This window comes from Priestia sp. 179-F W1.4 NHS, assembly GCF_045369295.1.
Lineage (GTDB): Bacteria > Bacillota > Bacilli > Bacillales > Bacillaceae_H > Priestia > Priestia zanthoxyli.
Map to the genome: position 1 here is coordinate 824784 of NZ_JBIQFF010000001.1, position 57671 is coordinate 882454.

The 57671-nt window shown below is 38.6% G+C and carries 60 protein-coding genes, 1 pseudogene and 1 riboswitch (1 of these 62 only partly in view); of the genes and pseudogenes, 54 read left to right on the forward strand and 7 right to left on the reverse strand.

Going from position 1 to position 57671, the window contains the following annotated elements; all coding sequences use genetic code 11:
* From ACH0CI_RS04185 to ACH0CI_RS04245, 13 genes and pseudogenes are all read left to right on the forward strand, one after another.
* A pseudogene (locus ACH0CI_RS04185) lies at positions 1 to 271 on the forward strand (hypothetical protein); the annotation flags it as partial.
* Positions 272 to 522: 251 nt separating this feature from the next.
* Positions 523 to 1215 (forward strand): copper homeostasis protein CutC, encoded by a 693-nt coding sequence (locus ACH0CI_RS04190; protein WP_406900898.1) that lies wholly within the window; start codon positions 523 to 525, stop codon positions 1213 to 1215.
* 262 nt (positions 1216 to 1477) lie between these two features.
* Entirely contained in the window at positions 1478 to 2842 is a 1365-nt protein-coding gene (locus tag ACH0CI_RS04195) for an aspartate aminotransferase family protein (RefSeq protein WP_406900899.1), read from the forward strand.
* A gap of 1 nt (position 2843) precedes the next feature.
* Positions 2844 to 4391, forward strand: a complete 1548-nt coding sequence (locus ACH0CI_RS04200; protein WP_406900900.1) for a pyridoxal phosphate-dependent decarboxylase family protein — start codon at positions 2844 to 2846, stop codon at positions 4389 to 4391.
* Positions 4342 to 6096, forward strand: coding sequence for an IucA/IucC family protein (locus tag ACH0CI_RS04205; RefSeq protein WP_406900901.1), 1755 nt, complete (start codon positions 4342 to 4344; stop codon positions 6094 to 6096). The genes ACH0CI_RS04200 and ACH0CI_RS04205 overlap by 50 nt, the downstream gene beginning before the upstream one ends.
* A complete protein-coding gene (locus ACH0CI_RS04210; RefSeq protein ID WP_028415137.1) occupies positions 6093 to 6686 on the forward strand; it encodes a GNAT family N-acetyltransferase in 594 nt (197 codons plus the stop codon). Before ACH0CI_RS04205 ends, ACH0CI_RS04210 begins: the two co-directional genes overlap by 4 nt.
* The gene (locus tag ACH0CI_RS04215; RefSeq protein ID WP_406900902.1) at positions 6665 to 7954 is read left to right on the forward strand and encodes a lysine N(6)-hydroxylase/L-ornithine N(5)-oxygenase family protein; all 1290 of its coding nucleotides are present in this window, start codon (positions 6665 to 6667) and stop codon (positions 7952 to 7954) included. The genes ACH0CI_RS04210 and ACH0CI_RS04215 overlap by 22 nt, the downstream gene beginning before the upstream one ends.
* Positions 7955 to 7957: 3 nt before the next feature.
* Entirely contained in the window at positions 7958 to 9112 is a 1155-nt protein-coding gene (locus ACH0CI_RS04220) for an MFS transporter (protein ID WP_406900903.1), read from the forward strand.
* Positions 9109 to 10914, forward strand: coding sequence for an IucA/IucC family protein (locus ACH0CI_RS04225; protein ID WP_406900904.1), 1806 nt, complete (start codon positions 9109 to 9111; stop codon positions 10912 to 10914). The genes ACH0CI_RS04220 and ACH0CI_RS04225 overlap by 4 nt, the downstream gene beginning before the upstream one ends.
* 285 nt (positions 10915 to 11199) lie before the next feature.
* Positions 11200 to 12102 (forward strand): formyltetrahydrofolate deformylase, encoded by a 903-nt coding sequence (gene purU, locus ACH0CI_RS04230; protein WP_406900905.1) that lies wholly within the window; start codon positions 11200 to 11202, stop codon positions 12100 to 12102.
* 268 nt (positions 12103 to 12370) lie between these two features.
* Positions 12371 to 13165, forward strand: a complete 795-nt coding sequence (locus ACH0CI_RS04235; RefSeq protein ID WP_013058746.1) for a thymidylate synthase — start codon at positions 12371 to 12373, stop codon at positions 13163 to 13165.
* Complete coding sequence (locus ACH0CI_RS04240) at positions 13162 to 13647, forward strand: dihydrofolate reductase (protein ID WP_028415131.1); 486 nt, start codon at positions 13162 to 13164, stop codon at positions 13645 to 13647. Before ACH0CI_RS04235 ends, ACH0CI_RS04240 begins: the two co-directional genes overlap by 4 nt.
* Positions 13648 to 13778: 131 nt before the next feature.
* Complete coding sequence (locus ACH0CI_RS04245; RefSeq protein ID WP_406900906.1) at positions 13779 to 13901, forward strand: hypothetical protein; 123 nt, start codon at positions 13779 to 13781, stop codon at positions 13899 to 13901.
* Between the two features lie 43 nt (positions 13902 to 13944).
* Here ACH0CI_RS04245 and ACH0CI_RS04250 read toward each other — a convergent pair whose 3' ends face one another.
* Positions 13945 to 14163, reverse strand: coding sequence for a hypothetical protein (locus ACH0CI_RS04250; protein WP_155007689.1), 219 nt, complete (start codon positions 14161 to 14163; stop codon positions 13945 to 13947).
* Between the two features lie 231 nt (positions 14164 to 14394).
* Between ACH0CI_RS04250 and ilvA the strand changes: the two genes are divergently transcribed.
* The 7 genes from ilvA (at position 14395) to ACH0CI_RS04285 (ending at position 21167) form a co-directional block, all read left to right on the forward strand.
* On the forward strand, positions 14395 to 15666 hold the full coding sequence (gene ilvA / locus ACH0CI_RS04255) for a threonine ammonia-lyase IlvA (protein WP_074677131.1): 1272 nt from the start codon (positions 14395 to 14397) through the stop codon (positions 15664 to 15666).
* 161 nt (positions 15667 to 15827) lie between these two features.
* Complete coding sequence (locus tag ACH0CI_RS04260; RefSeq protein ID WP_013058743.1) at positions 15828 to 16079, forward strand: YpmP family protein; 252 nt, start codon at positions 15828 to 15830, stop codon at positions 16077 to 16079.
* 169 nt (positions 16080 to 16248) lie between these two features.
* Positions 16249 to 17091, forward strand: a complete 843-nt coding sequence (locus tag ACH0CI_RS04265) for a DegV family protein (RefSeq protein ID WP_028415129.1) — start codon at positions 16249 to 16251, stop codon at positions 17089 to 17091.
* Positions 17092 to 17241: 150 nt separating this feature from the next.
* Positions 17242 to 18858: an ATP-binding protein gene (locus ACH0CI_RS04270; protein WP_406900907.1), complete on the forward strand. Its 1617-nt coding sequence runs from the start codon at positions 17242 to 17244 to the stop codon at positions 18856 to 18858.
* 24 nt (positions 18859 to 18882) lie between these two features.
* Positions 18883 to 19461, forward strand: a complete 579-nt coding sequence (locus ACH0CI_RS04275) for an SCO family protein (protein WP_406900908.1) — start codon at positions 18883 to 18885, stop codon at positions 19459 to 19461.
* Between the two features lie 236 nt (positions 19462 to 19697).
* Positions 19698 to 20582, forward strand: a complete 885-nt coding sequence (locus ACH0CI_RS04280; protein WP_014458541.1) for an SGNH/GDSL hydrolase family protein — start codon at positions 19698 to 19700, stop codon at positions 20580 to 20582.
* A gap of 12 nt (positions 20583 to 20594) precedes the next feature.
* On the forward strand, positions 20595 to 21167 hold the full coding sequence (locus tag ACH0CI_RS04285) for a YpmS family protein (protein WP_028415126.1): 573 nt from the start codon (positions 20595 to 20597) through the stop codon (positions 21165 to 21167).
* 33 nt (positions 21168 to 21200) lie between these two features.
* Here ACH0CI_RS04285 and ACH0CI_RS04290 read toward each other — a convergent pair whose 3' ends face one another.
* Positions 21201 to 21956: a DUF4397 domain-containing protein gene (locus ACH0CI_RS04290; RefSeq protein ID WP_014458542.1), complete on the reverse strand. Its 756-nt coding sequence runs from the start codon at positions 21954 to 21956 to the stop codon at positions 21201 to 21203.
* Between the two features lie 214 nt (positions 21957 to 22170).
* Between ACH0CI_RS04290 and ACH0CI_RS04295 the strand changes: the two genes are divergently transcribed.
* The 13 genes from ACH0CI_RS04295 (at position 22171) to ACH0CI_RS04355 (ending at position 35153) form a co-directional block, all read left to right on the forward strand.
* Positions 22171 to 22332 (forward strand): hypothetical protein, encoded by a 162-nt coding sequence (locus tag ACH0CI_RS04295; protein WP_335708210.1) that lies wholly within the window; start codon positions 22171 to 22173, stop codon positions 22330 to 22332.
* Entirely contained in the window at positions 22322 to 22747 is a 426-nt protein-coding gene (locus ACH0CI_RS04300) for a hypothetical protein (RefSeq protein ID WP_230624675.1), read from the forward strand. Before ACH0CI_RS04295 ends, ACH0CI_RS04300 begins: the two co-directional genes overlap by 11 nt.
* 87 nt (positions 22748 to 22834) lie before the next feature.
* On the forward strand, positions 22835 to 23008 hold the full coding sequence (locus tag ACH0CI_RS04305; protein ID WP_080518349.1) for a YjcZ family sporulation protein: 174 nt from the start codon (positions 22835 to 22837) through the stop codon (positions 23006 to 23008).
* 153 nt (positions 23009 to 23161) lie between these two features.
* Entirely contained in the window at positions 23162 to 24562 is a 1401-nt protein-coding gene (locus ACH0CI_RS04310; RefSeq protein WP_028415123.1) for an ATP-binding protein, read from the forward strand.
* A gap of 216 nt (positions 24563 to 24778) precedes the next feature.
* Positions 24779 to 26248: an NAD(P)/FAD-dependent oxidoreductase gene (locus tag ACH0CI_RS04315; RefSeq protein WP_335708208.1), complete on the forward strand. Its 1470-nt coding sequence runs from the start codon at positions 24779 to 24781 to the stop codon at positions 26246 to 26248.
* A gap of 600 nt (positions 26249 to 26848) precedes the next feature.
* Positions 26849 to 27003: riboswitch (cyclic di-AMP (ydaO/yuaA leader) on the forward strand.
* Positions 27004 to 27183: 180 nt separating this feature from the next.
* Positions 27184 to 28419 carry a dicarboxylate/amino acid:cation symporter gene (locus ACH0CI_RS04320; RefSeq protein ID WP_406900910.1) on the forward strand — a complete coding sequence of 412 codons (1236 nt, stop codon included), beginning with the start codon at positions 27184 to 27186 and terminating at the stop codon, positions 28417 to 28419.
* Positions 28420 to 28527: 108 nt separating this feature from the next.
* Positions 28528 to 29859, forward strand: coding sequence for an aspartate aminotransferase family protein (locus ACH0CI_RS04325; RefSeq protein WP_406900911.1), 1332 nt, complete (start codon positions 28528 to 28530; stop codon positions 29857 to 29859).
* Between the two features lie 18 nt (positions 29860 to 29877).
* Entirely contained in the window at positions 29878 to 30579 is a 702-nt protein-coding gene (locus tag ACH0CI_RS04330) for a CoA transferase subunit A (RefSeq protein WP_028415119.1), read from the forward strand.
* The gene (locus tag ACH0CI_RS04335; RefSeq protein ID WP_028415118.1) at positions 30564 to 31226 is read left to right on the forward strand and encodes a 3-oxoacid CoA-transferase subunit B; all 663 of its coding nucleotides are present in this window, start codon (positions 30564 to 30566) and stop codon (positions 31224 to 31226) included. The genes ACH0CI_RS04330 and ACH0CI_RS04335 overlap by 16 nt, the downstream gene beginning before the upstream one ends.
* A 13-nt stretch (positions 31227 to 31239) precedes the next feature.
* A complete protein-coding gene (locus ACH0CI_RS04340; RefSeq protein WP_406900912.1) occupies positions 31240 to 32505 on the forward strand; it encodes a peptidase in 1266 nt (421 codons plus the stop codon).
* Positions 32506 to 32531: 26 nt separating this feature from the next.
* Positions 32532 to 33380 carry a putative beta-lysine N-acetyltransferase gene (gene ablB / locus ACH0CI_RS04345; protein ID WP_406900913.1) on the forward strand — a complete coding sequence of 283 codons (849 nt, stop codon included), beginning with the start codon at positions 32532 to 32534 and terminating at the stop codon, positions 33378 to 33380.
* A gap of 67 nt (positions 33381 to 33447) precedes the next feature.
* A complete protein-coding gene (kamA, locus tag ACH0CI_RS04350; protein ID WP_406900914.1) occupies positions 33448 to 34860 on the forward strand; it encodes a lysine 2,3-aminomutase in 1413 nt (470 codons plus the stop codon).
* 14 nt (positions 34861 to 34874) lie between these two features.
* A complete protein-coding gene (locus ACH0CI_RS04355; RefSeq protein WP_013058725.1) occupies positions 34875 to 35153 on the forward strand; it encodes a YokU family protein in 279 nt (92 codons plus the stop codon).
* Positions 35154 to 35188: 35 nt separating this feature from the next.
* Here ACH0CI_RS04355 and dat read toward each other — a convergent pair whose 3' ends face one another.
* Together dat and ACH0CI_RS04365 are read right to left on the reverse strand one after the other, a co-directional pair.
* The gene (dat, locus tag ACH0CI_RS04360; protein ID WP_028415114.1) at positions 35189 to 36034 is read right to left on the reverse strand and encodes a D-amino-acid transaminase; all 846 of its coding nucleotides are present in this window, start codon (positions 36032 to 36034) and stop codon (positions 35189 to 35191) included.
* Between the two features lie 121 nt (positions 36035 to 36155).
* Complete coding sequence (locus ACH0CI_RS04365; protein WP_013058723.1) at positions 36156 to 37193, reverse strand: acyltransferase family protein; 1038 nt, start codon at positions 37191 to 37193, stop codon at positions 36156 to 36158.
* Positions 37194 to 37602: 409 nt separating this feature from the next.
* On the opposite strand from ACH0CI_RS04365, the gene ACH0CI_RS04370 reads away from it, so the two are divergent.
* From ACH0CI_RS04370 to ACH0CI_RS04380, 3 genes are all read left to right on the forward strand, one after another.
* Positions 37603 to 37818: a YozE family protein gene (locus ACH0CI_RS04370; RefSeq protein ID WP_013058722.1), complete on the forward strand. Its 216-nt coding sequence runs from the start codon at positions 37603 to 37605 to the stop codon at positions 37816 to 37818.
* 230 nt (positions 37819 to 38048) lie between these two features.
* Positions 38049 to 38735, forward strand: coding sequence for a hypothetical protein (locus ACH0CI_RS04375; protein ID WP_013058721.1), 687 nt, complete (start codon positions 38049 to 38051; stop codon positions 38733 to 38735).
* A gap of 265 nt (positions 38736 to 39000) precedes the next feature.
* Positions 39001 to 39171 carry a YozD family protein gene (locus ACH0CI_RS04380; protein WP_013058720.1) on the forward strand — a complete coding sequence of 57 codons (171 nt, stop codon included), beginning with the start codon at positions 39001 to 39003 and terminating at the stop codon, positions 39169 to 39171.
* Between the two features lie 58 nt (positions 39172 to 39229).
* On the opposite strand, the gene ACH0CI_RS04385 is transcribed toward ACH0CI_RS04380, so the two are convergent.
* Entirely contained in the window at positions 39230 to 40291 is a 1062-nt protein-coding gene (locus tag ACH0CI_RS04385; RefSeq protein WP_406900915.1) for a DUF2515 family protein, read from the reverse strand.
* 117 nt (positions 40292 to 40408) lie between these two features.
* Between ACH0CI_RS04385 and ACH0CI_RS04390 the strand changes: the two genes are divergently transcribed.
* From ACH0CI_RS04390 to ACH0CI_RS04410, 5 genes are all read left to right on the forward strand, one after another.
* The gene (locus ACH0CI_RS04390; RefSeq protein ID WP_080754470.1) at positions 40409 to 40663 is read left to right on the forward strand and encodes a hypothetical protein; all 255 of its coding nucleotides are present in this window, start codon (positions 40409 to 40411) and stop codon (positions 40661 to 40663) included.
* Positions 40664 to 40669: 6 nt separating this feature from the next.
* Positions 40670 to 41503, forward strand: coding sequence for a serine/threonine protein kinase (locus tag ACH0CI_RS04395; protein WP_047749946.1), 834 nt, complete (start codon positions 40670 to 40672; stop codon positions 41501 to 41503).
* The gene (locus ACH0CI_RS04400) at positions 41490 to 42260 is read left to right on the forward strand and encodes a sporulation protein (protein ID WP_335707721.1); all 771 of its coding nucleotides are present in this window, start codon (positions 41490 to 41492) and stop codon (positions 42258 to 42260) included. The genes ACH0CI_RS04395 and ACH0CI_RS04400 overlap by 14 nt, the downstream gene beginning before the upstream one ends.
* Positions 42261 to 42495: 235 nt before the next feature.
* Positions 42496 to 43122, forward strand: coding sequence for a phosphatase PAP2 family protein (locus ACH0CI_RS04405; RefSeq protein ID WP_071271278.1), 627 nt, complete (start codon positions 42496 to 42498; stop codon positions 43120 to 43122).
* Positions 43123 to 43368: 246 nt separating this feature from the next.
* Complete coding sequence (locus tag ACH0CI_RS04410; RefSeq protein WP_013058713.1) at positions 43369 to 43692, forward strand: hypothetical protein; 324 nt, start codon at positions 43369 to 43371, stop codon at positions 43690 to 43692.
* A 51-nt stretch (positions 43693 to 43743) separates the two neighbouring features.
* Here ACH0CI_RS04410 and ACH0CI_RS04415 read toward each other — a convergent pair whose 3' ends face one another.
* Positions 43744 to 43896, reverse strand: coding sequence for a hypothetical protein (locus ACH0CI_RS04415; RefSeq protein WP_013058712.1), 153 nt, complete (start codon positions 43894 to 43896; stop codon positions 43744 to 43746).
* A gap of 194 nt (positions 43897 to 44090) precedes the next feature.
* Between ACH0CI_RS04415 and deoD the strand changes: the two genes are divergently transcribed.
* Together deoD and ACH0CI_RS04425 are read left to right on the forward strand one after the other, a co-directional pair.
* Entirely contained in the window at positions 44091 to 44795 is a 705-nt protein-coding gene (gene deoD / locus ACH0CI_RS04420) for a purine-nucleoside phosphorylase (protein WP_013058711.1), read from the forward strand.
* A gap of 219 nt (positions 44796 to 45014) precedes the next feature.
* Entirely contained in the window at positions 45015 to 46463 is a 1449-nt protein-coding gene (locus ACH0CI_RS04425; RefSeq protein ID WP_155007692.1) for a SulP family inorganic anion transporter, read from the forward strand.
* 243 nt (positions 46464 to 46706) lie between these two features.
* Here ACH0CI_RS04425 and ACH0CI_RS04430 read toward each other — a convergent pair whose 3' ends face one another.
* Entirely contained in the window at positions 46707 to 47873 is a 1167-nt protein-coding gene (locus ACH0CI_RS04430; protein ID WP_014458560.1) for an FtsW/RodA/SpoVE family cell cycle protein, read from the reverse strand.
* A gap of 666 nt (positions 47874 to 48539) precedes the next feature.
* Here ACH0CI_RS04430 and ACH0CI_RS04435 point away from each other — a divergent pair.
* The 11 genes from ACH0CI_RS04435 to ACH0CI_RS04485 form a co-directional block, all read left to right on the forward strand.
* Positions 48540 to 49085, forward strand: coding sequence for a hypothetical protein (locus tag ACH0CI_RS04435; RefSeq protein ID WP_034270743.1), 546 nt, complete (start codon positions 48540 to 48542; stop codon positions 49083 to 49085).
* Between the two features lie 160 nt (positions 49086 to 49245).
* The gene (locus ACH0CI_RS04440; protein WP_406900917.1) at positions 49246 to 49701 is read left to right on the forward strand and encodes a transporter; all 456 of its coding nucleotides are present in this window, start codon (positions 49246 to 49248) and stop codon (positions 49699 to 49701) included.
* 140 nt (positions 49702 to 49841) lie between these two features.
* A complete protein-coding gene (locus ACH0CI_RS04445; protein WP_328106757.1) occupies positions 49842 to 50468 on the forward strand; it encodes an FMN-dependent NADH-azoreductase in 627 nt (208 codons plus the stop codon).
* A 131-nt stretch (positions 50469 to 50599) separates the two neighbouring features.
* Positions 50600 to 50800 carry a hypothetical protein gene (locus ACH0CI_RS04450; RefSeq protein WP_406900919.1) on the forward strand — a complete coding sequence of 67 codons (201 nt, stop codon included), beginning with the start codon at positions 50600 to 50602 and terminating at the stop codon, positions 50798 to 50800.
* Between the two features lie 234 nt (positions 50801 to 51034).
* Positions 51035 to 51532, forward strand: a complete 498-nt coding sequence (locus ACH0CI_RS04455; RefSeq protein WP_028415105.1) for a PTS sugar transporter subunit IIA — start codon at positions 51035 to 51037, stop codon at positions 51530 to 51532.
* A 37-nt stretch (positions 51533 to 51569) separates the two neighbouring features.
* The gene (locus tag ACH0CI_RS04460) at positions 51570 to 52397 is read left to right on the forward strand and encodes a PRD domain-containing protein (protein ID WP_048019898.1); all 828 of its coding nucleotides are present in this window, start codon (positions 51570 to 51572) and stop codon (positions 52395 to 52397) included.
* Between the two features lie 178 nt (positions 52398 to 52575).
* On the forward strand, positions 52576 to 53955 hold the full coding sequence (locus tag ACH0CI_RS04465; RefSeq protein WP_028415103.1) for a sucrose-specific PTS transporter subunit IIBC: 1380 nt from the start codon (positions 52576 to 52578) through the stop codon (positions 53953 to 53955).
* Positions 53956 to 54460: 505 nt separating this feature from the next.
* Complete coding sequence (gene yidC, locus ACH0CI_RS04470; protein WP_014458568.1) at positions 54461 to 55279, forward strand: membrane protein insertase YidC; 819 nt, start codon at positions 54461 to 54463, stop codon at positions 55277 to 55279.
* A gap of 101 nt (positions 55280 to 55380) precedes the next feature.
* Positions 55381 to 56586: a TolB domain-containing protein gene (locus ACH0CI_RS04475; protein ID WP_335707717.1), complete on the forward strand. Its 1206-nt coding sequence runs from the start codon at positions 55381 to 55383 to the stop codon at positions 56584 to 56586.
* A gap of 35 nt (positions 56587 to 56621) precedes the next feature.
* On the forward strand, positions 56622 to 57131 hold the full coding sequence (locus ACH0CI_RS04480) for a GNAT family N-acetyltransferase (protein ID WP_406900920.1): 510 nt from the start codon (positions 56622 to 56624) through the stop codon (positions 57129 to 57131).
* A 119-nt stretch (positions 57132 to 57250) separates the two neighbouring features.
* Positions 57251 to 57671, forward strand: the 5' end (the start) of a protein-coding gene (locus ACH0CI_RS04485) for an ATP-binding cassette domain-containing protein (RefSeq protein WP_335707715.1). 422 nt of this gene lie beyond the right edge of the window; 421 of the gene's 843 nt are visible here — the first part of the coding sequence; its start codon is at positions 57251 to 57253; the stop codon falls past the right edge of the window.

The following is a 57671-nucleotide window of genomic DNA, read 5'->3' on the forward strand; positions in this document are numbered from 1 at the left end:
GGGAATGGGTCAAATGCCAATGCAAGGTGGAATGCCGCCAATGTACGGAGGAATGGGTCAAATGCCGATGCATGGAGGAATGCCGCCAATGCACGGAGGAATGGGTCAAATGCCGATGCAAGGTGGAATGCCGCCAATGCACGGAGGGATGGGTCAAATGCCGATGCATGATTGCGGATGCCGCGATGTCTCAGCACCTGTTGGTCATCAGCAGCCTCATTCTTTAAATGAGTGGATGTTCATGCAACAAACAAATCCACGCTCTTTTTAATAAATCCTTTACCCTAGATAAAAGGGATGTATTTTTGGATCTTTAGTATAAATATAGAATTTTATTAATTGAAACGTCATGAGAAAAAGAATAGTTCTTACTCTTTTTCCATGACATTCAATTTTTTGAAAATATTAATCACATCTTTTGGGTGTTTTCTTACATAAGAGAGTTTGGTAGAGTTTTTTAAGTATAAATACAGGGAAAAGAAGGCAAAAGCTCTATATTAAAGGGGAAAGGGTGTTTTTAGAATGATATTAGAAGTCACAGCTGCAACCTTGCATGATGCTAAAGTTGCCCAGGAACATGGTGCCGATCGTATAAGTCTTGTAACTGGAATCGGTGAAGGCGGCTTAACCCCAAGCCACGGTTTGATGAAAAAAGTGAAAGAAACGATACATATCCCAATATTTGTGATGATTCGTCCACATAATCAATCTTTTCAATATGATGAAGATGATTTGCAAACAATGATTGAAGATATTCACTATGCAAGAGAAATTGGCATTGATGGAATTGAAATTGGCTGTTTAACAGAAGACAAAATTATCGATGAGCAAGCTTTAAATCGACTGCTGGATGCGGCAGGAGAAATGAACGTAACGTTCCACTTAGCATTTGATGAAATCAGTGATCAAGAAAAGGCGCTTGAAACGCTTTTAAGCTATAAGCAAATTCAGCGTGTCATGACTTCAGGAGCGGATAAAAGTGCGCTAAACGGTATTCCTCATATTAAAAAGCTGTTAAGAAGAATGAAAGATAAAGATATTATTTTAATCGGGACAAAAGGGCTGAAGCCTGAAAATCTTCAAGCGTTCTTATCCGTTACTCCCGTGAAAGAAATTCGTATTGGTTCAGGGGTTCGAGTAAATTGTCAATATACGAAACCGCTTGACCCAAGGAGTGTAAAAGCTGCAAAAGAAACGATGAATAAGCAAAAGTAACAGAAGTGCTACAAGAAATTGTAGCACTTTTTTATTTGGAAATAGAAAGGGACTTATTACATAGTTTTCCCTAATTGGAAAACAACATAAAACTCTTTTAACCCTTGATACATAAGAGAAATACTGAGTTTTTGCGACTGTAGAGTGAAATAGGAATAATTTCATATTTTCAGAATAATTATTGACAGTGATAATCATTATCATTTATTGTTGTAATTGTTAATGAAAATCATTATCAATTGAACAAACAGGAGGATATGATATGTCAACGTCAACGAAACAACTTACATCAAACGAAATGCTGCTTGCTATGCAAAATGAACGAGAATCCAATGCAAGATCTTATCCTAGACGCCTTCCTATTGCGATTAAGCAGGCAAAAGGCGCCGTGATCACGGATATGGATGGAAAAGAGTATATTGATTGTTTAGCAGGAGCCGGCACACTTGCTCTTGGTCATAACCATCACGTAGTTCATGAAGCAATTCAAGACGTTTTAGCAAAATCTATTCCTTTACATACATTAGATTTAACAACGCCTGTAAAAGAAGCTTTTATCGATGAAGTGTTCGCTAGTTTGCCGGAAAATTTCGCAAACAAAGCGAAAATTCAGTTTTGCGGTCCCACTGGAGGAGACGCAATTGAAGCGGCTTTGAAACTTGTGAAAACAGCAACAGGCAACCGAACGATTTTATCTTTTCAAGGGGGATATCACGGCTCCACACACGGAACATTAAGCATCAGCGGTACAACAAGTCCAAAAAAGCACATTCATGCGCTAGTGCCAGATACACATTTTTTACCCTACCCATATGAATATCGCTGCCCTTTTGGCGTAGGTGCTGAAGGACACACGTATATTAGTACATATATTGAAAATATGCTGGATGATCCTGAGAGCGGAATTGTTACTCCTGCCGGTGTTGTAGTAGAAATTGTACAAGGAGAAGGAGGCTCTGTTCCAGCACCGATTTCATGGTTAAAAGAGCTTCGTCGAATTACAAAAGAACGAAATATTCCGCTTATTGTGGATGAAGTTCAAACTGGAATTGGACGAACAGGAAAACTGTATGCATTTGAGCACGCTGATATCGAACCAGATGTATTAGTACTGTCTAAAGCAATTGGAGGAAGCCTTCCATTATCCGTTGTTCTGTATGATAAAAGGCTTGATCAATGGGAAGCAGGTGCACATATCGGCACCTTTAGAGGAAATCAGCTTGCAATGGCTACAGGACGGGCTACTCTGCAATTTATAAACCAAGAAAACTTACCTGCGCATGCTCACGAGTTGGGAGCCTACATTCAAAGCCAGCTAAGACATATTCAAAAGCAAGTATTGTCGATTGGAGATGTACGCGGAAGAGGTTTGATGCTGGGTGTTGAAATCATCGACGCGACAAAGCCGGCTAATAAAATCGGCAGTCATCCTGCAAACGGTGAGTTAGCTAAGCTGATTCAAAAAGAATGTTTTGACAGAGGCGTCATTTTAGAAGTCGGTGGAAGGCATGGTGCTGTTATTCGTTTGCTTCCTCCATTAATTTTAACGAAACAACAAACGGATGAAATATTAACGAAATTTGAAGAAGCGGTAAAAGCAGCAGAAGAGAAGTGGGTGAATAAATAGAATGGCACCGTTTGAAAAGTGGTTTTTATCATCATCAAAGGAAAGCCTCGAGAATTATGAAGCGATGATAGGCGGAATGACTGAGATGATCAAACGTCACTACTATGAATTAAAGTCCGCTTATACTCACATCGACGTTGAAGAGCTGTCAAACTTAGTCAATCGTTCTGTCTATTTTAGCAAGCACGAACAGCCGCTAGAAGATTTATTTGATAGCGTACAAGCAGTAGTGATGAATCATTCGCTTCATATTTCGCATCCCGGAGCAATGGCGCACTTGCATTGCCCTCCGATTATACCCGCTCTTGCTGCGGAAGTGATGATTTCTGCTTTGAATCAATCTATGGACTCGTGGGATCAAAGTCCGGCAGCTACGTATATAGAAGATAAAGTGATTGATGAGTTAACACAACAAATTGGTTATCCAAGCTCATCTTCAGGCATTTTTACAAGCGGAGGAACGCAGTCAAATTATATGGGACTACTGCTTGCTCGTAATGAATATTGCCATTCTGCCTTTTCAATGGATGTTAGTAAAGAAGGCTTACCGTTCCAAGCTAAAAAACTGCGGATTTTCTGCTCGGAAAAAGCGCACTTTACGGTGCAACAATCTGCAGCTCAGCTTGGGCTGGGCATGCGTGCAGTGGTGAGTGTAAAGTGCAATGAGCAGCATGAAATGGATATAAAAAGCTTAGAAGAAGCAATACAGGAAGTGAAAGCTCAGGGCAACCTTCCCTTTGCTATTGTAGCAACGGCAGGTACAACAGATTTTGGCAGCGTAGATCCTCTTTTTGAAATAAGTGAGCTTGCTAAAAAAGAAGGGCTCTGGCTCCATGCTGACGCCGCTTATGGAGGAGCGCTGCTATTTTCGCATAAATATCGTGAACGCTTAAAAGCTCTTGAACGAGCAGATTCTATTACGATGGATTTTCATAAATGGTTTTATCAGCCTGTAAGCTGCGGAGCATTTTTGCTGAAAAATTCAGCTATGTTTAAACACATTCAGCTTCATGCAGATTATTTAAATCCTGAAGAAGATGAGCATGTGCACTTAGTAGACCGCAGCATTCAAACGACAAAGCGGTTTGACGCCTTGAAGCTCTGGCTTACTTTCGGTGCAGTAGGTGCAAATGAATACGGAGAAATGGTTGACCACACGATTGAAACTGCTAAGCAAACAGCTGACTACTTACAAAAACAAAGGAATGTAGAAGTGTTAAATGACCCTTATATGAACGCGGTTGTCTTTCGCTATGTACCAGATATTTTATATAGTGATTGTCAAAAGCAGCAGCATTATGAAAATAGGTTGAATCAGCGTATTCAGCAGCACTTATACGAAAAAGGCACGTTTATCATGGCAAAAACAAAGCATAAAGAACGAGTCTATTTAAAACTAACGATGTTAAATCCTATGATTACATTTGATTCTGTTGTCACTCATTTAGAGGAAGTTGTTGCTTTAGGCAAACAGTTTGAGAAAAAGGAGGAGCGATTACGTGAACGCTCAGTTATCGGCCAATTTTATTACGATGCAAAACATTATTAATTGCTATATTCGAGAGACAGGTAAGGGAGTATGGGAGTCCGTTTCAGAAATAAAAAGTGAGGAAACGCTTGTTCTTAGATTAGAAAAACAGCCGGTAACTCTTTACTTTCCAGTAAAGTACCGCTCAGCCACCGGACGTCACTTGTTCTTTTCGAACTTTTCTTATCGTATTCAGCAAGAGGAGATTAAGAAGTTAGATATCGTCACTCTTTTGGCCTTTCTTTTAAAAGAAGTAACGGATCATTTAGTACAAGTAAATGAGCTAATTATACGTGTTCTATTAAGCTATGAAAATATGAAATTATTCATTGAAAAAAGGCAGAAAGAGTTAGAGACGTGCTATAAATGGGACAAAACGTTCTTAGAATCTGAACAGTCCCTGCTTATTGGGCACCAGCTGCATCCAACACCTAAAAGCCGCCAAGGGATATTACCTGAAGAAGAAGAGGTATTTGGACCTGAAGTGAACGGGGAATTTCAGCTTCATTATTTTAAAGCGCATGCATCTCTCGTTGCAGAACAGTCCGCTGGAAATCAAACCGCTTCACAGCTTATTAAAGAGCAGCTGAAAAAAGATAAGACGGTTTCTGAAGAATTCATACATTCTTATTGCCAAGCGGACGATTATTCACTTATACCTATGCATCCGCTGCAAGCTCGTTATCTTTTAGGAAAAGAAGAAGTGTGCCAATGGATTCAAAAAGGCAGGCTTGCTTATCTAGGGCCACACGGTCAGCCGTTTTATCCGACTTCGTCTGTTCGAACCGTATACAGTAACAATGCAGATGTGATGTACAAATTTTCCATTCCGGTAAAGATCACTAATTCACTGAGAGTGAACAAACGCAAAGAATTAAGCAGAGGGGTAGAAGTTAGCCGTTTATTGCAAAAGGGATTACAGGCGGAGCTTCACGAAAATCATCCGGCTTTTCAAGTAATTGAAGACCCTGCTTACATCACGCTTGGAGAAAAGGAGCTTGGATTTGAAGTTATGATTCGAAGCAATCCTTTTCAAGGTAAGCAAGGGGATCGTACAACACTTCTAGCCAGTTTGTGTCAAGATCATGTGTTTGGAGAAGCTTCTCAAATTGAAAATATTATTCATCACATTGCTGCAAGTGAAAATAGCACGACTGAAGATGTAAGCAAGCGCTGGTTTAAACGCTATTTAGACGTATCTTTTCATCCTATGATGTGGCTTTACACTCAAAAAGGAATTGCGCTGGAAGCTCATCAGCAAAACTCCGTTATTAAACTTGATGAAAACGGATATCCATCGGTGTTTTACTACCGCGATAACCAAGGCTATTACTTTATGAAATCAAAGGAACAAGAGCTTCGCAAGCTGCTTCCTTTCTTAAACGGAGAAAGCGATACGGTCTGTGATGACGCTGTAGCAGAAGAAAGATTTCGTTATTACGTATTTTTTAATCATATTTTAGGATTAGTTAACGCTTTTGGTGCAGCTGGCCTCACTCAAGAATCAGATCTGCTATTGATTTTGCGACAAGAGATCGAGATGTACAAAGAAAAAGATCATACAGGGCTTGTTTCATCAATGTTAGAAGAGAAAGTGCTTCCTTGCAAAGCCAACTTCTTAACGCGCGTTCATGATATGGATGAGCTGGTAGGATCTCTTGAAACACAGTCTGTTTATGTAAATGTCGAGAATCCATTGTTCGAATCTGTAGGTGTACGTGTATGAAATCAGCCTTGCAAACGCAGTATCCATTTATGATTCAGCAAAAGGAGCAGAGCATTACCTTTCGCTCTGTTTCTTTTGCAAAAGATTTCGAACGGCTGTACAAGTGGATGCATGAACCGCATGTTATTCCGTATTGGAATTTAAATATTTCAAAACAGGCGTACGAGCAGCATTTAAAAACATTTCTAGCTGATTCTCATCAAAAGCTGCTAATCGGAGAAATTGATGGTGTACCTATGAGCTATTGGGAATCTTATATGGTTGAAGGTGACATAATCAGTAACTATTATCCTTATGAAAAAGGAGATCAAGGAATTCATTTATTGATTGGAGAACCTGCTTTTTTAGGAAAAGGCTATATTTATCCGCTCCTTCTTAGTTTGCTAAAGCATAAGTTTAACGTAGCAGACACTGCTAAAGTAATAGCGGAGCCAGATAGACGAAATGAAAAAATGATTGCAGTATTTAAAAAATGCGGGTTTCAATTCATGAAAGAAGTGTCGCTGCCTGATAAAACGGGTGTACTGATGAAATGTGAAAGAGAAGTATTTGAAAGAAGGTGGAGCGAATGGAACAACGGGACATTTTAGACGTAATTGGAGTAGGAGTTGGTCCATTTAATTTAGGATTAGCCGCTTTAATTGATAAAAAAGATTTTACATATAAATGTTTTGAACAAAAGAATGAGTTTAATTGGCATCCAGGAATGCTTTTAGAAGGGACAACACTTCAAGTGCCGTTTATGGCAGATGTGGTCACGATGGTGGATCCGAAGAGTCCATACACGTTCTTAAATTATTTGCATGAGCATGAGCGCTTGTATCAGTTTTATTTCTTTGAAAAGTTTCATATTCCGAGAAATGAATACAATCACTATTGCCGCTGGGTAGCGAGCCAGCTGAGTGGGCTTGAATTTAACAGCACAGTAAAAGAAGTAAAAATGCATGAAGACGCTAAGCCTTACTACGAAGTAACAGTTGAAAAAGAAGGAAAGCTTTATACCTATTACAGCTATCATCTTGTTACTGGAGTAGGTACGCAGCCCGTAGTGCCAAGAGACTTTCAAACAGTGGCAAGCGATACGTTTTATCACTCCGCTCATTACAAAATGAAGCGTCAGCAAACGCTGCAGGCTAAAAGCATAACCGTAATTGGCTCTGGTCAAAGTGCAGCTGAAATTGTCTATGATTTACTTCAACAGCAGCCTGAGTTTGAGTATAAGCTGAATTGGTATACGCGCTCAAAAGGTTTTTATCCAATGGAATATTCAAAGCTTGGCCTTGAACATTTTTCACCGGATTATACCCGCTATTTTTACAGATTGCCCGAAGAGAAAAAAGAGAGCGTTTTACGAAATCAAGCTCTCCTCTATAAAGGAATAAGCTTTGAAACAATCGGGAATATTTATGATTTGATTTACGAACGAACAATTGGAGGAAAAGAAGTGCCTCTAACGATGCGCGCGCTTACGGAACTTGCAGGTGTTGAAAAGATAAACGATACACATCTTCTGACTCTCCACCAATACGAGCAGGACTCATTTGAAAAAGAAGAAAGTGAAATTGTCATTATGGCTACTGGCTATCATGCAAAAGAGCCTGCTTTTATGGAAGGTTTAAAAGAACATGTACTATTCGATGAAAAAGGCCAGCTGAAGATTAATGAATGCTATCAAGTTGAGATGAAGAAGAAAGGAGCCCCGCTATTTGTGCAAAACGGAGAGCTTCATACACACGGAGTTGGAGCACCGGACTTAGGTTTAGGCGCTTATCGCAATGCTGTTTTAATTAACCAAATTGCAGGCAAAAGCGTGTACAAAATATATAAAAATACTGTTTTCCAAAAGTTCGGATTTTAAGAAATGATTTCTGCGCGTTTTGTTTTTATCTGCTTGTTTATGACCATGACGTCAGAAGTATTATTATCACCATTTTATCCACAGTATTTTACACATGCATTTCATGTAGATGGAGTGGCGATGACGTCTTTTTTCATTATTTGCTGCCGGATTGTGGTCATTGTTATGACACCTTTATGGGGAATGCTGTTTAAGAAATGGAACGTAAAATATGTAGTTGTAACGTCACTTTTAATGACGGCCTTAATTAAAGTCATTTTGAGCAAAGTTTCTACTTTTTATGGATTTTTAGCTACTTCCTTAGTGCTGCTCCTATTTCAAAGCAGTTTATATCTTTTGTACCCCTATTTAGTAGGCCACATGAAAAAAGGACAGAAAAAGGCAAGTGCTGCAACAACGTATGTATTTATTGTTCATACGGCTATTATTGTCGCTAGCTTGTTTGGAAGTACGGTTATTGCATGGGAAATGCCGCTTAACGTATATCAATACTTTGCTTTAATTGATATGGTACTGGCCGTATGGCTCTTAACAAGAAAAGCATTACCTTTAAAAGCAGAAAAAACGCCATCCATTCAAAGCATAAACGAGCCCATCTTTTTTTATTTGCTGGCGATTTTCTTTTTTTACCTTGGGCACAATGTCATTCGCCCTTATTTTACATTGTTTACACATGAAACATATGGCATGAGCAGTCAAGGCAGCGCTTTGCTGTATGCGATGCCGAGTATTATGGCGATTGTCTTAAAGCTTACGGTACCTACCAAACTATTGAACGGCAACGTTATACCGCTTTTTTATGGCATAACGGGTGCTAGTGTTTTGGTGCTGTGTTTGCAGGCATATGCTGATCATCTCAGCGTGTTTATTATCAGCCGAATTTTATATGGAGCCGGGTTTTATCTCAGCATGGTTATACTGGATATCTATTTATTTCGAAAAAGTAAAGAAGCGGCTGCTTACTATTACAGCTGGCTTATTGCTGTTCAAAATATCGCTCTGCTGATTGCACCGATTTTAGCATTAGAAATCAGCAAAGTGGATTTGGCATTTCCTTTAGTAGCGGGAGCAGCTGCTTTGCTAGCTGCTAGCGCTGTAATGCCGCTGCGTAATAAAACAATCCCTATTCTAAGACAAGTAAAGGAGAATGAAGGATGAAAATCAAAGAAACGAATCTTTCTGTATTTAATAAGCAATCATGGGAAAAAGCAAATCGACAGCTTTTAGCTAAAATGCTGCAGGAATTCATGTATGAACATATTATTGAGCCGAAACAACTGCAAAAACAGGGTGCGATTGCTATGTATCAATGGGAAGACCATCGGGGCGTTACGTATACATATCAAGCGAAACAGCGAATGTTTGATAGTTTTTCTGTACTGCCAGAAAGTATTAAACTAACATCTCAAACGTCAAACCCCACATTTTCAGAAGCACTGCAGCTGTTAATTAGCTTATCTGAAGACAAAGGAATGTCTAGCTCAACTGCAGGCCACTTAGCAAAAGAATATTTTCATACATTAGTAGCAGATTTGCATTTGCAAAATCGAAAATCAGCTGATGAATTAGCAGATATGGATTATGCAGAGCTAGAAGGTGAAATGACGGGGCATCCTTGGATTACGTATAATAAAGGGCGCATTGGGTTTGGTTATGATGACTATCTTCGGTTTGCGCCCGAGCAAAAACAAGAAATTCAGCTTTCGTGGATTGCTGTAGAGAAGCAAATTGCTTCATTTCATTCGTTGGATACCCTTGGTTTTGACGATGTCATGAAGAAGGAGTTAAGCGCTGAGACGCTAGCTGAATTTGAAAAAGAGTTAACAAGCCAAAGTCTTTTACCTGCGGACTATTATTATATTCCCGTCCATGAATGGCAGTGGCTGAACGTAATTGTTCCTTTATTCGCTGAATACATTGCAAATAATTTAATTGTTCCTTTAGGAGAAGGGCAGGATCAATACTTGCCTCAGCAGTCGATTCGTACATTTGTGAATACAACAAATCGAGATAAGTATCACGTAAAGCTTCCAATGAGTATATTAAATACGCTTGTGTACAGAGGCCTTCCAAGTGAGAGGACGGTCATTGCTCCTCAAGTCACTCAGCATATAAAAGGCATAAGAGATCGTGATACGTTTTTAAAAGATACGTGCAAAGTAGGACTTTTAGGAGAAGTGGCTACGTTAAACGTCACTCAGCCGACGTTCGCTTCTATTAAAAATGCGCCTTATCAGTATCTAGAGATGCTTGGAGTCGTTTGGCGTGAAAGCATTTATCAAGAGCTAGAAGAAGGAGAGCATGCGATTACGCTAGCTGCGCTATTACATGTTGACGGTCAAGGGAAGGCTTTAGTTTCGTCATATATTGAAAAGTCAGGCTTAACTCCTAACGAGTGGATTAATGCGCTAACCAGCGCTGTGTTGCCGCCACTACTTCATTACTTGTATCAATACGGCACTGTATTTTCCCCGCACGGTCAAAATACGGTACTGGTTCTTAAAAACAACAAGCCGGTTCGAATTATTATGAAAGATTTTGTAGACGACGTGAATATTAGCGATCAGCCGTTTGAAGAATTGCAGCAGCTATCTTTTGAATTAAAAGAAGTGCTGCGCAGCGAAGAGCCAGAAGGATTGACGCAGTTTATTTTAACAGGGTTATTTGTTTGTCACTTCCGCTATTTAGCAAGCATCTTAGAAGAGCATGAAGGTGTAGAAGAAGAGGACTTTTGGAAAAGTGTACGAGCAGAAATCTTGCATTATCAAGCATCATTTCCACATTTGAAAAAACGATTTGAATTATTTGATTTGTTGCGTCCAACGATTACGAAGTTAACGTTAAATCGAAATCGAATGTTGGACTACGGATACGAAGATGACGGAGATCGTCCTCACGCAAGCGAATATGGTACGGTGAGAAATGCCTTGCATGAAGTGAGTGAAAAAGCCGTGCAATAATAAGGAAAAGCCGCTGGTGTTGTACTAGCGGCTTTTTTATGGTTAATTCTAAAGCAGGAAGCTAAGGGGATGAGCAGCAGCACTTTAGGAAACACTCATTTTATGTATGTGTAGAACGTAAAGATCAGTGAATGAACGATTTGATGGAGTAGATGGTAGAACAACAAATACGCAAGCTGAAGCAAACGTTTCGGCTTTCTTTTGTCAAAGCCTTATTTCAATGTCGCATCGCTACAAGGATAATGGTACAATTGTCTGTATATTTAAAAAAAGAGAGGGAATTACATGAAATCGCATATTCAAAAACATTTAACTTCATATAAAGAGAAATATAAAAACCGAGGTCGGCTGCTAATTAGCTGTCCGGACAAACCGGGTATTGTAGCCGCTGTGTCTACGTTTTTACATGAGCACGGTGCAAATATTGTAGAATCAAGTCAACATTCAACAAACCATGAAGGCGGCATGTTTTTTATCCGTTTCGAATTTGAATGTGAGGATTTATTAGCTAAAGAAGTAAAGCTAGAAGAAAGCTTCAAAAAGATTGCCGATAGATTTTCGATGAACTGGCAGTTTACATATGCTCATAATTTGAAAAAAACAGCTATTTTTGTGTCAAAAGAGCCTCACTGTCTGCTAGAGCTGCTGTGGGCGTGGGAAAGCGGAGACTTGATGACAGACATCGCTGTCGTTGTAAGCAATCACGAAGATGCGCGCGAAGTAGTTGAATCGTTTGGCATTCCATTTAAGCATATACCAGCGACAAAAGACATTCGTCAAGAAGCAGAAGCAAAACAGCTTCAAGTATTAAAAGATTATGATATTGATGTAATTATCTTAGCGCGTTATATGCAAATTTTAACGCCGACCTTTGTGGCTGAAAATCCGTATCGCATTATTAATATTCACCATTCATTCTTACCGGCATTCATTGGAGCACGTCCATATGAACGTGCATATCAACGAGGCGTAAAATTAATTGGTGCTACGTCTCACTATGTAACGGACGACTTGGATGAAGGACCAATTATTGAACAAGATATTGAACGCGTGAATCACCGTGATGATGCGGATGACTTAAAGAAAAAAGGCCGCTTAATTGAACGTACGGTGCTTGCACGCGCTGTGAAATGGCACTTAGAAGACCGCATTTTAGTGCATGAAAACCGCACAATTGTATTTAATTAACAAAGATTAAGCTGTTAAAAAGTAGTTTAGCCGAAGGAAGATCCGAACGATGAATCGAGATTCTTGAGAGAGAATGAAATTCGTTCGGATTTTTTTATGGTCATGGTAAACGTAGGTTTCATTAGGTCTCATTCTCGTTTTTTTTTCGGGGAAATCGCGTACCTACATGATAAAGAACTTTTCTATATGAGCTGAGATTTAGTTGTTTACTTAGCCCGTGAACACTTATACAATAGAAAAGGACTTTTTAATAAAGGAAGTGTCGGAAGTGAAACAATATCTTGAACTTTGCGAGCATGTGTTAGCAAATGGAACAAAAAAAGAAGATCGGACAGGAACAGGTACAATTAGCACATTTGGCTATCAAATGCGTTTTAATTTACAAGAAGGTTTCCCGGTATTAACGACAAAAAAACTTCATTTGAAATCAATTATTCATGAACTGCTTTGGTTTTTACAAGGAGATACAAACGTTAAGTATTTACAAGATAACGGCGTGCGCATTTGGAATGAATGGGCGGATGAAAACGGCGAGCTTGGCCCTGTATATGGTCATCAATGGCGTTCATGGCCAACGCCGGACGGCGAAAAAATTGATCAAATTACAAATGTTATTAATCAAATCAAAAACAATCCTGATTCGCGCCGCTTAATGGTAAGCGCCTGGAATGTATCTGATGTAGACAATATGGCTTTGCCACCTTGTCACTGCTTATTTCAGTTTTATGTAGCGGACGGCAAATTGTCTTGTCAATTGTATCAGCGCTCAGCTGATATTTTCCTAGGCGTACCGTTTAATATAGCTTCATATGCGCTGCTTACAATGATGGTGGCACAAGTGTGTGATTTAGAGCCGGGTGATTTTGTTCATACGTTTGGTGATGCGCATATCTACAGCAATCACATCGAACAAGTAAACCTGCAGTTGACGCGCGAGCCTCATGCATTACCAAAAATGAAAATCAATCCAGACGTAAAATCAATTTTTGACTTTAAATTCGAAGACTTTGAGTTAGTAGATTATAATGCGCATCCTCACATTAAAGGAGCTGTGAGCGTATGATTTCCCTCATTGTCGCAATGGATCAAAATAGGCTGATTGGTAAAGAGAATGATTTGCCATGGCGTCTTCCGGAAGATTTAAAGTATTTCAAGCGCATCACAACGAGTCATACGATTGTAATGGGAAGAAAAACATTTGAATCAATTGGACGACCGCTCCCTAATCGCGAAAATGTGGTTCTTACGCGTCAAAAAGATTATCAGCAAGAAGGAGCAACCGTTATTCATTCAGTTGAGGAACTAGAAGCATTAGATGCTGAAAAAGAAGACGAGCTCTTTGTGATTGGTGGAGCTACTCTGTATGAGCAAACATTAGACGTTGCAAACCGACTTTATATTACGCATATTGAAGAATCTTTTGACGGCGATACACATTTTCCTGCGATTGATTTGAGCGAATGGAAAGTTATTTCGAAGCAGCAAGGAATTAAAGATGAAAAAAATCCCTACACGTATTATTTTACCGTATACGAGCGAAGCTGATTTCCCTTATTAAAAAAATGCGGGTCTGGGACAAAAGTATGGTAGTTGAAGAAAGATCCGAACGATTCATCGTTCGGATCTTTCTTTGTGATGGTGAACGTAGGTTTCATGTCTGTAGGTGCTTTTAGCAGTTGATTGGAGGGCAAGGCGAAGACCCAGGCGGGAGCAGCGGAAGCAATGAGGAGGCTCACCGCCCGCGGAAAGCGAAGTCTTGCACGGAAATCAACTGCGGTGTAAAAACCGATTCATATTAGACGTCTTTAGGTGAGGTCTATTTCGTTATGTCTCAATCTCTTTTTATATTGATTTTAATTGCTTCATCATTTCGTGAAAAGCGGCTGTGCTAACAAACTGTTCAGCGCTCCAGTTTGCTTCAATCCATTGAATCAGCTCGCTTGGTGTATTAAAAACTTCTCCGCTTGTATCTGCTTTGCGAAGCATATATCTACCGTTTTCTTCATCTGCCGTTACTTCGCAGGGAATAGCACTTTCATAACTTTGAAGTGAAAACTCCATTTATTCCACAACCTTTCTTAATTTATACCTGTTATAGCATCAGCTGCATGTAGAAAGTATGGGCAATTTTGTAAGTCTATTTAGCGTTTGCTAAACATATGTAAAGTATGTGGACAGTAAAATAGTTGGAAAAGTTTTTTTAGTCATTATTAATTAAAAATAATGATTTTTCTAAATTTTATGTGATATAATGTACAAATTAATAATGGTAGAAGAGGAAGGAAGTTGGTTATGAAACAACAAGTAGATAATCGAACAAAACACGTACATTTAGAGGACATCATGATTGCAAATCAATTGATTAAAGATGTTGTTGTGCATACACCACTACAGCGTAATGACGTTTTGTCTGAACGATATGAATGTAATATCTATTTAAAACGTGAGGATTTACAGGTGGTGCGCTCATTTAAAATCCGCGGTGCGTACAATCGAATCAAAAAGTTATCCCCAGAAGAATTAGAAAATGGAATTGCCTGTGCAAGTGCAGGAAACCACGCACAAGGTGTAGCGTATGCGTGCCGTCATTTAAATATCGATGGTAAAATCTTTATGCCGAGCACAACGCCACGCCAAAAAATTAATCAAGTGAAATTTCTAGGCAAAGATAACGTAAAGGTCGTGCTAATCGGAGATACGTTTGATGATTCTTATGAACAAGCTATTGTATGCAGTGAAGAGGAGCATCGAACATTTATTCATCCATTTAATGATGTAGACGTTATTGCAGGACAGGGTACAGTAGCCGTTGAAATGTTCAATGACTGTGAAGATGAAATTGACTACGTATTTGCGGGTATCGGCGGGGGCGGATTAATTTCCGGTGTCGGCACATACGTAAAAAGCATCTCGCCTCAAACAGCTGTGATTGGGGTAGAACCAGCAGGCGCGCCTGGTATGCAGACATCTTTAGCAAATGGAAATGTAGTGACGCTACCGGCAATCGATCCATTTGTAGACGGAGCGGCTGTTAAAACAGTTGGAACGCTTCCGTATGACATCAGTAAAGAGCTTGTGGACGATATTGTAGTTGTTCCTGAAGGCAAGGTTTGCACAACCATTTTATCTCTATACAATGAAAATGCGATTGTAGCAGAACCAGCAGGAGCTCTTTCGATTGCTGCTCTTGACTCATACCGTGAGCAAATTAAAGGAAAAACGGTTGTTTGCGTCATCAGCGGAGGCAACAATGACATTGGACGTATGCAAGAAATCAAAGAACGTTCGATGATTTATGAAGGATTACAGCATTATTTTATCGTTAACTTCCCTCAGCGCGCAGGAGCTCTTCGTGAATTTTTAGACGAAGTGCTTGGACCGACAGACGATATTTCGCGCTTTGAGTATACGAAAAAGAATAACAAAGACAGCGGGCCTGCACTTGTGGGAATCGAGCTTAAGCATAAAGAAGATTATTATCCACTAATTAATCGTATGGATAAAAAAGGATTTCCTTACACAGAAATTAATAAAGAAAGCAACTTGTTTCACTTATTTATTTAAATAGAAGGTCGTTTTAAAAAGGAATGCTTCATCAACTGTCGAATAAGTTGATGAAGCATTTTTATTTTAAAAAATATTTGTGTTTTCTTTTTATTTTATCAAGACAGAAAGTACCTCAAGCATTATAATAAAATAAACGGGTAAAAAGAGGGTTGATCGCCTTGCTATTAAAAAGCCTTGAATTTAAACATGTCAGTGGTCAAAAAGTAAAAATTACTGAAATTCCAGTTTTAGAGGAAAATAGCACGTTTCGGTTCATGTTATCTGCAAAACTTGATTTATTTATTAGACAAATCACGAACGAATCAGTTCCGAAGCAAACCTACTCGTTTCAAGAATATTTAAAACGCGTGCTGAAATGGAAAGATTACGAACAGCTCTTTAAGTCTCATGTATTAAAGCATAATGCATAAACGTAAAAGTTGACTTTTCTGAATATTTCAGCAGAGTCAACTTTTTTTGTTGATCTAAAAGGTTGAACATGCATTTTACGAATTAGCAAAACTTGCATTCTATTATAACTATATTGTCGTAAGCGTTCATGTTATACTAGTTTGCAATGCATCTTATAGGGGTGAACACATGTCGAAAATTAAAGTGGTAACGGATTCAACAATTGATTTAACGTTGGAAGAAGCTGAAAAATACGGTATTGAGATGATACCTTTATGTATTAATATTGATAATGAAACATATTTGGATCGCGTGGAATTAACGCCGACAGATTTTATTGAAAAAATGAAAAATTCAAAAGAATTACCAAAAAGCTCTCAGCCGGCTATTGGTTCTTTTGTTGAAGTATATGAACGATTAGTGAGTGAAGGGTATGACGTCATTTCCATTCATATGACTGGAGGAATGAGCGGAACCGTTCGAGCAGCTGAAAGCGCGGCTCAAATGGTGGAAGGAAATATCACCGTTGTCGATTCTATGTACATTACAAAAGCTCTTTCGTTTCAAGTCTTTGAAGCGGTGAAAATGATTGAAGAGGGGCATACGGTAGAAGAAATTGTCGCGCGCTTGGAAGAGGTGCGTCAAAATACGAATCTTTTTGTCGTAGTCGATACGCTTGAAAATTTGGTTAAAGGTGGACGTATTGGACGTGGAAAAGGGCTAATCGGTTCTCTTTTAAATATTAAGCCAATTGCTTCCCTAGCTGACGGAGTATACACTCCTGTTGCTAAAGTGCGCAGTCATTCTCAAATTGTTAAGTTTTTAACGAAGCAGTTCGAAGAGCATACAGAAGGAAAAAGTATTAAAGGAGTAGGGCTTGTACATGCAGATGGACTTGGGCTCGCTTCTAAGCTAAAAGAATCAATCGTGAAGGCAAGAGGCTATACGCAATTTTCGATTGAAGATACGACGCCTATTATCTCGACGCATACGGGTATTGGTGCAATTGGTTTTATGTATTTTGCTGAATAAAGTGAGTTGCTTTTTGCAAGTCACTTTTTTGGCTTTCTCTTTTTTGGAAAAAGAAGAAAGAGAAGTGGACGAACGTGTGATATAATAGAATCAACTTTCTACCAGCGAATGCTGTGCTGGTTACTATTCTTTTGAATCCGGAGTATACCGATGAAAAAATATATTCGAAATTTGAGTGTGTTTAACAAAACGGTTTTATTTTCTACTTTAATTGTAGTTGCCCTTGGAGTCATTTCTTTAGCCATTAGCTATCAAGTTCAAAAAAAAATGGCGAAAGAGACGTTAACGCAGCATGTGTTAATTATGGCCGATTTATGGAGGGAGTCTTTATCTAAACAAGACGTAATAGCAGCAGTGGATTCAAGGAACGGGCCGATTCCTGAAAAAGACGAGCTAGAAAAGCAGTTCAGAAAGATTTATGAATTGCATCCGTCGTACTTGCAGGGATATATTATGACGACCGAAAAATTCAAATCGCATGGAAATAAGATTATCGTAACAGCGAATAAGAAAATTAAGCAATCGCTAGAGCCGTCCATGATTTATTATGGGGGAGAAGAATTTTACAAATCATTTAAGGAAGCAGAACGAAAAAAGAAAAATATCGTAACATCTACATACAAAGACGAATTCGGGACGTGGATAACCGTTTTATCGCCTATTACAAACAGCTCTGGAAAAGTTGTGGCTATTCTTGGTGTAGATGTAGATGCAAGCGCTATCTATATCTATCAAAAACGTTTAATTGTGTCTTTGGTCGTTGCGTTTACGCTTCTGTTTACCTTCATTATTGTGATTCAAGACTGGGGACTAAGGCGATTAATGTCGCCCCTTGGGGAATTAATAGAAGGAATTCAAGCGGTGAGTCAAGGGAAATTTGATGTGAAGCTGACACACGAAGATGATTCTGAGTTAGGGAATGTACACACAAGATTTAATGAAATGACCGAGCGGCTGCAGCAGCTTTTTCATCAAGTGTCAGTAACAAAAGAACACCTGAATGTAGAAACAGATCTCAGTCATACAAAAGACGGAATTACCAAAGCGATTGATGAATTGGAAGTTATTATGGAAAAAACGAGGATGCAAAAGGAATTGCAGCGAGCGGAGAAAATGAATGCAATTGGCCAATTAGCTGCTTCTGTAGCGCATGAAATTCGAAATCCTATGACGGTGGTAAAAGGGTTTTTGCAGCTGTTTCAAGATAACACAAAGCTTTCAAATACTGAATTAAGTTACATTCATCTTATGATTAATGAAATGGACAGAGCAGAAGCGATTATTCATGACTATTTATCGTTAGCCAAGCCGGATGTTCACCAGCATCGTTTTATTAACTGCTTGGAGTGTATTACAAGCTTAGTAGATTTATTATCTTCTTATGCTTTATTAACAAACAATATACTCATAGAATTAGACGCAAAAGAAGAGATGTATGTTCGCGGCAGCCGAAACGAATTGAATCAAGTTCTGCTTAATATTATGAAAAATGGAATTGAAGCCATGAGAGCTGGAGGAACGCTTCGAGTGGGGCTTTACAAGCGAGAAGGGCATGTACATATTCAAATTGAAGATACTGGTATAGGCATGACCTGTGAACAAGTGAACCGGCTAGGAACAGCGTTTTATTCTTTAAAAGAAAAAGGAACAGGGATTGGTCTGATGGTTTCTTATCAACTTGTGGAACAAATGAATGGAAGAATTGAAGTGGAAAGCATACCAGGAAAAGGTTCAACGTTTATCTTGATTTTCCCTAGCTATGACTAAACTTTAACCGTGCAGGAGGAACATATGAAAAGCTGGTCTTATAAATTGTTTTTTTTACTGCTTATTAGTTGCATGATGTTAACAGCCTGTGGTTCCAAAATAGAAAATCCGCTTAATTGGAAGATGGACTCTTTTTCTTATGTTAACCAAGATCAAAAGAAAGTAGGGCTAAGTCAGCTGAAAGGGAACGTTTGGGTAGCTAACTTTATCTTCACAAGCTGCGAAACCGTATGTCCCCCAATGACGGCTCATATGACTAAATTACAAAAAATGGCTAAGGATGAAGACCTGGACGTTCGCTTTGTTTCATTTAGCGTAGACCCTGAAGTGGACACTCCTCAGAAAATGAAGGACTATGCGACTAAATTTGGCGCTGATTTTTCGAATTGGGATTTCTTAACGGGCTATAAACAAGCGGAAATTGAAAAGTTTGCGCTGGATCAATTTAAGATGATTGTGAAAAAGCCGCAAGAAGATCCGCAGGTTATTCACGGTACGTATTTTTTTCTAATTGACAAAGATGGAGTGGTTCAAAAATCTTATCAGGGAGTGACTGATCCTCCTTATGATGATATGATAAAAGATATTAAAACCCTTCAGTAAGAGCTATAAAATCGTCAAATCTATCCGCCAAACACAGCTATCTTTACAGTGATGTGTGAGCGGATATTTTTATGAAAGAAACATGCTTATCCTTTTTTTTACATATACTATATATAAGAAACGTAGTAAAATATCAACTTGACATAGTATGATAAGATATAAAGATATAGTTATTCAGAGCGGTAAGCAGTATTGCTTGTGACAGCGAGAATACAGCATAGTTAGTAGGTGTTATGATGAGAAAATGGAAAAGTATAGTGATAAGCAGTATGAGTGCGGTGGTGTTAGCGAGCTGTTCGACGACGACTTTTTTGCCAACGGACAATAAAGAAGAAGCCGTTCAGAAAGAAGTGGATTTAACACCTAAAAAGCATATTCCGAAAGGCTTTTTCCCTGTAGATTTAGATATTGTAGCCATTGGCGACTCATTAACTGAAGGAGTAGGAGATGAGTCTAAAAAAGGCGGTTATGTACCATACTTAACTAAATACCTTTCTAAACAAAATGAAGTGCAAAATGTACGAACAGAGAATCTAGGCAAAAGAGGAAACCGGACGGATCAGCTATTAGCGAGGTTAAATCAGCCGGGAGTAGCAGCTGAAGTATCAAGAGCAGACATCGTTTTCTTGACGATTGGCGGCAATGACGTGATGAAAGTGGTAAGGGATTACTTTTACAATATCTCAATTAAGACGTTTGAATCACAGCAGTCAAAATATGAAAAACGTCTAAATGACGTGTTTTCACGCATACGTAAGCTTAATCCTAATGCCCATATTTATTTAATCGGTTTTTATAATCCATTCTTTAAATCGTTAAGTGATGTGAAAGAAATTAATGTCGTTATTAATGAATGGAATGCGGCAAGCGAGAAAATTGCTTCTCAATATGATAATGTAAGTTATGTAAAAATTGATGATATTTTTTATGATTCTGACGTAAATTTATTAGGGAAAGACGAGTTTCACCCTAATAAAAAAGGGTACAAACTAATGGCTGAGCGCATTAGTAAATCAATGGAGGAAGAAGATCCTCTCGTTGGAGACCAGAAAAAGGAAACAGCAGAAGAAGTTACATCTGATGAAAAAGAGAAAAACACGAAAGAGAGTGGGAACGAGTAAGGAGATTGTTATATGAAGAAGTGGAAAACCCTATTTATCGCGTTATTAGGGATTAATGTTCTAGGGGCTATCCTTATTATTGCGTTTATTTTTCAACCGGTTGACAAGGTCAATCCAACTCCCTCTGAAAAAGTAGAAGGAGACGCAGAACTAACTATTTTGGCTAAAAAAGCGGACTTAAATGTACTGATTGATAAATATTTAAAAAAAGAATTTAAGAATCAGCCGCTTAACTACAAAATTACTCTTACCGATGTAGTAAGAGTAGACGGAACGATTCAAGTATTCGGCGATGATATTAATATTCGAATGACATTTGATCCGATCGTACAAAAAAATGGAGATATTGTGCTTGAACAGCAGTCACTTTCTGTTGGGAAGCTGCAGCTGCCTGTCCGCACAGTGCTTCGATACGTAAATAATAATTTTGCGCTACCAGAATGGGTAACAATCGATCCAAAGAATGAATCAGTATACGTAGCGTTACAGCAGATGAAGTTAGAGAGTGATTTTGCTGTAAAAGTACAAAAGTTTGATTTAAAAAATGATGATATTCGCGTACGTTTAATTTCGCGCAGTGAATAAAAAAAACCTTCCAATTTGGAAGGTTTTTTTTTGTTAACGGTCTTGGGAAATCAGCGCTTCTAATGCAGGACGGTTTTTAGCAAATCCGACGGCATATACCGTATATGTTCGATTCGGGCGAAGGTTCAGTGCCGGGATTTCGAGTACTACATTTTTGGTTCCTGCTATGCGCACACTAAGTTGAACATGCATGGGGGATAAAGGCAAATATTTTGTGACTTCTTTAAACTGTACGCCAGAAAAAATGACGTCTCCGCCTCTAGCCGCAATATCCACAGCAGGAGCATCAGGAGAAAGGTGCACAAACCGAAGCTTCGTTTCTCCACTTGGTACATCCGTATTGTCATAGATAAATAATAAATCAAGCTTGTTTAGCTCATCTACCGCCGCTACCGTGTAATTTTGGTTTCCTTCAAATGTAAATGATTCCGTTAAAACAGGTCTTCCCGTTTCTCCAGCGGGATAAATAGAAATTGTGTATCTTCCAGGTTCTTGTAATTCAATATAATCTGTTTCTTGTTTATAAGTTAAGTTGCGAATCACTCGTTTGTTGTTAATATAAATATCTACAGATGGAGAATCTGGAGAAGCGTGAAGTATACGAATTTGCGGCGGATTTACGCGTAAATTCGTATTTTCAGAAGAAGTTAAGATGGCCTGCTGGATATAGTACAAATGCTTTTGATAATAATGAATATGCTTAGATGGATCACTATACTTATAGTAGTTAGCTAGAAAATCGTATTTCATTGCTTTTTTAATATATTGATCAAAGGAATAATTAGCCATATGTTCAGCTCCCTTATTGTCGGAGTATAAAAACATTTCCATACGTAACCAAACATATGCTAAAACTCATAATTTATGCCGATCACTGATCACTCCCGAGACCTCCAAGAAGAAACAATGAGCCAAACGCCCTCTATGTGCATATACTGAATCAAATTATTGACTGAAGGCTTATTGTACGACCGAATTTAGTATAGAAAAAAGGAGTGAGAGCATGCGTGATTTTTATGCTCGGATGCTACGGTTAATCATGTTAAGTTTTTTACTGCTGCTACTTTTAATTCAATTTACAGAGCGCTCTACTTCATTTAATCACATTACCCCCGCGCTAAATAAAATAACCGAGCGAATTGAGCTGATTACCTATGATCAATAAATGTATGTTTTCTGCGTTTCGATATGTACTTGTTCTTTATGCAATTTGCTTTACATTTTTATTTGTTAGCACAGTTCCAAGCCTATTTGGTTTCACTGTAACCGTTCAAGAAACGGATTATCACCACCTGCATCGCGGAGATATAGTTGTCTTTAGAGACGAATCATCTTCTTCAAAGAATGAACTTGTACTGGCCCATAATCAAGACCCTGATGTACTGGTTACAGCTCAAAGAAATTCTTTGCCTGCTTCTTTTAAAGTGATTGGAAGCTACGCATACCATCTCCCGTATATAGGGGTCATTATTGAGTTTATGAAAGATTTTACTACGCTACTGGTGATGGGCAGTATTTTACTTTTGTTGTTTTCGTATACGCTGCAGCCCAAAAGGCGAATATGGCGTAAGAGAAAGTAAAAAATGGGCGAATGCACATACAGGACAATCAACTAACGCATATAAAGTACAGTGTACGAAATGAAAAAAACAAGAGGAGAGATTGCTATGTATAACTACGATTGTTACGACCCATGCCATCACGGAGGCTATCACCACCTATATGATACTTGCCACTATCCAATTGGCGGTTATCATCATTGCGGAACGGGCCAGTCATTTGCATTAATTGTTGTGCTATTTATTTTATTAATCATCATTGGCTGCACTTGTTTTTGCTGATTAGGTCTCATTTGCTCGCATGTGCGAGCTTTTTATAAAAGATGGAAAAGGACAAACTTACATATAAATTGTTTAAATAATAAAAAAATTTTGCCAAATCAACATTTACCATATTATACTATAGCTAGTAACTCAATAAGCGAAGGTGAATATATGGAAAAGGAAAAAGTATTTCAACAGCTATTTTCAATGTCATTTACACCAATGCTCGTAATGAATATGGATGGCGATATTCAAATTTTAAATGAAGCTTGCTGCCACCTTTTTAAAACGACGGAGGAACGGCTTCTTTCCTGTAATGTATTTGAAGAGCCAAATCGCTTTTTTATTGAAAAGCATGAAGTGGAACCGTTAAGAAAGCAAGAGGAAGAAGTTGTTTTACTTAAGAAAAAAGTAGATCAGCAGTTTCCGATGCATATCCATATTCAGCGCACGGAAGAAGATATTCCGCTCTTAGTTGTTCAGTGGAAAGAGTTTTCCTCAAGTATTGAAAAGCAAGAGGAAGTCATTCGGAAAATGAAGCAATATAAGCAGTTTGTCCAGCAAAGTCAAGATGCATTTATTGTAACGAGAGAAGGCAGAATTCAATATTTGAATCCCGCTGGTGTTAAACTTCTTGGCGGCGAGAAAAAAGAAGAGTATATCGGGCGTCCTTGGCTTCACTTTATTCACCCCGAACATTTAGAAATTGTAAAAGAAAGAATGGTTCAGCTGATGAATGGAATGTCCGTGAGGCCACGTGTTGATGTGAAACTATTGACTAAAAAAGGGGTCGTCATTATTGAATCTTCGGCAACCAAAATTAAGTTTGAAGGACAGGATGCCATTCAGTATATTATTCGCGACGTAACGGATCGAAAAAAATATGATGAAATGGCAAGCAAATCTGAAAAGCTTACAATGGTGAGCAAGCTAGCGGCAGGAGTAGCACATGAAATCCGTAATCCAATGACGGCGATTAAAGGGTTTATTCAGCTGCTAAAAGCATCGAAACAGTATAATGAAGAATACAATGATATTATGCTTGAAGAATTGAATCGCGTCGAATCCATTATTCAAGAATTTTTAACGCTGGCCAAGCCTAAAATTGAAAATTCATACCATCCGAAAAGTCTCAATCAAATCATACGTCACGTGACATTACTATTAGATACACACGCCAATTATAAAAATTGTCGTATTATTAATGAGATTAGTGATGAGATTACAATCTTTTGTGAAGAAAATGCGCTTAAACAAGTTTTTATTAATTTAATTCAAAATGCGCTTGAGTCAATGAGCAAAGGTACAGTTAAAGTTACCGTTGAGAAAAGAAATGAATACGGCATGGTCATTATCGAGGATGAAGGATGTGGAATTGATGAGCAATCTTTAGCTCGGCTAGGTGAACCATTTTATTCCACCAAACAAACAGGAACTGGGCTAGGATTAATGATTAGCTACCGAATAATCGAACAGCATCAAGGGCATATTTCATTTGCGAGTAAAGTAGGAGTAGGAACAAAAGTAGAAATTGCTCTTCCGTATATTAAAGAACCAGTGAACATTTCGTAGCGCTTGCTATTCGTTCGCTGGTTTTTATTTGGTTGAAATAAAAACGAATGTTTTTTTATTTTTTTATTTTAATGTTCGTGTATATTGTTGACTAAAGGGTTTGTTTTTGATATATTATCAAATGGCTAGAAAATAACCGAATGATAATAAAAAAGAAAATTCGGTCAATAACTTTTATCTTTTACCCAAAGAAAAAAGATGATGGGAGAATGTACAATGAACTCAAATTATGATGTTATTGTGGTAGGGGCAGGACCCGCTGGAATTTTTACTTGCTATGAGCTAACGTTAAAATTACCGGAAGCAACTATTTTATTAATCGATAAAGGACACGATATCTATCGACGTAATTGTCCGATTCTTCAGAAAAAAATTGAAAAATGTCCGCCTGCAGTTGGCAGAAAAGAGTTTGCTGGCTGTTTGCCTGCTTGTTCTATCACAAATGGTTTCGGTGGAGCCGGCGCATATTCAGATGGGAAGTTTAATATCACCAGTGAATTTGGAGGCTGGATGACGGATTATCTGTCTGAATCACAGGTGGTAGATTTAATTAAATACGTGGATGAAATTAATTTAAAACACGGAGCAACCGATACGATTACGGATCCGTTAACTGATAAAGTTCGTGAAATTGAAAAACGCGGATACGCAGCAGGATTAAAGCTATTGCGTGCCCAAGTGCGTCATTTAGGAACAGAGCAAAATTTAGAAATTTTAAAAAGCATTTATGAATACTTAAAAGAAAAAATTGATATGCAGTATAAAACGGAAGTAGCTGATTTAATAACAGACAAAGAAGATGGTCAGCATATCGTGCGCGGTATTGAATTGAAGAATGGTGATAGAATTACGGCTGATAAAGTCGTGGTTTCACCAGGTCGAGACGGCTCGAAGTGGATGAGCGACTTACTAAAAAAACGCCGTTTGAAAATGATTAACAATCAAGTAGACATCGGTGTTCGAGTAGAAACATCTAACGTTGTTATGGAAGAAATCAACAAGCACTTGTACGAAGGGAAATTTATTTACAATACGTCTGTAGGTACAAGAGTCAGAACGTTCTGCAGCAATCCTTCAGGGCATGTGGTAGTAGAGAATCATTCAGGGATTATGTTAGCAAATGGACACGCATACAAAGATCCGAAGCTTGGAAGTCAAAATACGAACTTTGCGCTGCTTGTTTCTCATAAATTTTCGGATCCATTTGATCAGCCGAACGAATATGCGCACGAAGTATCAAGATTAGCTAATATGCTGTCAAACGGAGGCTTAGTTGTTCAAAAGTATGGAGATATTTTAAAGGGGCGCCGTTCAACAGCGAATCGAATTAAAGAAGGCTTTTTAGAACCAACGTTAAAAGAAGCTGTCCCTGGTGATTTGGGTTTAGTGCTTCCATACAATACAATGAAAAGCTTAATTGAAATGACAGAAGCACTGGATCATGTAACGCCTGGGTTAGCATCCGAACATACGCTGTTTTACGGTGTGGAAGCGAAATTTTACTCCGCCCGCCCGAAGTTAAACGATAAGTTTGAAACTGAAATTTCCGGTTTATACGTGGGAGGAGACGGAGCTGGTATTACGCGAGGACTCGCGCAGGCAAGTGCGTGTGGTGTGTGGGTAGCTCGTGACATTGTTGAAAAATTAAAGAATCGTAAAGCAAGTTCTGAACCTGTTACTGTATAAAAAAGGGGCCGTCACGGCCTCTTTTTTTATGGGTTAAATAACGAGAGGGAATAAGTAAAAAGTAAAGAACTTGTACCGTTCCAACTCCGATAGTTTTATATGATAATTACCCGCTCCTTTTTTAAAAGATAGTAGGAAATCTATACTTCTATCTTGAGCAGAATTAAGTAGAATAAGGGGAATTGATAATGTCGATTTCTTCGCATCAATAAAGTCAGTGAAATTTTAGGGAGTGTATATCAAGCAGTACAGGGATAAAATCAACAGTTGGAAAGAGTTATTTTTTTGATAAGTAAAATATTTATGGAAGCAGTAAAGTACATAGATATCGGAATAATTATACATATTTATGAATGATATTAATGAGAAGAAAGTTCACTTTATAAACTATTTTTTGAATTGATTTTTTATTCATTAGATTGTAAGTCTTGTTAAATAGGTGTTTTTGGTTTATTGAAATATGATGTAAATATTTTAAAATACAACAATTCTCAACTTTTTACGATAAAATCATGCATTATTTTTGAATAAAAACTTGATAGAAACATATAAAATGAATTTTAATTAAAGTAACAATTATTATCATGCAAAAATATTAAAGAAAATTATTTGCTTAATCTCTTTTGTTTTATAAGAGAACGGAGGACCCATATTTGTGCGTAATGTACTTGGGGTGAATCTTGAATGAATCAAGTAGGATAACTCACATACCCGAATCCGACAGCTAACTCCGTAAGCATTCAGTGAGGGAATAACAGGTCTATGAAACCATGATATTCTCATGGTTTTTTGTATAGCTAAAAATATTCCTAAACTATTAATCTGAAAATTTTTAATATATTGTATATTTTGAGTGTTATCGCCCTCAATGCATGGTAAAATAAGTATGGTAGTTAGAATCATTCTAATATAATTTATTTACGGGAGGTAAATCTATGAAGCTATCGACAAAGATTATTATCGCGCTAATTGCTGGTGCTATTGTAGGAGTGTTAATCAATGCTTTTGCTCCAAGTGCTTTTGCTCCGCTGGACAAGTACTTGTTTACACCGCTTGGCCAAATTTTCTTAAGCTTAATTAAAATGCTTGTTGTACCAATTGTGTTTTTCTCTATCACGTTAGGTGTAGCAGGTTTAGGAGATCCTAAAAAATTAGGAAGAATCGGGGCAAAAACAGTTTCCTACTTCCTAGTGACAACAACCGTTGCAATTATTATCGGTTTAATTTTAGCGTATGCAATTAAACCGGGTACATTTGGATCTTTTGATACACAAAACGCTTCTTTTGAAGCTGAAAAAGCACCACCGGTTGGAGAGACATTCTTAAATATGATTCCAGTCAATCCAATTCAAGCGATGGCTGAAGGGAATATGCTTCAACTTATTGTTTTCTCTATCTTTATCGGTTTTGGTATCACGATGCTTGGAAGTAAAACAAAAGGACTTTACAATTTACTTGAGCAAGGAAATGAATTGATGATGTACCTTGTGAATCTAGTGATGAAGTTTGCTCCGTACGGAACATTTGGGCTTCTTGCAACCGCGGTTGGAAGTCAAGGCTGGCAGGCAATTAAAGCGATGGGGCTATACATGATTGTAGTCGTGCTCGCGCTGTTCATCCATTCAATCGTAACATATGGGGGATCAGTCGCTCTTATGGCCAAACGTAACCCTATTGAATTTTTTAAGGGTTTTGCTCCTGCGATGACAGTTGGATTCAGTACATCAAGCAGTAATGCAACGCTTCCGATTTCAATGAATGTGGCGCAAAAAAATCTTCGTGTCCCCGAGTCTATCAGCAGTTTTGTTCAGCCATTAGGTGCAACTATTAACATGGATGGAACGGCAATTATGCAAGGTGTAGCGACTATTTTTATTGCGCAAGTATACGGGGTTGACCTGTCGCTGGGTGCTCTTGTGACGGTTGTATTGACAGCGGTGCTTGCTAGTATTGGTACAGCAGGTGTGCCTGGAGTTGGTCTCATTATGCTAGCAATGGTATTGAGTTCGGTTGGTCTGCCTGTAGCAGGTATCGGATTGATTATTGGAATTGATCGCTTGCTTGACATGCTTCGTACATCTGTAAATATTACGGGAGACGCTGCGTGTGCCGTTATTGTGGCTGAGTCAGAAGCAAAGCGTATCGATAAATCTGTAACGCAATCAGCTTAATATGTGTAAAAGCTCTAGCTATATGCTAGGGCTTTTTTTATTGGCAAGAAACTCTTCTTTTCAGCATACAGTTTAATAAGAGTGTGTGTTTGAAAGGAGAGTGCGGAAATGAATAAAACCCATGTGATAAAGCCGCTGCTCGACGACGACTACCCAGTTATTTCATATGGAAAAGGAATTTATTTGTACGACCAAGATGGAAAAAAGTACATAGATGCTTCGTCAGGGGCAGTTACAGCAAGTATCGGACACGGCGTAAAAGAAATTATTGATGCGATGACGGATCAGGCACAGAAAGTTGCGTTTGTATATCGGTCGCAGTTTACAAGCGATCCGACGGAAGCCTTAGCTAAGAAACTATGTGAATTAAGCAGCAATCATTTCCAGTGGAGCTTTTTTGTTAACAGCGGGACAGAAGCGACTGAAACGGCTATGAAAACAGCCATTCAGCATTTTCAAGAGCAAGGAAAGCCAACCAAAACAAAGGTTTTGTCACGCTGGATGAGCTATCACGGTATTACAATAGGAGCGCTGTCTATGTCAGGGCACGTTGGAAGACGAAAACGTTTCTCGTCTTTGCTTGAAGATTATCCTTCGGTTTCACCTCCTTATTGCTATCGATGTCCGTTTCATCAAACCTATCCATCCTGTAATCTTGCTTGTGCACACGAATTGGAAACAGTTATCAAACGAACCGGCCCTGAACATATTGCTGCTTTTATTACAGAGCCCATTGTAGGAGCTGCTGGAGCAGCTCTCACACCTCCAACCGGTTATTATGAAGTGATAAGAGAAATTTGTGATAAATATGATGTGTTATGGATAGCCGATGAAGTCATGACTGGAGTTGGGCGTACAGGCGTGATGTTTGCATATGAGCACTGGGGAGCTAAACCAGACATCATGACGCTTGGAAAAGGAGTGGGAGCAGGATATACACCGATAGCCGTTACGTTAGCTAGCAGCAAAACGATTGAACCTATCATGAACGGATCCAAATTAATTATGAGCGGCCATACGCTAAGCGCTAATCCGCTGTCAGCCGCTGTAGGGCTAGCTGTCTTAGCCTATATTGAAAAGAACGATCTTGTTCAAGAAGTAGTGCTGAAAGGAGACTATTTAGTAAAAAAATTGAAGGAGCTTCAACTTCTTTACCCTATCATTGGTGATATTCGTGGCAAAGGCTTACTAGTTGGTCTTGAGCTTGTACAAAATCCAAAAACGAAGGAGCCTTTTTCATCCTCCGAAAATATGACGGCGCGCGTAATAAGTAAAGCCCATAAAAATGGTCTTCTCCTTTATCCTTCACAAGCAGGAACAGATGGAGTAGAAGGAGACGGTATTATTATTGCGCCGCCATTTACGATTACTCATCGCCAACTTGATGAAGCGGTCGTGTTGCTTTCGAAAACATTGTATGAAGTACAAAATGAAGAATAGGGAGATGAGGTGAAATAAGTGACAAAGGTCGAAAACTCATTTCAAAAGATTACAACTGTGGAACAAGCAATTGAATACGTGGATCATGCTGCTACGCTGATGATAGGAGGGTTTGGAGGCGTAGGCAGTCCGCCTTCTCTCATTGACGGCCTTATTGAAAGCGAAAAATCAAATTTCACACTGATATGCAATGATTCAGGCTTTCCTCATATTGGTGCGGGAAAATTAGTAAGTCAAGGAAGAATTCAAAAACTGATCGCTTCTCACATTGGATCGAATCCCGTGGCTGGAACGCTGATGACAGAAGAAAAGCTGAAAGTTGAGTTTTCTCCTCAAGGAACGCTTGCTGAACGGATTCGAGCGGGGGGAGTTGGACTTGGAGGAGTACTGATTGATGTAGGAATAGAAAATGACATTATTCAATTTGGAAAAGAAAAAGTGGAAGTAGACGGCAAGACATTTTTAGTTGAAAAACCGCTCACAGCCGACGTGGCTTTTGTATATGCAAAAAAAGCAGATCCATTCGGCAACTTGCTCTATGATAAAAGCGCTCGAAACACTAATCCATTAATGGCTATGGCAGGTCGTATAACTATTGCTGAAGTGGAGGAAATCGTTCCTCTTGGCGACATTGACCCAGAGAATGTGATGACGTCAGGCGTATTTGTGGATTATATTGTGCCTTCAAAAGGAGTGAATTGGAAATGGGTTTGGGAATAGATATTCGTCATCGTATTGCAAGACGTGCTGCGGCTGAAATCAAAAACGGCATGATTGTTAACTTAGGGATTGGCATTCCTTCTCTTATTCCTAATTATGTACCAAGCGCTGTTCATGTGATGTTTCATGCTGAAAACGGAATTTTAGGGTTAGGATCTTCGCCTCCTTTAGGTGAAGAAGATGAGAATGTCTGCAATGCAGCAGGCTATCCAACAACTACTGTTCAAGGGGCTTCATACTGTGATAGTGCTACAGCCTTCGCGATGATTCGAAAAGGATACGTCGATATGACCATTCTTGGTGCGTTAGAAGTGAGTGAAAAAGGGGATTTAGCTAATTGGATTGTGCCAGGTAAGCGAGTTCCTGGGATGGGAGGAGCGATGGAATTAGCTCAAAAAGCGAAAAAAGTCATTGTGCTAATGAATCATACGAGCAAGACAGGAGAACCAAAACTGGTCAAGACATGCTCTTTACCTCTTACTGCTTCGGGCTGCGTGGGATTAGTTATTACGGATCGGGCGGTTTTTAAAGTAGAAAAAGATGCGCTTCTTCTAACCGAGTTAATGTCTCCTTATACCGTAGAGGATATTTTGAGTTCAACAGAAGCGACAGTTCGCCTGAGTGATCAATTGATTACGATACGATAAGGAGGACCATTACATGAACATACAGCAATCTATTCATAACTGGATGACAGAACATCGTCAAAGTGCAGTGCGTTTACTCAAGCGTTTCGTAGAAGAAGCAAGCGTACAGGGTTCTGAAAAGCATGCGCAGGCAATTGTCATTGAACGCCTTCGACAGCTGCAGTTAGATATTGATATATGGGAACCAGACGAAAAAACACTTCGTATCCATGAAGCTTTTGCTTCCAACCGTTCTAGTTTCCGAGATAGCCCGAATGTGGTAGGCGTGTTAAAAGGAAAAGGTGGGGGAAAATCCATCATTTTAAACGGACATATTGATGTTGTGCCTCCCGGCGATCTTTCACAGTGGAAGGAAGACCCTTATACGGCCGTTGTAAAAGATGGAAACTTATTTGGGCGCGGTGCAACGGATATGAAAGGAGGGAATGTGTCGTTACTTTTAGCGATTCAAGCATTAAAAGAGCTAGGTATTTCATTAAAAGGAGATGTTATTTTTCAAAGCGTAGTAGAAGAGGAAAGCGGAGGGGCAGGAACACTTTCCTGCGTGCTTAGAGGGTATAAAGCAGATGGTGCCATTATTCCAGAACCAACCAACATGAAGATCTTTCCTAAACAGCAAGGCTCGATGTGGTTTCGCGTGACCGTACATGGAGTAGCAGCACATGGAGGGACTCGGTATGAAGGCGTGAGTGCCATTGAAAAAGCAGCTGTTGTGCTTAAACATATTGAGGGTCTTGAAAAAGAGAGAAACAGCCGAATTACAGACCCACTCTATAATAAAATTCCCATTCCCGTGCCCATTAATATCGGAAATATACAAGGAGGGACGTGGCCTTCTTCAGTTGCTGATCAAGTAGTATTAGAAGGCAGGATAGGAGTTGCTCCGCATGAAAAAATGAAAAATGTCAGAGCGGAAATGAAATCGTGGCTTGAACTTTTGCCTCAGTGTGATGAGTGGTTTGCTGAGCATCCTGTCGACTTGGAATGGTTTGGGGCCCACTGGCTTCCTGGTGAAATTGAATTAGAGCATCCGCTTATGACCTCTCTTTCGTCCTCTTTTTATCAAGTGAAACAGAAACAGCCGATCATTGAAGCATCTCCTTGGGGAACGGACGGAGGGATATTGTCACAAGTTGGAGATATTCCAACAGTTGTGTTTGGACCAGGAGTAACAGAAGTAGCCCACTTTCCGAATGAGTATATTTGTATTCAAACAATGCTTGATGCAGCAGAAATTATTGCGCTCACCGTAGCAGACTGGTGCAGTATTGCGGACTAAGCTAAAAAGGGAGAGGATACAAACAAATGGCGAAACAAGAAACTATTTGTCAACCAACCTTTGCTATGACTCTTTTTTTAGATGAATGTAACAAGCGTCTGAGAATGGATGATTACCGGGGAAATGTGAACGATATTTGCAGCTATATATATAAAGAAATTGATAAGGCAACGTACGAAAAGTGGATTATAAAAGCACGTGCCGAACATCTGTTGGACTGGATGAGCTTGGGATTTTCTTTAGAAGCAACTGTTCCCTACTATTTTAACGGAAGCGACGCGTATCTTTTATGCTACTATACGTCTCAATCCCGCCGAGACAGCGGGGAGACGTTAAAAGAAACAGAGCTGCTTCAAGATGTTTTGAATTTGCCGACATCTGATTATTCTCCTTTATCGAATCAACTGATCATGCGCCGAGCCATTTCATCTGACGCTAAACAACTTTCTCAGCTCTACCGTCAAATCTTCACAGTGTATCCGACTCCCCTCTATGAAGAAGAGTATCTCTCTAGTTTGCTTCAAGAAGATAGTTTGTTTTATATCATCGTTGACAAGAACGATATCGTTAGCGCTGCTTCTGCTGAAATTGACTATGTCTATCACAATGCTGAACTAACGGATTGTGCGACTCTCCCTGCTTACCGAAAGTATGGATTCATGAAGCATTTATTAAGCGCACTAGAGGCGGAGCTAAAACAGAGGCATATTTTTTGTGCATACACAATAGCGAGAGCGCTTTCATTTGGGGTGAATGCCGCTTTTCATCAGCTTGGGTATACCTATATGGGACGGTTAACGAATAATTGTTACATTTATAAATCGTTAGAAGATATGAATGTATGGGTGAAGGATCTATCAAAAAGTAAAGGATGAGAAATAATTAACCAATTTATGGGCTGTAACATATAACAATAGTAAATCTTCATAAAGGAGCGATTGTATGTTATATGATTTATATAAGCCGTCCCGACATTGGAAAGATATCGAATTATGGAAAGATGTGCCCGAGGAAAAGTGGAACGATTGGATTTGGCAATTAACAAACACAATTCGAACGCTAGATGATTTAAAAAAAGTCATTAATTTAACTCCTGAAGAAGAAGAAGGAGTGCGCATTTCAACCAAAACCATTCCGCTTAATATTACGCCTTACTATGCATCTTTAATGAATCCAGATGATCCTCGCTGCCCCGTCCGTATGCAGTCTGTTCCGGTTGGCCAAGAACTTCATAAAACAAAATACGATCTAGAAGATCCGCTAGATGAAGACGAAGATTCTCCGGTGCCAGGATTGACTCATCGCTATCCGGATCGCGTTTTGTTCTTAGTTACCAATCAATGCTCCATGTACTGCAGATACTGCACTCGAAGAAGGTTTTCAGGACAAATTGGAATGGGCGTTCCAAAAAAGCAGTTAGATGCTGCGATTGCTTATATCGCCAAAACACCTGAAGTACGAGATGTACTCATTTCAGGCGGTGATGGCTTGCTGATTAATGACAACATTTTAGAATATATTTTGAAAAATTTAAGAGCTATTCCCCACGTGGAAATTATTCGAATTGGCACCAGAGCACCCGTTGTGTTTCCGCAGCGAATAACGGAAAATTTATGTGCCATTTTAAGAAAATATCATCCAGTGTGGTTAAATACTCACTTTAATACATCTATTGAAATTACGGAAGAGACAAAAAAAGCATGTGAAATGCTTGTCGATGCAGGCGTTCCAGTTGGCAATCAAGCGGTTATTTTAGCTGGGATTAATGACAGCGTAGCTATCATGAAAAAGCTTATGCACGATTTAGTAAAAATACGCGTTCGTCCTTACTATATTTATCAATGTGATTTATCAGAAGGAATTGGGCATTTCCGAGCACCTGTTTCCAAAGGGCTTGAAATTATGGAAGGGCTGCGAGGTCATACGTCTGGCTACGCTGTTCCAACGTTTGTTATTGATGCGCCAGGAGGTGGAGGAAAGATTGCCGTTCAACCAAACTATATTATTAGTCAAAGCGCAAGTAAAGTTGTTCTGCGAAACTTTGAAGGCGTGATTACGACGTATCCGGAGCCAGAAAGCTATGTGCCTGGGCGTGCAGATGATTATTTTCGAGTTGTTTATCCAGAATCGGATGCTAAAGATTCTTCCATCGGCATCTCGGGTCTTATGAATGATGCTCAATTCAACCTTGTACCGGAAGGGTTAGGGAGAGTAAAAAGACGTAAAACATATGAAAGTGACAGTGCTCACGAAAGCCTAAAAGACAAACGTGAAAAAAGAGATGAATTAAAAGATAAAAAGTTTAAAGCTCAATTGAAAAAAGACGGTAAAAGCGACGATGCTCCATCATCTTAAGGAGGTCCTGTAATATGACTGTTCAATGCGCATGGTGCGAAGAAGAAAAAGCGGTAGAAACAACCAATACCGCATACTGGGAATTGCCAGATGGAACGAGAAGTATCGAAATTACTCATATGCCATGTATCAGCTGTTCAGGTTGCGGGATGTCATATCAAGAAGAAGAGATCATAGAAGAAGTGGAAACACAGCTGCTTCTTGTCGATACAAAAAAACTTGATGAATCCATTCGGTATGATGAGCTATTAAAAGTGCCAAGATTATTAAAGCGCAACTACTTTAAATTCTAAAAATCCGCCCCTTATTTTGTAAGGGGCGGATTTTCTTATTGATAAGCCTTTGTTCCAGCAGTACGTAGGCTGTATGCGTGCTTTAAAGCTACTGTAACAGGACGAACAGTTGGAAGTTCGACTTCGTCTATTTTCGAAACGGGCAAAAGACCAACAGACGTGCTCGTAATAAAAACTTCATCAGCGTCTTTTAAAAAGGAAGGAGTCATATTTTGTTCTCGGATTTGAATGGCTTGTTCCTGCGCACATTCCAGTACGTTAGCGCGCGTAATACCGGATAGAATTTTTCTTGTGGCAGGAGTCGTGAACAAGACGTTGTCTTTTATCGCAAATACATTGCTGCTCGACCCTTCGGTTATGTATCCGTCTTTTACTAAAATAGCTTCTTTGCACCCTTTAGAAGCCGCAGCTTGTTTGGCCAGAAGGTTAGGAAGTAGGTTCAATGATTTGATATAGCAATTAGCCCATCGTTCGTCTTCCAATAGAAGAGTGGAGATGCCTTTTTCATAGGCTTCTTCAGGTGTTTGGCGAGGATGGCGTATTGTGAGTGCTAATTGTGCAGGTACATCAGGAAATAAATGATTTCGAGGAGCAATCCCGCGCGTAACTTGAATATAAATATCAGCGTCTTTTAACGTTGATTTTTCCATTCCTTGACGAATGATGTCCTTTAGTTCCTGTCTTGAAACCGGCAGTTCAATAAAGATTGCCTTTGCACTTCTTTCTAAGCGGTCTAAGTGACGTTCAATCGAAAACGGAACTCCTTTGTATACACGAATAAATTCATAAACACCGTCTCCAAACTGGTGACCGCGTTCATCAATTGGAATAACAGCCTCGTTAATATCTCTAAACTCTCCAGCATAATATGCTAATTCCATCTTGAAAAACTCCCTTCCTTTAGATATTAAAACGTTAACATAAAATTCAGCAAAATGAAATTATTTACTTGGTTTCTCTAAAGAAAATGAAAAAAGTCATACTCCTTTAGGAGTATGACTTTTATGAAAACGTACGTTTGAATGCTAATGAAAATTTCTGAATGGCTTTTTTAGGTGTAACAAACTGAACGATGAGCTTGGTACCGGTGATGAACCAATCGACAATACGGCTGCCAAGAAGCATCGTTACTAAAATGGACAGTGCGATTAAGACGATAATACCCCATGATGTTGGCTCTAAACTTTTTGAGAAGTCAGTTGTAAAGAACCATTTTAAAATGAAGCCGTGCAATAAATACACGTATAGTGATCGCTGTCCAATGCTTGTTAAAGCAAAACCGCGCGTTGGAATTAAAGCCATAAAGGCAAAAGATACAAGAAAAGCAATTCCATAGTGAGAAACGCGCATTAAAAATTCGGCCACATTGTCGTACGTGTTCGTTCCATACAGCATATCTGTGTAAGCCGTGTCGTCTAAGAAAGAATAGCTTCCAATTAATGTAACTAGTAATACGATGGATGCAATGATTCGATTTCGCGCTGTCAAAAGATTTGTAAAAGGCTCTTGTCGCTGTGACAAATAGTAGCCTAAAAGGAAAAACGGGAAGAAGACAAACATTCTGCTAATGCTTAGAATTTTATCAAATCCGTCAATATCAATGAAGCCCATTGCAAGTCCAAGCGAAATAGAGACAGTTAAGCTAATCCACATTGGGAATTTTGCAAAGAAAGGAAGCATTAATTTCCAAAAAATTAAGCTCAGTAGAAACCACATTGCCCATCTAGGAACCAAATATTGAAGCGTGTACGTTTCATCTGTATAAAGCACACTATAATAAAGAGTATAGATCGTTTGGAAAGCTAAGTAAGGAAGAGCCACCTTTGTAAATATTTTTTTGTAATATCCTTTTTTATGGAAATTTTTCGAGAAATAACCTGCTAGTAAAATAAAGACAGGCATATGGAAAATAAAGATAAAGTGATAAATGGACAGCATTCCGCTGCTATCTGTTCGGTACGGAGAAATCATGTGCCCAAATACAACTAAAAAAATTAATACGAATTTAGCATTATCAAAGTAAGCATTTCGAGTATTCATAGTATTATTTTTCCTCAACATATGCTGATGTAAACCTCCCACCAACAAGATTTATTTAAATGGCGATTATTGTTAGAATAACCTTTCACTACGGAATTAAAACATGAATTCTTCTTTTTTGCAATTACATAAAGGCTTGAGAAACCTGTCGAATCAACGCTTTTGTTATAAAAACGATGTGTTTTTGTTACAAATGTCTTTTTGAAAAAAGAAAAATATTGATATAACAATATTTATTCGTTACGCTAATAGTGAAATTTGTTTTGCAACTGTAACATGAATTTAATATTTTTGGTCCAGTAAAACACTTATATTGCAGTGTTCGACATCTACATATCACAGAAGAAAGTTGTAGATTTCTTGAAAAAATGATAGAAAAGATACACATACCGCTGGAGGGGGGAGTACGATGAAATCCTTTTATCACTATATAATGAAATTCCGATCAAATAAAAAACATGATCGAATGGGAGAGTTTGCGCGAAGTGCTTATGATGATCACAGCTTCCCGAAATCTTCAACAGACTATGACGAACTGAGTTCTTATTTAGAGCTCAACGGACATTATTTATCAAGTATGACCGTATTTGATGAAGCATGGGAGCTTTATCAAAATAATGCGTGAGAAAATAAAAAGAGGCTAGAACAACAGTATTTTAGTTGAAGGAAGATCCGAACGATTCATCGTTCGGATCTTTTTATTTTCCTTAGCCTGTACAATAAGCAGAAAAAAATGATAGAGGGCAATAGATAATAAAGGCTTGGTTCTAAAGATGTTATACTTCCCCTTTTTTAGTTACTGCATATAATATTGTAACTTTTCAGTAGGTGTATGTTTACTAAGGAGGTGCGACGATGGCAGGGAAGAAAAAACCTAAATACGGAATTGGTGAAACAGTCGTTGTAACAATATACGGGACCGTTGGCACTATTACCGATATAAAAGTGATGGATGGGATTTTTGTATACGAAATCAACCATAGTGAAGGTCTTTTTTTAGAAGATACAATTGAACTTCTAGAAGAATATGAAGGTCAAATATTAGTACAGGAAAGAGTAGAGCTTGAATATAAATTTTTCTTCGGCGATATCGTCCAGGTTTTTAATTATGGAAAAGAGTTATTTAAAATCATTGGTATTCGAACAGAAATATGGCGTTATAAAGAGGATTCATGGGAAGATATTGTCTATGAATTGTCACGTGTAACAGATGGAGAATGGCTTGAGGCTAGTGAAGAAGAACTCATTCTCGTAACTCCTCATGAGGAAACAGAAAATTACGCTCAAAGTGTTGATATGTTGTATTTAGGTAAAGAAATTAAAAAGACGGAGTTGCTACCAAAGATGAAAAAACAAAACGGTTCTGAAAAAGAAGAAGTGAGGTTAACTAAAGAAAAGCATGAGATTATAAACGGTCTTTTAGATGTGTACAATGATTATAAATTTTTGTATGAGCTTTTTGAAGATGAAGAATACGCTGAAGTCATGAACTTAGTGCTGAAACATTTAAAAAAGATAGCAAAATCCGAACAAGGAAAATAGCAGGTAGATGCCTAATAAATAAAAGATAGCCGAGATAGATCATCACATCTCTCTTAGCTATCTTTTATTGTGTATACGGCGATGGTAATGAAAAAAGAATGGGTATAATTACCTTTCTATTTAAACTGCTGAAATTTTAGACATACTATTGCCAAATTGTTCATAAATGTGTATAAGGTAAAACTTCAAGCAGAAGATGGAGTGAACCTATTTTTAAGAAAAATAAGGTACGCTAATCCGTTCAAACGGGATAAGGAGTGATATTGTGAAAGAAATCGAAGTGGTCATTGATACGGAAGAAATTGCGGAGTTCTTTTACAATGAACTAGTCAAGCGAGGCTATGTTCCCGCTGAAGAAGAGCTAGGCGAATTAGCGGATATAACTTTTGATTATCTCATTGATAAATGTATTATTGATGAGCAAGATGAAGAATAAAAAGATAGATACATCTGTAACGACGGGGAAACTCGTCGTTTTGTTTATGAGACAGCGGTTATGAAAAAGGATTAGCAGCTTTTATAGCGGATTGCACTTTTATATGATGCTGAAGGGGAATTTTTTTAACTGAAGAAGCGGGAATAGAGTCAAGAAGAGAAAATATGCTTTCGTCTTCAAACCAATCTTCTTTTCTTAAAAAAAGATGTACGCGGTCTCCCCAGCTCATAGTTAAAGTCGGGCTATAGAGTTTTTTGGAATGAGTTCTGTCATTTGTAAATATATCTGAATTATAATCGCTTCGAGACCCTGTATGAGGGTGTTTAAGGCTAAAGGTATAAATAGCATCATGCAAGTTTGAATAAAAAAGAAGAACGTATAGGGTTTTTCCCACTTCAATCCGTCTTATCACAGACTCAAAATGGTACACTTTCGTTCCACATAAATCAATTTTGTTACCTGAATAATAGGGAAAGACGATTTGAGTCATACCGAGAAAATTTTGAGTGTGAAACTGCCAAGAGTGAAGAACATCACGCTGAAACTCTTTTTTAAAGAGAACATTTTTTTCGATATGATACTGTTCGTTCACAATCAGGGCTATTGATAAGAGCGTTTTGTTTCTATGCTGCCAAAAGTCATTCCAAACAGCTTTCATAAAAGAAGATATGTGAAAGGCGGGGAGTAAATGAAACAGATTGTTGTTTTGCTCTTTGCTTTTTTCATAGAGTAACAGCTGAGCGTAAGCATCATGAAATATCGCTGAGTTGGAATGTTCTAAAAACAAGAAGTATGCGTGCTGTTTCTCTGATGAAAGCAGGGATTTTATTAAGGTAGTGGAGAGATCTGTCATATAATAGCCGCCGTTCCGTGAAACTAAGTGTGCTAAAAGAGCCCAGTGAATTTCAGGGTGTTTTTGATAATAGTCCAAATAAGCTTGTGTACGTGTAACATTGTTTTGATTAGCTTTTTTTACTTTTCTTCGAATTTCTTTAATCCATTTTACATCTTCTCCAATAAAAGAGAGCGGGAGAATAGCAGGAGGTTTGTGCTGCATCATCTGCTGCAGACGAAGAACATCCTCCAATCTAATGAGGGGATTTGTGTCAGTAGAAGTCATGTTAAGCCTCCTTTGAAACGTTTAACTATTTTAAAAAAGGGTAAGGGACTTTTTGAAACCTTTATAACATTTCGTACGTATAAAGGGTAACAAATGTTAAGAAAAGAGGTTTTCTTTATGTTCAGAAAAATATTTGAATCATTAACTGGATCTAAACATCGCCGCTACAGCAGCAGTGATCGACACTACCGACGTCCACGCCACTACAGCAGCAGTGATCATCATCACAGACGTCCGCGTCACCATAGCAGCAGTAGCGATTATAAACGAAGCAAATATTATGACAGCCACAGTCATTCAAAATATGGTCATCACCATTACAAGCGTAAACGCAAAAGCGGAAGCTTCTTCTCAAGCTTTTTCTCAAGTTGATTTGGAATGAAAAATCGAATGTTCAAACACTTTCATCGCTGGCTAGTTGACCGTCCTTTTAAAAAAGGAACAGTCATTTGTGAGCGCTATGAAATCATAAATGTACTGGGAATGGGGAGCTATGGTATAACATATGTTGCTAGTGACATTGTGCAACAAAAAGAGGTAGTAATAAAGCAGCTCCGCAAAACGAAGCAGCGCACGCCTCAGGGGCTGAAGTCTTTTCATTATGAAGCAAAACTGCTGTCTCAACTAGATCATCCTCAAATTCCTTCGCTGTATGAAGCTGTTGAAATAGATGAAGGGTGTTTTCTAGTGATGGAGTTGATTCAAGGAAAAACGTTTGAAGATTTAATTTTTGAAGAGAAGCGCGTATATACAGAAGAAAAAGCGCTTGACATTTTACTTGATATTCTAAAAGTAGTTTCCGTTATTCATGAGCAAGGAATCGTTCACCGTGATCTTCGTATTCCAAACATTATCGATGTTAACGGGACCATTTATGTTATTGACTTTGGTCTTGCAAGATTTTTGGGAGCTCATGAAGAAACAAGCAGCCTTATAGAAGAACAGCAGTTTATGAGACAAACATCGGTTGCAAGCGATATCTATGCGCTTGGTCATTTTCTTTTATTTTTATTGTATTCTGGTTATGAGCCGACGGATAAACAAGAAAAAAGCTGGGAACAAGAGCTAAGCTTGTCGGCGCCCATTAAAACCATCATTCAAAAAATGCTGAGAGCAGATGAAGCGTATGAAAGTATTAAAAGTTTACAAAAAGACATTTATGACTATATAAATAGTAAGAACTCGGGGAGGGAAAAGCATGGCGCTATTTAATAAAGCGTTAGCCCGCATTGGAATTGGTGCAGCGCGAGTGGATGCTAAGCTTGTCAATGATGAATTTCGTGCTGGTGAAACGATTGAAGGGATTGTTGAAGTGTACGGCGGAAATGTTGAGCAGAAAATTGACAGCATCTATCTGCGTCTATTCACAACCTATGTAAAAGAAAGAGACGATAAAAAATACAAGCAGGACATTGAACTTAATACGTTTAAGATTAACGACCCGTTTACGATTCAACCATCTGAAACCAAGTCTATTCCTTTTACCTTTCAGCTGCCTGATGATACGCCTGTTACATTAGGGAGAACCCGAGTGTGGGTGGCGACGAGCCTCGATATTAAAGATGCGGTTGATCCGTCGGATATTGATCATGTAAAAGTGCTCCCTAACCTTATGGTAACAAGCACAATTGAAGCGATGGAACAGCTTGGCTTTCGCTTGCGCCAAGTCGAGTGCGAAGAAGCTCCTCGCAGGATGAGAAAAAGACTTCCTTTTGTTCAAGAATTTGAATTTGTTCCAAGCAGTGGAGTGTACGCTGGGAAAGTAGATGAAATTGAAATCATCGTGCAGCCGAGCGGCTTACATGACTACGATTTATTTATAGAAGTAGATCGACGGGCCAGAGGGTTTGGGGGTTTTTTATCTGAAATGCTGGATGCAGACGAGTCGCTCGTTCATGTTCATGTTTCTGAAAAAGAAATTCCTCAGTTAAAAAATAGATTAACCAATATTATTTCACGCTATAGCTAACGTGCATAGCTCTCCTTTATTTTTCGTATATTAAAGACAGTAAAAAGAAAGGAGAGAGGTATATGCCGCAATCAAAACAAACGAAAAAAATAAATGCAAAAGAGGAATTTTCGGCTGAATTTGTCGTTCATCAAGCTCCCAAGCCGGAAGACTATATTCAGCCAAAACGTGTGAATAAGTAAAGCATGTAGCACGCTACATGCTTTTTCTTTTAATAGGTTGGAGGAAATAAAAAATGGTAAATCGCACTACAAAATATTCTCTATTTATTGTATCGCTTTTAGCTTTCTTTTTACTCATTTTATTTACGTTTAATACACCTTGGGTGAAACAGCTTGACTTTAATGTACTTCATACCATTGAAGGATGGAGGACGGATACGTTAACACCCATCATCATATTTATAACAACTGTAGGATCTTGGTATGTCACTGCGCCAATATGGTTTGCCATTATAGTATTTCTTCTTTATAAACGAAAAGGATTGCTCGCTTTATATATCACGCTTGTTTTTTGGGGAGTTCGCGCTTTAAATTGGGGATTGAAGGAGATTTTTGCAAGACCAAGACCTGATTGGAGTCAAGTCGTTCCCGCCTCTCACTATAGTTTTCCGAGCGGACATGCCATGAACTCAATGGCGTTTTACAGCGGAGTGCTTTTGTTAATATGGATGTATACAAGAAGCAGGGCTATTAAAACGGCAGCTGCATGCGTAATTGCTATTATTATTTTATTAATTGGATTTAGCCGTTTGTATTTAGGCGTACACTTTTTAACGGATATACTAGCAGGATATTGTTTAGGACTTGCTTGGTCCTTAGGGGTCTACCTACTTTCTAAGCGCCTATATAACCAAAAATAGGAGCAATGGTTACATTTTTTTCGTTAATATTTCATTTTGTTTAAGTAGGCCTATTGATTCATCCATTCAAAAACAACTAATGATAAAATGGGAAACAAATATTTTATGTACATGTTTAATAAGAAAAAACTAGTAATTTCGACAAAAAACGTTTTGATTCGATAAAGGGTTTTCGGATTTTATCACTAATTATATAAGAATACATGACGTAAAAGAGTAAATACTTGCTTTTGGGTGGAGGGAAGAATGTTGAGTGTGTGGACCACAATAAAAAAACAATTCAATATTAGCACAGAATATGATGTAACCATTATGCAAACAGAAGAAAAAGGTGAAAAGCGCGGATATAAGCCTGTCCATCGTCTAACGATTACAGCATTCGATCATCAAGACGCAGCAACACAAGTATTTCAGATGTTTAATATTGCTGATAATTTACCAAAAGATTGTGATGCGAGATTTATTAGCACAGGCGATATTTTGTTAATTGATGAAGGTACTCGAGGGAAGTATTACTACAAGCTATGGACAGACGGCTGGCAAAAAGTGAATCGCCTGCACGTACGTTAAACATAAGGTAAAAGCGACCTATCTGGCCGCTTTTTATTTATATGTTGACTCTTAGTAATCACGAGTATGATGACCAGGGCCATTTTTTCGGTTTGTTGCTGAATATTCATCTCCATGGGCTTCATGTTCTGCTATAATTGCTTCTTTTGGAATGTGATTATTCTTTTTAGGCGAATTAATTCGGTTGCGATGTTTTTTTCCCATACATATCACCTCAGCTAAAGTTAGTAAATCCCTTGCGCTATTAGCGTACCCTTATATAAAAAGACATACTACGCCATTTTTTGGGCAGTATGTCTTTTTATTTTTGACGCATAATGTTAGAAGTAAATAGACATGCAAGGGATACAATATGGTATAGTGAAAGCGTAAGATTTTTTACATATAGGAGGTACGAAATGAGCGTACATATTGGGGCAAAACAAGGTGATATTGCAGAAACTATTTTACTTCCAGGTGATCCACTTCGTGCAAAATACATTGCAGAAACGTTTTTAGAAGACGTAACTTGCTATAACGAAGTGCGCGGTATGCTTGGATTTACAGGAACATATAAAGGAAAGCGCGTTTCTGTTCAAGGAACGGGAATGGGTGTACCATCGATTGCTATTTATGTAAATGAACTAATGAATGAATATGGTGTTCAAAACCTAATTCGCGTGGGTACATGCGGAGCAATCCAAAAAGATGTAAAAGTACGTGACGTTATTTTAGCCATGTCTTCGTCAAGTGATTCACAAATGAACCGCGTTAAATTTGGTCCTATTGACTACGCACCGACAGCTAACTTTGATTTATTAAAGCGCGCTTACGATGCAGGTGTTGAAAAAGGCCTTCAGTTAAAAGTAGGAAGTGTATTTACATCTGATCAATTTTACAATGAAGACGGCCAGCTAGAAAAATTAGCAGCTCACGGCGTATTGGCAGTTGAAATGGAAACGACGGCTCTGTATACGCTAGCCGCTAAATACGGCCGTAATGCTTTGTCGGTTTTAACAGTAAGTGATCACATCTTCACTGGTGAAGAAACAACGTCAGAAGAACGTCAAACGACGTTTAACGATATGATTGTTGTTGCGCTTGAAGCAGCAATTAATGAATGAACATAATTTCATTTCGTTTATTTGCTGAATGGCAGCGAAATGCTGCCGCGTAACAAATAAAAAGACGAGAAGCAATCAAGCTTCTCGTCTTTTTATTTGTGAAAATTAATTGTTTCCAAATAGGAAATTGTATGGTACGATTTGATACGTTAAAAACGGCCTTGATTTTCGTGAAAGTCGAAAATCGTATAAAAAATTCATAAGAGGTGATAAACCATCATGATGGCAAGTATTAAACAGCAGTGGTTTTCAAACGTTCGAGCAGACATTTTGTCAGGGATGACAGTTGCTCTTGCGCTTATTCCAGAAGCCCTTGCTTTTTCCATTATCGCCGGTGTCGATCCTATGGTTGGTCTGTATGCATCTTTTTGTATGGCAATTGTGATTGCTTTTACAGGTGGAAGACCAGCTATGATTTCAGCTGCAACAGGAGCAATGTCTTTATTGATGATTAACTTAGTCAAAGATCACGGCATTGAGTATTTATTTGCAGCTACTGTTTTAACCGGAATTATTCAAATTTTACTTGGTGTTTTGAAAGTAGGAAGGTTTTTATCGTTTCTTCCTCAAACAGTGATGATTGGCTTTGTAAATGCGCTCGGTATTTTGATTTTTACCGCACAGCTTCCGCATTTTGAAGGAGCAAATTGGATGATGTACGCAATGGTAGCCGGAACGCTGCTCATCGTCTACTTATTTCCGCTCATGACCAAGGCAATACCATCTCCGCTTGTTGCCATTGTCTTGATGACGATTGTAGCGATTGTCTTTCATTTAGATTTAAAAACGGTAGGAGATATGGGGAATATTACGCGTTCGCTGCCGGTTCTTCACTTTCCAAAGGTTGATTTATCAGTGGAGACACTGGTCATCATTTTACCTTATTCGCTTCCTTTAGCGATTGTAGGCTTACTTGAATCTATGCTAACGGCAACGGTGCTGGACGAAATTACAGATACGCCTTCAAATAAAAATAAAGAAGCGCGCGGTCAAGGCATCGCTAATATTGTAACAGGTTTCTTTGGAGGGATGGCTGGCTGTGCCATGATTGGACAATCTATGATTAATGTAAAATCAGGGGGACGTGGAAGGTTATCTACCTTAGTCGCCGGAGTCTTTTTATTGTTCTTAATTATGGTGCTTGGCGATGTTGTTAAACAAATTCCAATGGCTGCTCTTGTAGGCGTTATGTTTATGGTAGCTGCCGGTACATTTGATTGGCAGTCCCTTAAAGACTTAACGAAATATCCGCTATCGGATGCCATTGTAATGGTTGTTACGGTGGTTATCGTATTGTTTACACATAACTTAGCATTAGGAGTAATGGTAGGTATTGTTTTAAGTACGATTGTATTTGGCTGGAAGATGGCTAAAATCAAAACAACTTCACAAAAAGAAGGCAATATGAAGCAATACAGGGTTTCAGGGCAATTATTTTTTGCTACCATCAGTTTCTTTATGGATGAATTTCAGTATGAAACAGACCCAGATACCATCATTATTGATTTTAGTTCTTCTCATATATGGGATCAATCGGCCGTGATCGGCATCTCAAAAATTATCGATAAGTATGAGCGATTGAATAAAAAGGTTATTGTAAAAGGATTAAATGAAGACAGTAAAAAAATCGTTAGGCAGATTGGCTTAACGTCGCTGTCGAACAAATAAAAGGTGTGCAGTAGCACACCTTTTTTACTTGTTTCGTTTTAGTAGCTGTATGAGCCAGGTGGAAAAAGAAGTTGTAGATGAAGGTGCGGATGTCTGTTTTAACAAAATAGCATAGGCTTTGCGACGATATTGGTAATCAAGCATGCATATCTACTCCTTTTAAAACAGATTTTGAAAGCGTTTTCTTTATTGTAGCATGCTTAATAGGGAGATAAAAGAAAAAAGAGAGACCATTGTCTCTCTTTAATCATTTCCAAACATATAGCGTTTGTGATGCCATGAGATTCCAAACATCAGACCCATTGCAAACATGTTCCCCATCAGTGAACTACCTCCATATGAAATAAAAGGAAGTGGAATTCCGGTAATAGGTAAGACTTGAATGGTCATACCGATATTTTGAAATACGTGGAACGTAAGCATTGAAATAACGCCTACACATAAGTAAGAATTGAATTCATTTTTTGTTTCAAGCCCTAGCTTGATCAAGTAATAAACGAGTACGAAGAAAAGACTAATAACAATGCTGGCGCCTATAAAGCCAAACTCTTCTCCAATAACCGCAAAAATAAAGTCGGTCTGTCCTTCTGGCAAATAGACAACTCCATTTCCGATCCCTTTACCGTTTACCATTCCTGACCCAATCGCATCTAACGATTTCTTTAAATGATAGCCCTCTCCCGAACTATACGACTCAGGATCAAGCCAAGAATAAATACGTCCAAATTGGTATTGCTTAACCCCTAAATACTTTTCTAATAAGTTAGGTGCATAAACAACAAGTCCCAAAATAACAGAACCAACCGCTGTAATACCTAAAAATGCAGGCGCGATGATTTTCCAGCTTACGCCTGAAACAAATACAAGTCCAACTGTGATTGCTAAGAACACAAGAGCGGTACCTAAGTCAGGCTGCTGCATGATTAACAATAAAGGTAAAGCAAGTACAGCGCCTAGTTTACCAAGCAGTAAAAAGTCTTCTCTTACTGTTCGGATACGATATTTTTCATTGTGTTTAACAATGACCGTACTCAGTGTGATAATCAAAAACACTTTCATAAACTCTGATGGCTGCAACGAGAAGCCGGGAAGTGTGAACCAACTTTTTGCCCCGTTAATTTCTCTGGCAATACTTGAAGGAGCCACTAGTAAAAGAAGCAATAAAAAGTTCCCAAATCCATAAAAAACCCACGTTAGCTTTTGAAGCTGATCGGAGTCAAAACGCATGACAAATCCTATAATCACCATTCCAATAATATAAAAAACAACTTGTTGCGCTACGAAGTTCTTATCATACTGCCCAATTTTTTCAGCACTATGGATTGCCACAACGCTTACGCAAAACAATAGGAAGATTAGGAAAGCCAAGTTCCAGTCAAATCTACTAACATTTCTTTGATTTTCACCCATATTATTCACCTGTCACTATTAAATCTCATTCTTTCTTTATGATAAAAGAAAAATGCTGGTTTTTAATGCAAAGTCGATTAATGAAGAGTCGCACTAACCCCGCTTTGCAGTTTTTGCTTTGAATATAGACTTGCTAAAAGTAAGAAAAGATATGTCGCAAGCTGCGTTACCATACAGCCTTTTATTATACATGAATTATTCTATAACATAAATAGGAGAAATGATAACAATTTCTTTTTTCTAAAAACTCTATTTGTAAGGATTTATTCAATTCATCTTCTTTATCTCCTTAAAGGTTAATATGAAAACATATTATAGGAATTCATCTTTTTTTGCACGTGAAAAGATAAAGAAACATGTATATATATAACGAAAGAAAGGGGCAAATAGTTTCATATGAACGACTGAAAAATTCTAAACTGCAAGGACTAAATCTAGCAAGCTATACATATGAATAATAGTAAAGGTAAGAGAAAGTGTTCTACACTATCTTTTTCTACATGCAGATATTCAACTTCTTAGCTCCCTACAAGTAAACAGTCATAGTCTACTTTCTTATTGATGAACGTATGGAAGGCATAGGGTAGATTACCGAATAAGAGACACAGGATATTAGGAAAATAATAGATAGAGATTAATAGAATCATAACGTAGAGAGGTGTGTTTATGATTATTGGGGCAAGTGTGACAGCATTTTTATTATTATGGTGGACAATTTTTTATAGCGGTCGCTACTATCATTATGTTTCAGAACCTGTTGGCCAAAGAATTTCCCTTCACGTAGGAATACATGTCACCTTAGTGGTTGGGGTGAATGCATGTCTCTGGCTTGAGCAGCCGCTGTTTTTTTCTAGCATTTTAGCAGGGTGTGCAGGACTAGGAGCCGGATGGTTTGTAGGGATTCCTTTTTCGGTAAAAAGTATTTTAAGCGGAATAATGGGGGGGATAGGAACGAGTGTTAGTTTTTATATCTCTATGAGCATGTGGATGGGTCAATTTAACTGGCTATCTTTTTTATTGATAGGAACGAGCATTATTTTTAGCGGAAGCTCGTTATTTCAAGTGTTAAAATCGATTCCGTCATTTGAAAAGGTACTGGTGAAAAGGTGGGTTCAACATCCTTTGTTGATAGCGCCTATTTTGATTACCGTATTTTGGCTGTATAATTTTATTGAAAAGTATTTTCCGCAAGCAGATCCAACACGCAAGTAGTTTCCGTGTTGGATTTATTACTTTCTCCCATAAGGCTCCTCTTTAAGATTACCAAGTTTGACATCGTTCAATTAGTCTATAGAAGGTAAAAGTAGACATTCACCTATCTTCATTATGATGCATATTGTAACGTAGCAAGCATTATAAAGGGGGAGTGCGTATGTATCCATATCAATACGATCCACGTTTTCAAAATTTGTTTCCACCTGGAGGAGGCCAAGGGTTTCCGTCGTTTCCACCTGGAGGAGGAGGTCAGGGCTTTCCGCCGCCGCCACCTGGAGGAGGAGGTCAAGGCTTTCCACCGCCACCACCTGGAGGAGGGGGCCAAGGGTTTCCGCCGCAGGGAGGAGCGCAGCCACCTTCAAGTCCGCCGCCAGGTTTTATACCTGCACCAAAGCTAGGTTCAGGAGGTCCATCGCTTTATGCTGTTGATCCAGGCGCTATTTCAGGATGCTTATACCGATACACCTATATATGGCCGAGAAATGGTCGACCTTACTGGTTTTACCCAACCTTTGTGGGCAGACGCTCAGTTGCAGGATATCGCTGGACAGGATCTTTCTGGGTGTATGCTGGGGTAGATGTAAATCAAATTCGAGAATTTCAATGTGTATAAAACTCCGCTTGCGGAGTTTTTTTGTGCGAAAGGGTTGACGCATAAAAAATGGCGTTATATAATAAATCTCGAATTAAAGATAATTTGTTTAGTAATATCTCGAATTGATGATAATAGACACTTTTTAGGAGATGACATTTATGGCAAATGTATTATATGTAAAAGTAAATCCGCAGGTTAATGAAGCATCATTTTCAACTCGTTTAGCACAGGTTTTCTTAGATGAGTATAAAACAGCAAACCCGACTGATACAGTGACAACGCTTGATCTGTATAAAGAAACAGTTCCATTCATCGATGGAGATGTTTTAGCAGCATGGGGAAAAGCTGGAGCTGGTGAAGAATTATCAGCTGTTGAGTTAGAAAAAGTAACGCGTATGGGTGAATTAGTAGAGCAGTTTTTACAAGCTGACAAAGTTATTTTCTCAGCTCCAATGTGGAACTTAAGCTTCCCTCCACTAATGAAAGCATATATTGATAACATTTTAATTGCAGGAAAAACGTTTAAATATACTGAAAATGGTCCAGTAGGATTAGCTTCAGATAAAAAGGTAGTATTACTAGAAGCTCGTGGAGGCGTGTATTCAGAAGGCCCTGCGGCAGAGCTAGAATTTACTCAAAGCTATTTACGTACAGTAATGGGATTCATTGGTGTTCAAGATTTCCAACTGGTTGTTGCAGAAGGCATGGCTTACACGCCAGCAGAAGCAGACAATATTCTAGCAAAAGCATCTGAAAAAGCAAAAGAAGTTGCGTCAACGTTCTAATCTCAAGAGGCTGGGACAAAAGGATTTTAGACGAAGTGAAAAACGAACCACCGATCAATATGTTTGATTAGTGGTTCGTTTTTTTTTGTTACGGTAAACGTAGGTTTCATGTTTGTAAGTCTTTCTAGCAGTTGATAGGAGGGCAACCCGAAGACTCCTGCGGGAAAAGCGGAATAGGTGAGACACCACAGGAGCGTATGCGACGAGGAGGCTCAGCATCCGCCCGCGGAAAGCGAAGTCTTGCACGGAAATCAACTGCGGTGTCAAAAGCGGTTCGGCTCATGTATACGAGTTATTCGTCTTTAGATTGGATTCATTTGTTTATGTCTTAACCTCTTTTTTAGGTTTAAAATTCAATATCCACCCTTCAAAAGATGTATAAAGGGTTACATGAAGTGCGGCATAGAGAACGCACTTCTTATGAAAACCCGCATACATTTTTATTTACAAGATAAAAAAAGCATGGTTAAATAATGACCATGTTAATGTACCATCAGGATAGGAGAAGTTTTTCTGAAGAATCATTGGGGTATGCTACAAGTACAATCTAAAAAAGGGTGATTGAGATGTTTAAAAAATTATTTGGTAATAAGACAAAATCAAAAGAAACAACCGTTCTAGCTCCGCTTTCAGGTAATATTCTGCCAATCAGCGAAGTGCCAGATCCAGTGTTCGCACAGAAGATGATGGGAGACGGTTTTGCAATCGAACCTTCAGAAGGACAAGTTGTTTCACCCGTTGCTGGGGAAGTCGTTCAGCTTTTTCATACAAAACATGCGGTAGGCTTAAAAACAGAAGCCGGTACAGAAGTATTAATACATATCGGCCTTGAAACAGTGGCAATGGAAGGCGAAGGATTCGAAGCTCACGTAACACAAGGTGACAAAGTAAGTGTAGGAACACCTCTTATTACATTTGATTTAGCGCTTATTCAAGAAAAAGCGAAAAGCATTATCACACCAATTGTTATTACAAATAGTGATGCAAGTGAAAGTTTCGAAATTTTGGCTCAAGGGACGGTTCAAAAAGGCGAAACTGCTTGTGCAAAAGTAACGATGAAGTAATAAGCAAGGCCTTTTCCTTTAAGAAAGGAGAGCGCATTTGAAGATTTTAAAAGTGTTAAATAACAACGCCGTTGTCTTTAAGGAAGGCGGAGTTGAAAAGATTGCGATGGGTCCCGGCATCGCTTTTCAAAAAGGTAAAAATGATCTTATTAATGCTGCAAAAGTGGAGAAAGTCTTTGTCATGAAAGAAGAACAGGAAAAGTTTCAAGAACTATTAAAAAATCTTCCTGAAGAGCATATTCAAGTGGCGGAAGAAATCATTTCGTATGCTGAGCAGCAGCTTTCTGCTACTCTAAGTCATCATGTGCATATTGCTTTGAGCGATCATTTATCCTTTGCTGTCGAAAGGATAGCCCGCGGAATTTCCATCCAAAATAAATTGCTTAATGAAATTAAATCACTCTATCAGCCTGAGTATGAAATAGGAGTGTGGGCTCTTCAGCATATCAAAAAGAGGTTAGACATCACGATGCCGATCGATGAAGCTGGGTATATTGCGCTTCATATTCATACGGCGAAACTGAATTCACCAGGAATGCAGCAGCTCATGATGAATACAACGATTATTAATGAAATGGTTACGATTATAAAAAAAGAGCTGAATATGGAGATTGATGAAAACAGCATGTCCTATCAGCGTCTGCTGACTCACTTGCGCTTTGCGTTAAATCGTTTAGCGCAAAATGAACCTTTTCATGAGATGGATGAAGAGATGCTCGACGTATTAAAAGTCAAATATAAAAAATCTTATCAGTGTGCTGAAACGATAAAGCAATTTGTCAAAGAGGAGTACGACATTAATTTTCCAGAAGCGGAGTTAGGCTACATCACGCTTCACATTTGCCGAATAGAGCAAAGAATATAGAAAAAAGCATTGACGAATATTGTTGTATTGAGTACAATGAAAGCGTATTAATTGAATAATCGGGATTGTGACTGGTAAAGCAGGCAAGACCTAGAATACGCATAAAGGACAAGTGTGTCTTTTATAAGCGTGTTTTAGGTCTTGCTTTTTTTATGACATACAACAAGGAGGAAGTAAGATGGACGTAAAAGAAATTGCTAAAAAGCTTGTTCCGCTTTTGGGAGGAAAAGAAAATATTGCTAGTGCCCAGCACTGTGCTACGCGTTTGCGCCTCGTTATTCGAGATGAAAGCAAAATCGATCAAAAAGGTTTGGATGAAATAGAGGATGTAAAAGGGGCTTTTTCAAATTCAGGACAGTTTCAAATCATTTTTGGAACCGGTCTCGTTAATAAAATTCACGCTGCTTTTGTTAAAGAATTAGGCGCTGAAGAGGCTGCTGCCCCAGTAGATCACCAAGAAGAAATGAAAAAGAAGATGAACCCATTTGCCCGTTTTGCTCGCATGCTTTCCAATATTTTTGTTCCGATTATTCCAGCCATTGTAGCAAGCGGTTTATTAATGGGATTGCTCGGTATGATGAAAGCGTTCCACTGGGTCTCAGAAGATAGTGCGTTATTTGTTTTATTGGACATGTTCTCAGGCGCAGCATTTATCATTTTACCGATTTTAATCGGGTTTTCAGCTGCAAAAGAATTTGGTTCAAACCCTTATCTTGGAGCGGTTATCGGAGGGATTTTGACGCATCCGATGTTATTAAATCCATGGACATTAGCAGATGCTAAGCCAGAATATATGGATTTGTTTGGCTTAAGTATTCCGCTGATTGGCTATCAAGGTACGGTCGTTCCAATTTTATTAGCTATTTACGTGATGAGTAAAATTGAAAAGGGCCTGCGGAAAATTGTGCCGAATTCGGTTGATTTACTTGTTACGCCTTTTTTAACTGTTATTATCACGGGCTTTGTGTCACTTGTGTTTATTGGTCCTTTCGGCCGCTATATTGGAGATTTAATTTCCATTAGCCTTCAGTCTCTATACGATGTAGCCGGAGTGTTTGCAGGAATTTTGTTTGGTGGCTTATATTCAACCATTGTATTAACAGGCCTGCAGCATAGTTTTCATGCTATTGAAGCAGGGCTGCTTGCTAACCCGAAGATTGGTGTTAACTTCTTACTTCCTATTTGGGCCTGCGCGAATGTAGCGCAAGGAGGAGCAGGGCTGGCTGTTTACTTTAAGACGAAAAATGCCAAAACGAAAAAAATTGCGATTCCAGCTGCTATTTCTTCCTTCTTAGGAATTACAGAACCGATTATTTTTGGGGTCAACTTACGACTTCGCAAGCCATTTATTGCTGCAGCTATAGGCGGAGCAGCGGGGGGAGGCTACGTGGTACTTATGCACGTAGTAGCTAACGCCTACGGACTCACAGGTATTCCAATGATGGCCATTGCTGCACCGCTTGGTATGAGCAATTTAATTCACTATATCATCGGTATGATTATTTCTGTAGGTGTAGCATTTGGCGTTACGTGGTTCATGAAACTAAAAGAAGACTGAGAACCAGCGGTAAGCATACGAGAATAGAGAAGGGTATTAGATTTGCTCATCATATTTTATGGTGAGCAAATTTTGTGTCTTAAATATGAAACTTTTTAAAAAGTAATACGTAGAACAGCCAAAGAGATAAGTTGATGTTGTGTAACAGGAACGTAAATGCTACACTACATATATTGGATTGTACTATTATAGTCAGAAAGAGAGCTGGCACATGGAATTTTATCACGATCTTTTTCTATATGCGCCGTATTTATCTGCTTTCGTTTTATACATCCTCTGTTATTATATGCTTCGTGAAGCTAGGTTTACGGCTTTTCATGCGGAACCTGTCACCGACCATGTGAATGCAGGGATTGATCCTTCAGTATTAACAATATGGAAAAGACGAAATGTATTTATACATGTGTATAGAAAAACACCAGTTAAAGAGAAGAATAATGATGAAGAAGATCCTTTCCTTCTGAAAAACACTTCATACATTTAGTCATTATTAGGAGGAAAGAATATGAAAAGAAATAAAAAATTATTATTGCTTGGTTTAATGGGAGCGCTTCTTTTAGCTCTAGCCGGCTGTAGCAGTACAAAAACACCGGTCACGGCTACAAGCGGCGGATTCTGGGATCATTATTTTGTTTACCCTTTATCTATGGCATTAACGAAAATTGCTGAGTGGGCAGGCGGAAGCTATGGTCTGTCTATTATTATTGCAACGGTTATCATTCGTTTAGTTCTATTGCCGCTTATTTTAAAACAGCAAAAGAGCACGATGGCTATGCAAGCACTTCGTCCAGAGATGGAAAAGATTCAAAAGAAATATGCTGGTAAAAAAGATCCGGAAACACAGCAAAAGCAGCAAAAAGAAATGATGCAGCTTTACCAAACGCATAAAATTAATCCGGTTGGCGGATGTTTGCCAATCTTTATTCAAATGCCTATTATTATCGCATTTTATAATGCCATTGCACGAACGCATGAAATTGCGCAGCATTCATTCTTATGGGTAAGTTTAGGAAAGCCAGATCCTTACTTCATTTTACCGGTAGTTGCAGCGATTACGACATTCTTACAAATTCGTGTAAGTATGACGGATGAAATTCAACCTCCAATGAAAATGATGATGAACATTATGCCAATCTTCATCTTAGTAGCGGGAATTTCACTTCCATCTGCTCTTGCACTATATTGGGTAATTGGTAACTTATTCGGAATTGGACAAGGTTACTACTTGAAAAAACGTATGAGTTTATTAAAAGAAAAAGATGCGGCTAATAATGCAGCACAAGCTAAAACAAAGCCATCACCAAAATCTAAGTCAAAATCATAATATACAAAAAGCGCAGCTATCCGCTGCGCTTTTTTATTTTTTCAAAAATGTGATGAGATGAGGAGATTTGTGTAACGCTATAAAAAAAGACAGGAGTGAACATGGTGAAAAAAATAGCGTTATGTCTGCTTTTTCTTATGTTGTTCCCTATGCAAATAAATGCTGCCAATACAGTGAAGGTCAGTTTTATACGGCAAGGAAACCTATGGGTATATGATAACGGTACTGAAAGGCAGTTATCCTATGCACGTCATGCCTCTATGCCTCAATGGTCATCACATGGAGATATAGTTGCGTATGCAGAAAATGATTCTTTAATGATTGCACCGTTAAAAGGAAAACCGCTGCTTGTTGAACATGATGTGACTCATTATCAATGGTCACCGGTTGCCGAGGAGCTTGCGTATATTTCGAATGGAATCTTAGTATATTACAACGTTAAAACGCATGAAAAGAAGCGTGTAGCCATAGGAGTTGATCAGTTTTCATGGTTTCTGGAAGGAGATCGATTTTTAATTACGTCAGCTGCTGCGCTGGCGCCCACGGGATGGGGACCGGTAAAGCTATATACAGTGAGCAAATATGCAGGGTTAGATGTGGAAAAAGTAGAGGCTTTTACGACGCTTCCAGCAGAAAATGATTCATTTTTTGCGTATACAACAAGCAGCTTTAAATGGTCTCCTAACGGTCAATGGATTAGTTTTATCGCTATTCCAACGGCTTCGATGTCTGCAGATGCAAATAAGCTGTGCATCATTACAAAAGAAGGAAAAGCTTTTCAAGTGGTGGGAGATATGCTTAATGTACCCAATTGGTTTAAGTGGAGTAATGAAGAGCAAGTACTGGCATTTATTAATGGAGAAGGAAGATTTGCCACTGAAAATAAAAAGTTCACTCTAAAAGAGATGCCCGTTTTTAAAGAACATGTGTTTACGCCAAAAGGCTTCGCAGATTGGGATTTCACTTGGACAGAAAAAGATAACATCATCATTTCACGTGTGCCCGAAGCAGGGTGGTCGAATGATGAAAAAAAGAGGCCGCTGCCTTTTTTATATAGCATGAATGTAAAGACCAATAAGCAAAGTCAGTTCACATTTCCGCAAAAAGGCTTAGGCGATTACGCGCCTGTTTATCATAAAGCAACGAATCAAACGATGTGGATTCGTACAAATCGAAAACAAGCAAATCTTTTAACGCGCGTAAAAGATACGAAAAATGACAAGGTACTCATTTCAGATTTAGACCTGCCGGGAAATTATTATGAGCTGTATCGGTGGAATGAAGTATTTAGCGTGTACAGTCCTTAATAGCTAATTAAAACATAAGAAACTAAGGTGAAAAGATGAATATACGATTGTTGGCAAAAGAAGACGCTCACGTGTACTTTGCACTCCGTCTTCGTGCTTTAAAAGATCATCCCGAAAGTTTTATTTTAAGTTATGAAGAAGAATATGAAAAAGAAATTGCTGATATCAGAAATTATTTTCCAAGCAGCCAATCAGAATTTGTAGTAGGAGCTTTTATGGAAAGCCAGCTTGTAGGGATTGTAGGGTTTCAGCAGCAAAAGCCTTTAAAAGTTCAGCATAAAGGAGATATTTGGGGCATGTACGTAGCCCCTGAAGCAAGGGGGAAAGGTCTTGGGAAGAAGCTGTTAAAAGCCGCTGTTGAACAAGCTTTTTCCAAAACGAATGTTTTGCAAATCTACCTAGCTGTCGCTGCTAAAAATGAAGGGGCAAAAGCCCTATACAAAAGCCTCGGTTTTACTTCTTATGCGTACGAAAAAAGAGCTCTTCAAGTAGATGGTGAATTTATTGATGAAGAGCATATGGTATTGTCTATAAAAAGCCTTTGACCATATCAAAGGCTTTTTTGTACGGGAAAAATTTAGCTGAAACGTATAGAGATGGAAGCACATTCCCCATAAATATGCTATGATTTAACATATAGGATTATGGAGAGGCGAGGCAGCGGATGGAAAAACTGATTGAATTAAAAAATGTTGCAAAAGTATACAAAAAACATACCGTATTAGAAAACATTCATACGACCCTTTATAAAGGAGAGACTGTTGCGATTGTTGGAAAAAACGGGGCGGGAAAAAGTACGTTTTTAAAGCTAATTGGCGGATTATCTAAACCGACTAAAGGAACAATTCACCTTGATAAAGAAACCGGTACGCCTGGATTTGTGGTAGAGCAATTTCCTCAGGAGCTGCGTTTTACCCTAGCAGGTTATTTGCAGCACATGGGACGAATTCAAGGATTGTCTAAGAAAAAGCGCAGCTCTAGAATTGAAGAGCTGCTCGAAACTTTCGAAATGGTAGAGTTTAAACATGAAGAAATCGTTTCTTTTTCAAAAGGAATGAAGCAAAAAGTCAACATGATGCAAGCAC

What these genes read in the sequence shown, in the direction of transcription:
- ACH0CI_RS04435 (WP_034270743.1), top strand. Translation starts at nt 48,540, where the DNA reads ATGATTATTGGGGCAAGTGTGACAGCATTTTTATTATTATGGTGGACA.
- ACH0CI_RS04265 (WP_028415129.1), top strand. Translation starts at nt 16,249, where the DNA reads ATGTCGAAAATTAAAGTGGTAACGGATTCAACAATTGATTTAACGTTG.
- ACH0CI_RS04335 (WP_028415118.1), top strand. Translation starts at nt 30,564, where the DNA reads ATGGGTTTGGGAATAGATATTCGTCATCGTATTGCAAGACGTGCTGCG.
- ACH0CI_RS04415 (WP_013058712.1), bottom strand. Translation starts at nt 43,896, where the DNA reads ATGGGAAAAAAACATCGCAACCGAATTAATTCGCCTAAAAAGAATAAT.
- ACH0CI_RS04400 (WP_335707721.1), top strand. Translation starts at nt 41,490, where the DNA reads ATGGCGCTATTTAATAAAGCGTTAGCCCGCATTGGAATTGGTGCAGCG.
- dat (WP_028415114.1), bottom strand. Translation starts at nt 36,034, where the DNA reads ATGGAATTAGCATATTATGCTGGAGAGTTTAGAGATATTAACGAGGCT.
- ACH0CI_RS04455 (WP_028415105.1), top strand. Translation starts at nt 51,035, where the DNA reads ATGTTTAAAAAATTATTTGGTAATAAGACAAAATCAAAAGAAACAACC.
- ACH0CI_RS04315 (WP_335708208.1), top strand. Translation starts at nt 24,779, where the DNA reads ATGAACTCAAATTATGATGTTATTGTGGTAGGGGCAGGACCCGCTGGA.
- deoD (WP_013058711.1), top strand. Translation starts at nt 44,091, where the DNA reads ATGAGCGTACATATTGGGGCAAAACAAGGTGATATTGCAGAAACTATT.
- ACH0CI_RS04375 (WP_013058721.1), top strand. Translation starts at nt 38,049, where the DNA reads ATGGCAGGGAAGAAAAAACCTAAATACGGAATTGGTGAAACAGTCGTT.
- ACH0CI_RS04410 (WP_013058713.1), top strand. Translation starts at nt 43,369, where the DNA reads ATGTTGAGTGTGTGGACCACAATAAAAAAACAATTCAATATTAGCACA.
- ACH0CI_RS04215 (WP_406900902.1), top strand. Translation starts at nt 6,665, where the DNA reads ATGGAACAACGGGACATTTTAGACGTAATTGGAGTAGGAGTTGGTCCA.
- ablB (WP_406900913.1), top strand. Translation starts at nt 32,532, where the DNA reads ATGGCGAAACAAGAAACTATTTGTCAACCAACCTTTGCTATGACTCTT.
- ACH0CI_RS04475 (WP_335707717.1), top strand. Translation starts at nt 55,381, where the DNA reads ATGGTGAAAAAAATAGCGTTATGTCTGCTTTTTCTTATGTTGTTCCCT.
- ACH0CI_RS04405 (WP_071271278.1), top strand. Translation starts at nt 42,496, where the DNA reads ATGGTAAATCGCACTACAAAATATTCTCTATTTATTGTATCGCTTTTA.
- ACH0CI_RS04440 (WP_406900917.1), top strand. Translation starts at nt 49,246, where the DNA reads ATGTATCCATATCAATACGATCCACGTTTTCAAAATTTGTTTCCACCT.
- ACH0CI_RS04425 (WP_155007692.1), top strand. Translation starts at nt 45,015, where the DNA reads ATGATGGCAAGTATTAAACAGCAGTGGTTTTCAAACGTTCGAGCAGAC.
- ACH0CI_RS04250 (WP_155007689.1), bottom strand. Translation starts at nt 14,163, where the DNA reads ATGGAGTTTTCACTTCAAAGTTATGAAAGTGCTATTCCCTGCGAAGTA.
- ACH0CI_RS04285 (WP_028415126.1), top strand. Translation starts at nt 20,595, where the DNA reads ATGAAGAAGTGGAAAACCCTATTTATCGCGTTATTAGGGATTAATGTT.
- ACH0CI_RS04300 (WP_230624675.1), top strand. Translation starts at nt 22,322, where the DNA reads ATGATCAATAAATGTATGTTTTCTGCGTTTCGATATGTACTTGTTCTT.
- ACH0CI_RS04465 (WP_028415103.1), top strand. Translation starts at nt 52,576, where the DNA reads ATGGACGTAAAAGAAATTGCTAAAAAGCTTGTTCCGCTTTTGGGAGGA.
- ACH0CI_RS04370 (WP_013058722.1), top strand. Translation starts at nt 37,603, where the DNA reads ATGAAATCCTTTTATCACTATATAATGAAATTCCGATCAAATAAAAAA.
- ACH0CI_RS04325 (WP_406900911.1), top strand. Translation starts at nt 28,528, where the DNA reads ATGAATAAAACCCATGTGATAAAGCCGCTGCTCGACGACGACTACCCA.
- ACH0CI_RS04395 (WP_047749946.1), top strand. Translation starts at nt 40,670, where the DNA reads ATGAAAAATCGAATGTTCAAACACTTTCATCGCTGGCTAGTTGACCGT.
- ilvA (WP_074677131.1), top strand. Translation starts at nt 14,395, where the DNA reads ATGAAACAACAAGTAGATAATCGAACAAAACACGTACATTTAGAGGAC.
- yidC (WP_014458568.1), top strand. Translation starts at nt 54,461, where the DNA reads ATGAAAAGAAATAAAAAATTATTATTGCTTGGTTTAATGGGAGCGCTT.
- kamA (WP_406900914.1), top strand. Translation starts at nt 33,448, where the DNA reads ATGTTATATGATTTATATAAGCCGTCCCGACATTGGAAAGATATCGAA.
- ACH0CI_RS04430 (WP_014458560.1), bottom strand. Translation starts at nt 47,873, where the DNA reads ATGGGTGAAAATCAAAGAAATGTTAGTAGATTTGACTGGAACTTGGCT.
- ACH0CI_RS04480 (WP_406900920.1), top strand. Translation starts at nt 56,622, where the DNA reads ATGAATATACGATTGTTGGCAAAAGAAGACGCTCACGTGTACTTTGCA.
- ACH0CI_RS04240 (WP_028415131.1), top strand. Translation starts at nt 13,162, where the DNA reads ATGATTTCCCTCATTGTCGCAATGGATCAAAATAGGCTGATTGGTAAA.
- ACH0CI_RS04210 (WP_028415137.1), top strand. Translation starts at nt 6,093, where the DNA reads ATGAAATCAGCCTTGCAAACGCAGTATCCATTTATGATTCAGCAAAAG.
- ACH0CI_RS04305 (WP_080518349.1), top strand. Translation starts at nt 22,835, where the DNA reads ATGTATAACTACGATTGTTACGACCCATGCCATCACGGAGGCTATCAC.
- purU (WP_406900905.1), top strand. Translation starts at nt 11,200, where the DNA reads ATGAAATCGCATATTCAAAAACATTTAACTTCATATAAAGAGAAATAT.
- ACH0CI_RS04295 (WP_335708210.1), top strand. Translation starts at nt 22,171, where the DNA reads ATGCGTGATTTTTATGCTCGGATGCTACGGTTAATCATGTTAAGTTTT.
- ACH0CI_RS04200 (WP_406900900.1), top strand. Translation starts at nt 2,844, where the DNA reads ATGGCACCGTTTGAAAAGTGGTTTTTATCATCATCAAAGGAAAGCCTC.
- ACH0CI_RS04195 (WP_406900899.1), top strand. Translation starts at nt 1,478, where the DNA reads ATGTCAACGTCAACGAAACAACTTACATCAAACGAAATGCTGCTTGCT.
- ACH0CI_RS04225 (WP_406900904.1), top strand. Translation starts at nt 9,109, where the DNA reads ATGAAAATCAAAGAAACGAATCTTTCTGTATTTAATAAGCAATCATGG.
- ACH0CI_RS04280 (WP_014458541.1), top strand. Translation starts at nt 19,698, where the DNA reads ATGAGAAAATGGAAAAGTATAGTGATAAGCAGTATGAGTGCGGTGGTG.
- ACH0CI_RS04290 (WP_014458542.1), bottom strand. Translation starts at nt 21,956, where the DNA reads ATGGCTAATTATTCCTTTGATCAATATATTAAAAAAGCAATGAAATAC.
- ACH0CI_RS04445 (WP_328106757.1), top strand. Translation starts at nt 49,842, where the DNA reads ATGGCAAATGTATTATATGTAAAAGTAAATCCGCAGGTTAATGAAGCA.
- ACH0CI_RS04275 (WP_406900908.1), top strand. Translation starts at nt 18,883, where the DNA reads ATGAAAAGCTGGTCTTATAAATTGTTTTTTTTACTGCTTATTAGTTGC.
- ACH0CI_RS04220 (WP_406900903.1), top strand. Translation starts at nt 7,958, where the DNA reads ATGATTTCTGCGCGTTTTGTTTTTATCTGCTTGTTTATGACCATGACG.
- ACH0CI_RS04190 (WP_406900898.1), top strand. Translation starts at nt 523, where the DNA reads ATGATATTAGAAGTCACAGCTGCAACCTTGCATGATGCTAAAGTTGCC.
- ACH0CI_RS04320 (WP_406900910.1), top strand. Translation starts at nt 27,184, where the DNA reads ATGAAGCTATCGACAAAGATTATTATCGCGCTAATTGCTGGTGCTATT.
- ACH0CI_RS04385 (WP_406900915.1), bottom strand. Translation starts at nt 40,291, where the DNA reads ATGACTTCTACTGACACAAATCCCCTCATTAGATTGGAGGATGTTCTT.
- ACH0CI_RS04310 (WP_028415123.1), top strand. Translation starts at nt 23,162, where the DNA reads ATGGAAAAGGAAAAAGTATTTCAACAGCTATTTTCAATGTCATTTACA.
- ACH0CI_RS04390 (WP_080754470.1), top strand. Translation starts at nt 40,409, where the DNA reads ATGTTCAGAAAAATATTTGAATCATTAACTGGATCTAAACATCGCCGC.
- ACH0CI_RS04340 (WP_406900912.1), top strand. Translation starts at nt 31,240, where the DNA reads ATGAACATACAGCAATCTATTCATAACTGGATGACAGAACATCGTCAA.
- ACH0CI_RS04270 (WP_406900907.1), top strand. Translation starts at nt 17,242, where the DNA reads ATGAAAAAATATATTCGAAATTTGAGTGTGTTTAACAAAACGGTTTTA.
- ACH0CI_RS04355 (WP_013058725.1), top strand. Translation starts at nt 34,875, where the DNA reads ATGACTGTTCAATGCGCATGGTGCGAAGAAGAAAAAGCGGTAGAAACA.
- ACH0CI_RS04365 (WP_013058723.1), bottom strand. Translation starts at nt 37,193, where the DNA reads ATGAATACTCGAAATGCTTACTTTGATAATGCTAAATTCGTATTAATT.